General features: G+C 39.2%; 31 protein-coding genes. 15 read left to right on the top strand and 16 right to left on the bottom strand.

All coding sequences use genetic code 11. From position 1 onward, the window contains the following. Positions 1-21: 21 nt before the first annotated feature. A complete protein-coding gene (locus tag IM793_RS23560) occupies positions 22-858 on the bottom strand; it encodes an AraC family transcriptional regulator (protein ID WP_193425778.1) in 837 nt (278 codons plus the stop codon). A 173-nt stretch (positions 859-1,031) separates the two neighbouring features. On the opposite strand from IM793_RS23560, the gene IM793_RS23565 reads away from it, so the two are divergent. Next, positions 1,032-1,220 (top strand): hypothetical protein, encoded by a 189-nt coding sequence (locus IM793_RS23565; RefSeq protein WP_193425780.1) that lies wholly within the window; start codon positions 1,032-1,034, stop codon positions 1,218-1,220. A gap of 923 nt (positions 1,221-2,143) precedes the next feature. On the opposite strand, the gene IM793_RS23570 is transcribed toward IM793_RS23565, so the two are convergent. The 7 genes from IM793_RS23570 to IM793_RS23600 form a co-directional block, all read right to left on the bottom strand. Beyond that, entirely contained in the window at positions 2,144-3,208 is a 1,065-nt protein-coding gene (locus IM793_RS23570; RefSeq protein ID WP_193425782.1) for a S9 family peptidase, read from the bottom strand. Between the two features lie 333 nt (positions 3,209-3,541). Next, entirely contained in the window at positions 3,542-4,660 is a 1,119-nt protein-coding gene (locus IM793_RS23575) for a TlpA disulfide reductase family protein (protein ID WP_193425784.1), read from the bottom strand. 64 nt (positions 4,661-4,724) lie between these two features. Then, the gene (locus IM793_RS23580; RefSeq protein ID WP_193425787.1) at positions 4,725-6,140 is read right to left on the bottom strand and encodes a RagB/SusD family nutrient uptake outer membrane protein; all 1,416 of its coding nucleotides are present in this window, start codon (positions 6,138-6,140) and stop codon (positions 4,725-4,727) included. A gap of 52 nt (positions 6,141-6,192) precedes the next feature. Further along, positions 6,193-9,699, bottom strand: a complete 3,507-nt coding sequence (locus IM793_RS23585) for a SusC/RagA family TonB-linked outer membrane protein (protein ID WP_193425789.1) — start codon at positions 9,697-9,699, stop codon at positions 6,193-6,195. Positions 9,700-9,960: 261 nt separating this feature from the next. Beyond that, positions 9,961-11,133, bottom strand: a complete 1,173-nt coding sequence (locus IM793_RS23590; RefSeq protein WP_193425791.1) for a FecR family protein — start codon at positions 11,131-11,133, stop codon at positions 9,961-9,963. A 78-nt stretch (positions 11,134-11,211) separates the two neighbouring features. Then, positions 11,212-11,772 carry an RNA polymerase sigma-70 factor gene (locus IM793_RS23595; RefSeq protein WP_193425793.1) on the bottom strand — a complete coding sequence of 187 codons (561 nt, stop codon included), beginning with the start codon at positions 11,770-11,772 and terminating at the stop codon, positions 11,212-11,214. A gap of 150 nt (positions 11,773-11,922) precedes the next feature. After that, positions 11,923-12,360, bottom strand: a complete 438-nt coding sequence (locus tag IM793_RS23600; RefSeq protein ID WP_193425795.1) for a hypothetical protein — start codon at positions 12,358-12,360, stop codon at positions 11,923-11,925. Between the two features lie 484 nt (positions 12,361-12,844). On the opposite strand from IM793_RS23600, the gene IM793_RS23605 reads away from it, so the two are divergent. Both IM793_RS23605 and IM793_RS23610 read left to right on the top strand, forming a co-directional pair. After that, entirely contained in the window at positions 12,845-13,879 is a 1,035-nt protein-coding gene (locus tag IM793_RS23605; protein ID WP_193425796.1) for an aldehyde reductase, read from the top strand. Positions 13,880-13,928: 49 nt separating this feature from the next. Beyond that, a complete protein-coding gene (locus IM793_RS23610) occupies positions 13,929-14,729 on the top strand; it encodes an AraC family transcriptional regulator (protein WP_193425798.1) in 801 nt (266 codons plus the stop codon). Positions 14,730-14,940: 211 nt separating this feature from the next. Here the strand turns inward: IM793_RS23610 and IM793_RS23615 are convergent, their stop codons facing one another. Beyond that, entirely contained in the window at positions 14,941-15,495 is a 555-nt protein-coding gene (locus IM793_RS23615) for a Crp/Fnr family transcriptional regulator (protein ID WP_227256374.1), read from the bottom strand. A 278-nt stretch (positions 15,496-15,773) separates the two neighbouring features. Between IM793_RS23615 and IM793_RS23620 the strand changes: the two genes are divergently transcribed. Both IM793_RS23620 and IM793_RS23625 read left to right on the top strand, forming a co-directional pair. Continuing rightward, entirely contained in the window at positions 15,774-16,178 is a 405-nt protein-coding gene (locus IM793_RS23620; RefSeq protein ID WP_193425802.1) for a nuclear transport factor 2 family protein, read from the top strand. A 422-nt stretch (positions 16,179-16,600) separates the two neighbouring features. Next, positions 16,601-17,239 (top strand): hypothetical protein, encoded by a 639-nt coding sequence (locus IM793_RS23625; RefSeq protein WP_193425804.1) that lies wholly within the window; start codon positions 16,601-16,603, stop codon positions 17,237-17,239. Between the two features lie 455 nt (positions 17,240-17,694). Here IM793_RS23625 and IM793_RS23630 read toward each other — a convergent pair whose 3' ends face one another. Then, positions 17,695-18,471: a hypothetical protein gene (locus tag IM793_RS23630; RefSeq protein ID WP_193425806.1), complete on the bottom strand. Its 777-nt coding sequence runs from the start codon at positions 18,469-18,471 to the stop codon at positions 17,695-17,697. Between the two features lie 136 nt (positions 18,472-18,607). Here IM793_RS23630 and IM793_RS23635 point away from each other — a divergent pair, with 136 nt between their 5' ends. Next, on the top strand, positions 18,608-20,167 hold the full coding sequence (locus IM793_RS23635; RefSeq protein WP_193425808.1) for an ATP-dependent endonuclease: 1,560 nt from the start codon (positions 18,608-18,610) through the stop codon (positions 20,165-20,167). Further along, a complete protein-coding gene (locus tag IM793_RS23640; RefSeq protein WP_193425810.1) occupies positions 20,152-21,177 on the top strand; it encodes an AAA family ATPase in 1,026 nt (341 codons plus the stop codon). Before IM793_RS23635 ends, IM793_RS23640 begins: the two co-directional genes overlap by 16 nt. Before the next feature lie 52 nt (positions 21,178-21,229). Here the strand turns inward: IM793_RS23640 and IM793_RS23645 are convergent, their stop codons facing one another. The 3 genes from IM793_RS23645 to IM793_RS23655 are packed head-to-tail and all read right to left on the bottom strand — an operon-like array spanning position 21,230 to position 24,677. Then, positions 21,230-23,101 carry a hypothetical protein gene (locus IM793_RS23645; protein WP_193425812.1) on the bottom strand — a complete coding sequence of 624 codons (1,872 nt, stop codon included), beginning with the start codon at positions 23,099-23,101 and terminating at the stop codon, positions 21,230-21,232. Continuing rightward, a complete protein-coding gene (locus IM793_RS23650) occupies positions 23,098-23,592 on the bottom strand; it encodes an ABC-three component system middle component 2 (RefSeq protein WP_193425814.1) in 495 nt (164 codons plus the stop codon). Before IM793_RS23650 ends, IM793_RS23645 begins: the two co-directional genes overlap by 4 nt. Continuing rightward, positions 23,589-24,677 (bottom strand): ABC-three component system protein, encoded by a 1,089-nt coding sequence (locus tag IM793_RS23655; RefSeq protein WP_193425816.1) that lies wholly within the window; start codon positions 24,675-24,677, stop codon positions 23,589-23,591. The genes IM793_RS23650 and IM793_RS23655 overlap by 4 nt, the downstream gene beginning before the upstream one ends. Positions 24,678-24,907: 230 nt before the next feature. Here IM793_RS23655 and IM793_RS23660 point away from each other — a divergent pair, with 230 nt between their 5' ends. From IM793_RS23660 to IM793_RS23690, 7 genes are all read left to right on the top strand, one after another. Beyond that, positions 24,908-25,600 carry a hypothetical protein gene (locus tag IM793_RS23660; protein WP_193425818.1) on the top strand — a complete coding sequence of 231 codons (693 nt, stop codon included), beginning with the start codon at positions 24,908-24,910 and terminating at the stop codon, positions 25,598-25,600. A gap of 603 nt (positions 25,601-26,203) precedes the next feature. Beyond that, positions 26,204-26,809, top strand: coding sequence for an RNA polymerase sigma-70 factor (locus IM793_RS23665; protein ID WP_193425820.1), 606 nt, complete (start codon positions 26,204-26,206; stop codon positions 26,807-26,809). Between the two features lie 71 nt (positions 26,810-26,880). Then, positions 26,881-28,053: a FecR family protein gene (locus IM793_RS23670; RefSeq protein ID WP_193425822.1), complete on the top strand. Its 1,173-nt coding sequence runs from the start codon at positions 26,881-26,883 to the stop codon at positions 28,051-28,053. A gap of 272 nt (positions 28,054-28,325) precedes the next feature. Further along, a complete protein-coding gene (locus tag IM793_RS23675) occupies positions 28,326-31,775 on the top strand; it encodes a SusC/RagA family TonB-linked outer membrane protein (protein ID WP_193425824.1) in 3,450 nt (1,149 codons plus the stop codon). 164 nt (positions 31,776-31,939) lie between these two features. Beyond that, a complete protein-coding gene (locus IM793_RS23680; protein WP_193425826.1) occupies positions 31,940-33,355 on the top strand; it encodes a RagB/SusD family nutrient uptake outer membrane protein in 1,416 nt (471 codons plus the stop codon). A gap of 28 nt (positions 33,356-33,383) precedes the next feature. Then, positions 33,384-34,121, top strand: coding sequence for a hypothetical protein (locus tag IM793_RS23685; protein WP_193425828.1), 738 nt, complete (start codon positions 33,384-33,386; stop codon positions 34,119-34,121). Positions 34,122-34,150: 29 nt separating this feature from the next. Further along, positions 34,151-36,673, top strand: a complete 2,523-nt coding sequence (locus tag IM793_RS23690) for a zinc-dependent metalloprotease (protein WP_193425830.1) — start codon at positions 34,151-34,153, stop codon at positions 36,671-36,673. A 959-nt stretch (positions 36,674-37,632) separates the two neighbouring features. Here the strand turns inward: IM793_RS23690 and IM793_RS23695 are convergent. From IM793_RS23695 to IM793_RS23705, 3 genes are all read right to left on the bottom strand, one after another. Beyond that, the gene (locus tag IM793_RS23695; RefSeq protein ID WP_193425832.1) at positions 37,633-38,352 is read right to left on the bottom strand and encodes a hypothetical protein; all 720 of its coding nucleotides are present in this window, start codon (positions 38,350-38,352) and stop codon (positions 37,633-37,635) included. Positions 38,353-38,607: 255 nt separating this feature from the next. Beyond that, positions 38,608-39,984, bottom strand: coding sequence for a DUF6055 domain-containing protein (locus IM793_RS23700; RefSeq protein ID WP_193425834.1), 1,377 nt, complete (start codon positions 39,982-39,984; stop codon positions 38,608-38,610). Positions 39,985-40,723: 739 nt separating this feature from the next. Next, a complete protein-coding gene (locus IM793_RS23705) occupies positions 40,724-41,824 on the bottom strand; it encodes a serine hydrolase (protein ID WP_193425836.1) in 1,101 nt (366 codons plus the stop codon). A gap of 213 nt (positions 41,825-42,037) precedes the next feature. Here IM793_RS23705 and IM793_RS23710 point away from each other — a divergent pair, with 213 nt between their 5' ends. Beyond that, on the top strand, positions 42,038-42,226 hold the full coding sequence (locus IM793_RS23710) for a DUF559 domain-containing protein (protein WP_193425838.1): 189 nt from the start codon (positions 42,038-42,040) through the stop codon (positions 42,224-42,226). Positions 42,227-42,317: the final 91 nt, after the last annotated feature.

Genomic DNA, 42,317 nt, shown 5'->3' on the forward strand with positions numbered 1-42,317 from the left:
AGGGGTCTGGTTTACTATTGATTATTTAATGTAAGACAGGAAATAGTCCTTGCCGCTGAATTGCTTTGGTGTAGTTCCAAACATATTTTGAAAGGCATTTGTAAAATGAGCCTGATCGTAAAATTTATTTGAGACGGCCAAATCGGTAAGATTGGTCGCTCTCTGCATCCCAAAAGCCAGTTTGTCAACGACCCCTCTGAGCCGGATGATGTTTGCAAATTTCTTTGGGCTTATTCCCAGACCCTTCTTAAATAGTTTTTGAAGGTACCTTGGCGAACATCCCATTGTTGCGGAGATGTGTTTAATTTCTATCTCACCAGCAACTTTCATGATCATTGAAGCTGCCAGGTGGAGGTTTCTTGCCGTTAAATCTTGTCTTACAAATGGTCTCCATTTTTCCGAAATCATCCTGCAGATATCAGCATTGCTCAATAGTAAATCCTCAGTTACCTCCGGCATGATAACATCAGTCCGAAAGAATTGGTCCGTATAGTGATCCATATCCTCATCCGTAAAATACATAGGGGTCCAGGGAAAGAGCTGTACCATAGTCGCTCTGCTGTTAGGGCGTATTTCTATTCCGATGAACTCGGTCATCTGGCCACAGAAGTATGTTCCTTTCTGCAGTGAGATAACCTTATTCTTATGATTGACAGTCAATCCATTTCCACGAATAATCGCAATATTGAAGCAACCATTGGGAAGCGCGTATTTATCTACCAGCATCGACAAATTTTCTAAATTATCAAGTGTCCAGATTTTTTTCACAAATAAGGACATACTCAAAGGCACACGATATTCACTATAATTGAACATATTTTCTTTCCCCCCTGTAAAATTATTGTGTTGATTGGGCAATAGTAATTAAAATTATTTGGTTATAACGCAGGTTTATTTTCTTCCCGAAATAGTCGCTAACCGTTCGCATTTCTCCAAGTTTTCAAGGGCGTTTTTAAATATTTTTGCTCAGAAGTTCTTGTCTAAAATCATCTTTTTCAAGAAATATTGAATAGAAATTTAAAAGAAAATAAGTGTTAATTGAAATACATACAAGCGAAAATGAACGAGCTGCCAGTCTGTTAAATTTCTTTAAAATAGCTGTATCACCAGCCAACGGCCGGATATTTATTGAGTACGAAAATGTTGATCAGGTTCCTTCTATTTACAGGATACTTGAAGAAGCAGACATCGATGTTTTCAACATTGAACTGAAACAATAAACACCAGACGCAATAGAAATTATTTTCTTCGATGCATTTTCTTAAATTATTGCCCCAGTTTGTCGCCAGCATTCTCCTTTGTGACTGGTAATATTTAAAATATCAATCAAATAAACATTTATCAAGCTTTCATATCTAATATAAGAACTATATAACGATTTGTTTATGCCAAAAAAATAATAAAAACTTAAAGCCCAGGCGGGGACACTTGCGCCAGATGGGTTATATTTCACCGATACAAATACAGCTGGTTCTTGGCGCACAAACCCCTACCTCTTGTGGCGCCCTGCTTAAGGGCATCTTAACCCTAAGTAGTGGAATCGCTTACCCAAAACAGACCCTGGGGTTACCTTTTAGGTAAGCAAAAGGTAACCCCAGGGTAAGCAAAGGGTAACCCTGGGGTTAACCTGGTAGCAGGAAAGGGTAAACAACAGGTAAAGAAAGGGTAAGTAAATATCGCCCTTTTGTTGGCCTTCCAGGTAGGTAACCATTTAGGTAAAACGAGCACCGCCAGGTCGTTTTAAGTTTCTATAAGAAAATAGCGCCAATTATCTGTATTCTTTTTTAAGGCTATTTTAATTTTCAGCGTCGCTGGAGGCCGGAGGAAGCGTGATCACAAAAAACAGATATAAGTGCTATCCTATCTTTATGGCTTAAAAGGATTATACTTTTAAGTTTTAAAGAGGACTCGTCTCGCTGGGTCAAATAATACAATATTGAACACGTTCATATATTACAATATAAATTAATTCTATTGGATGCACAGTGCGAAATACCTTCGCGAGTAAGGTCACTTCTGTTTTATCCGTAGTCAGCCTGCGCTCAATCCAAAACACACAAGACTACAGACAGAGGGGCGTCACATGCCTTATATAACCTAACTACATGATATTTAAGATTAAGGACAATGATACTAATATAAATTACTTTAAATAAGAAGCAATCCACGTATAAACTTGCTTTTTAACCTTGGGTGGAAAAGCGTGGCGTCCACCATCTTCGTCAAAATATATCACTTTTAAATTATCAGCAGATTTAAGTTTTTTGTAATAAGATAATGCTTCATGATAGAGTTTCTCGGTAGATTTTACGTGGTCTGTACTGTTTGCTTTATTCTGCTCAGTATCTTTGTCCCATTCCCAAAGTCCTCGGGTCATTAAAAAAGGTCTTGGTGCAATCAGGCCCACAAAATCAGAGGTTCGTGCTATATTTAGAAATCCGGGAATTGCCGTATACGCATACCGTTTGCTTGGCGTCTTCTCATCAAACCAGTCAGCCATCTCAAATACGCCACAGGATGAAACACCTATTTTGACGCGAGTATCGGCAAACATGAAGTATGCCAAGGCATTGCCGCCTGCAGAATGGCCGATAGCTCCAACCTTATTTTTATCAACCACAGGCATGGCATACAACACATCCATTGCTCTTTCTAAATCATATACTTCCTTTCCAATTGTAGATCTTCCTACAGACATAAGCTGTCCAGCCCAATGTTCTGTTGCTTGCAGCGACTCTTCATACCACAAATTAGTCAAGGTATCCGGCTTACTAATTCTTCTTCGGTTACCGTGATAAAACCTATCAGGGCATATAACCACGTACCCTTGTTTATACAGTTCTATGCCGTAATGTTGGTCGTCGTCACCTGCAAGGCCAGCCGGTTCAGCTTTACCAAGATAATTACGACTGCCGTCTTGATGTATCGCAATCATAGCCGGTAATTTAGTACCAAAACTATGATTTGGAATAAATAGATAAGCTGTAATGTAGTCCTTGGGCGTATGAAAAACCGTACTGCTATCTTCCGATAAATAACGAATTTTATATCTCCAGCCATTTTCAATATTTATTTTCTCTAATGTATCAACAAACAATTCTGGTGGTTTAGGCATTGTGCCTAATAAACTCATCAGGGTATTTTTGTTTTTCTGTCCAAAGCAGGAAAGACTGGTAATCAGAAGAAATATAGCTAGAATGCTTTTCATATTTAAGTTTTGATAATTTAGACAACTTATAAATCAATTAGGTTACACCAGATGAAGAAACAAGGACTTAGATTCGTTCCTTTTAAACAGATAACAATTTGATTATCAAGCGCGAGTAGTTACTAAATGGAATATAAAAGAGCATATCATGCCGTATGGCTCTTTATTTCTACAGCTACAGCCGATACCCAAAGAAGAAATATGCGCAATAAATTGGGGGCTTAGAAATAACGATGACACAGTGAAGTTTGCACAAGCCTGTAACCTTATTTAAAACGAAAATAGCTGCAAACCCAGAGGCCGCAGCTATTTATAAACTGGTGTACGTAATTACTATTTGAAGATGCCTGCCAGGGTTTTGTTCAGTTCCTCTCCTCTCAAATCTTTACCTACTACCTTACCTTCCGGATCAAGCAGAAAACTTGCCGGCACAGATTTTACCCCATAAGCTTTAACAGCGGAGTTCGACCAGGCCTGCAGATCAGACACATGCGTCCAGGTGAGGCCATCAGCCTCGATGGCTTTTAACCAGGAATCCTTTTTGGAATCCAGGGATACACCTAAAATTTCAAAGCCTTTATCATGGTATTTTTTGTAAGCCGCAACTACATTGGGGTTTTCTCTCCGGCATGGACCGCACCAGCTTGCCCAGAAATCAACCAGTACATATTTACCTTTAAAATCAGAGAGCTTCACGATCTTACCATCCTTATCAGGCATTGCAATGGCCGGGGCAAATTTCCCTTTGGCGGTTTTCGCATTAGTTTTTAACGCGGTGTTAATTTGTTCGCCTATTTCTGATTGCTGCGCATTTTTAGTAAGCAGCCCAAAGAATTCTTCGGCCACCGGAAAATTCGGATAACTGATAAAACGCTCATAAATAACTGCTGCAGATCCGGCCGAAGCAGGATTTTTGAGGATATACTCCTTTACCGCTGTAATGTTCAGTGTATCCAGGGCCCTGAATTCCCGGTCGAAACCTGCGCGGGTAGCGGTGTCTTTTTTACCCGCTTTCTCCGCCTGATCAAGCCGGCCGTAAATATCTCCCGCTTTAGCGCTGATGGCTTTCCACGGGCCGTTGTAAAAGCCCATGTATACATCCTGCGCTGCAGATCCATTAATGACCGCCTGAGACAAACTATCAGGTTTGGTTACATGGATAGCAGAATTTTCCAATATAAAAAGTATTGGATTTTTCAGGCCCTTACTTTCCAATTTATAAAACCCTGGTTGTTTCACCATTCCTTTAAACATAAAGGAACCATTTACAACCTTGGCTGAATCTGTAACTACATATTTATCCCCAACTTCGTGACCAAGGTAGATCTTATCTTTAACGGCAGGAAGATTACCGGTCAGCACATACTTTCCGTTCTGGGCCAATAGCGGGCCTCCATAACATGCCAGTGCCACGGGTACTATGGTTAATATTCTCTTAAATAAAATGTTCATATTATATTGCTTTTAACTTGGTGATTTACATTTTCAAGGCTTATGTTTTCCAGTACTACTTTCCCTACTTGTCTACATTTTGTTTAATGGTGCCATTACCCGGATTTTTAGAGGCGCCCTGTGGAAATGGCATCGTCCAGAGGTGGGAATTCGGGGCAAGCGTTAAGGCCTGTCCGGCTTCTGTTTTGCTCAGCGTAACGGCGTAATTCGGATCCTTGTTCAGGCGACGTGCATCAGCAAAAGGAGTAATCCCTAAAATGAGTTCGTTTCCTTTGGTTCGCTGGATGAGCTTTACCGCCTCTATGGTATTAGATGCGCTCAGCGGCACATATTTCGCAGCAAAAATTCTTTTCACCCGCACAGCGTTCAATGTAGACATTGCACCGGGAATATCATTGAGACGTGCCTGGCATTCTGCTTTGATCAGGTACACTTCAGTGGTTGTTAAACCACCCACGTTGAAAAAACCAGTGGTGATGCTGGTATAATACGTATCTGCACCAACTGTCCTGAGTTTCCAGCGGGAAGCAAATCTTGCATCGCCCGGTTCAAAACGTGCTGCACGGTCAACGCGGATCGCCTGTTCCCGTCCGGCATTACTCGATGCACCGTGACGGAAATAATAATTTTCCACGTAATTGAAACCCATTGGCGAAGGGGCATTGTTGTAGATATCAACAGCCTCTATCTGCGTTTTATAGGTATTGTAAAATGTTGTCCAGTCAAACAGTTTATCGTTGTACTTCAGGGCTTCATTTGCAGCAGCCAGCGCGTCAGCATATCTTCCCATTTGCAGGAGTATCCTTGCTTTCAGCGCATTCGCTGACCCGAGGTTGGGATGCAGCACGGTTGCGCTGGTGGCGCCCAAAGCAGGAATGGCATCATTAATATCCTTCAGCATAAAATCATACAGTTCTTTGATCGATACCTGGGTATACGCCGCGCCAATATCAGCACTGAGGATCAGCGGCACAGATAATTTGGCGGCTGCGTTTGCTTCTTCGTACGTGTCTGCATAATAATTGGCCAGGATATCATAATCCATTGCCCTTAATACTTTCGCCTGTCCGATTAGTTCCGCTTTTTGTGCCTCAGTTCCCTCTGTTGTTCCCGCTGCCTTTTCAATAATCAGGTTGCTGGTATTAATCCCTTTGTAATTGTTATAGTAAGCACCTTCATCTGAATTGTTAAATGCAATCCTGTCGGCCGATTCGTTCCAGTTATAGTTGGCTTTGTATAGCGGATAGTAATTCAGGTTGCTGCTGGTTTCAAATTTATCATTGAGCAAGAGCACTGCCTGGGTGATATCTGAACGGTGGTTACCATACTCGTCGCGGATCAGGGCTTCATAATCTGACAGTGTAGTTGGGATCTGACCATTTCCTACAGGAAGGATATCAATAAATTTTTTGCAGCTGCTAAAGCTCAATACTGAAGCGAGAGCAACTAATTTTATGGTGTTTGAAAATATATTTTTCATCACTTATGTCTTTAAATATTGTTTGCTGCTAAATGCAGTATAAAATAGTTTCCTAGAAATTAAGATAAGCACCCCATACATAATTAGGAGTAAGGTATCCGTTGAGCAGGTATTTTGCAGTTTTGGATTTGGCCAATGTAAAGGCGTTCTCCACATTAAACTGGAAACGGATATTGCTCAATCCTGCTTTTTTAGCTATCTGCTGTGGTACGTTATAAGCCAGGGAAATATTTCTCAGGCGCATATTAGTCGCATCCAGCACATTGATGTCAGCATACTTGTAGATCTCAGCACTTTGACTATTATAGTTAGGATCTTCAGCAAAAACAACTTTAGGAATATTAGTCTTTAACTCATCACCCGGATTTCTCCACCTGTTTACGATATCTTTATTTACCGATGAAATCTGGGTGACGTATCCATTCAGGGCACTGTTATAGCTGGCCCCCAGTGTAGGTAAAAATGTATCTCTCATTTTATGACCGCCCTCGAAAGTCAATAGGAAAGATAGGCTGAAGTTTTGATAGGAAAGCGTACTGTTTAATGATCCGCTGTATTTTGGAACGGTCGATCCGCTGTACACAATAGATTGCAGCGTAGCCGGTGAGGCCAGCACCTTCTCTCCTTTTTCATTGTAAACCTGTGGCAATCCTGTATTACTCAAACCAGCCCATTGATAGCTGTAAATGGAATTGTATGGATTTCCGATACGTGGGAATGATTGCGGATAATCAAGCTGAAGAACATAAAAAGGTGCCTCTATGTTAACATAGGTAACTTTGTTTTTATTAAAGGCATATTGCAGCCCCAAATTCCAGGTCAGGTCTTTGCTACGGATGATATCACCTGACAAGGCCAGTTCAATTCCCTGGTTCAGCATCTCTCCGTTATTGATCACATAGGTTGAATAACCAAACCCTTCAGTTGGCACACCCTGCGTGTTCGCCAGCAGATCCTTGCCATTTTTATGGTAGTAATCAACCGATCCCGATAAACGGTTTTTGAAAATTGCAAAATCCAGACCAGCATTGGTGGTCGTGGTTTTTTCCCATGACAACAATGGGTTTGGCCTGCTACCTATAATAGCCTGCAAACCGCCTACGTTGTAGTTCGGATTGAAATTGAAAGTAGTAAACGGTGCGCTGTTGGTGTAAACATTACCGCCGATACCATGCGAAGCACGTAATTTCAACCTGTCTACCCAGTCTGCATTAAAGAATGATTCCTTGTTGATATTCCAGCCGGCACCCAATGACCAGATTGGCGTATTCTGATATTTCGAACTCGTACCCCAAAGGTTTGATTTGTCCCAGCGGATACTACCCGTAAAGAGATACTTTTCATCATAAGTATAGCCAACATTACTGTAGAAAGAGACAAAACGCTCTGTATTGATCCTGTTAACAGCCGCATCCCTTGTGGTAAAACTTCCTCCTCCGAGAATATTACCGGGGTAGCTGCCCAATAACGGCTGATTGACTAAGCTGTAGGTTAATGTATTCGGGTTATAGTTGTAAAGCGACTGATTATCATATTCAATTTTTCTGTTCCTGATCTCAGAACCTAAAATTGCGGTAAGGCTATGTTTCTCCCCAAAAGTTTTGTCAACGTTTAACTGCTGGCGGAAGTTATAGGCATTATTGAACTGATTTTCCTTGTAATTGATATTTCCGTAAGGCAGATTAAAGATTGCTTGTCCGCCACTCACAGGGTTGAAAGAAGCAAAACTATTTACCTTGCTGCGAACAAAATAGGAGTTTTTATCATACAGTTGATCGAGCCTGCTGGTTGCATACTCATATTGAAAACTTGATTTGTAGGATAACCAGTCGGTTATTTTTGCACCCAGGCGGACAAACGACCTGCTGGTAAAGTTCTTTGTTTTGCCAATGCTCATTGCCTGTTCATCCAATGGCGTAATGTCCATATTGTACAGCCGGTTATTATTGATCAGTACCATGTTATTGGTTGATAATCGTGATGCAGCAGTTGAGGTAAAGTTGCTTCCGTCTGCATTCACCAACCTGTCATACGGTAAAAATGTATAACCTGGCGACAAGGTGTTGTAAGGTTGGATTTCACCTTCATTGTAGGACAGGAATGTACTCAGCTCCATGGTCAGCCATTTATTGATCTGAGTGGTATTGTTGATGTTGATACCTAGCGATTCATCTCCCGCATATTTATCCTGTGTTTTGTTATTGCGATAGGTTGCGGAAGTGTACAACGCATTTTTCTCTGTCGCATTGCCAATACTTAGGTTATATTGCTGATAAAAAGGATTCCGCTTGCTATACTTTTCAACATCATCATAATACTGGTATCCACCGGCTGCCAGCTGGCCTAATTTTGTATTGAGATCTGCCTGTGAAAGTGTGCCTGCAGCATTTCTCAGAATGGCATTGATACCCTGGCTTGGGTAGGCCACATTCTGTAATAAGTTGGCCGCGTAGGCGCCGGCATTTGCACCGCGTAAATTCGGGTTATTGGCAGACCATTCCTTCTCCAGTTCAACAATATCCGCTGAATTGGTAAGGTTATCCGTGTATTGTCTGTAAGGAGAAAGCGTAAATGTACCGGAAGCAGAAATTTGTGGCTTGCCTTTTTTGGCTTTCTTGGTAACAATAACAATGACACCATTAGAGGCACGTGCACCATAAATAGAGGCAGCAGCAGCATCTTTTAATACCGTAATGCTTTCAACATCTTCCAGGTTAAGTCCCGGTATGCCTTCGGCTACATTATTGTTGGCATCCAGTTTCAGGTTTTCCACAGGAAAGCCATCAATCACGTATAAAGGTTGTACCAATCCGTTCATCGAAGTGGTTCCCCTGATCAGACCGTTGTTATAACCTGGTATCCTGCCTTCCAGCAGCGACTGCATACTGCTCAAACGCTGTTGATCCAGTTGTTTGGATGATAACGTAGAAAATGATCCTGTTACACGTTCTTTTGACAGGGTTTGATATCCTGTGGAAACAGTCACTTCATCCAGCTGACCTGTTTGAATGGTCAGGATGATATTGCCCAGGTTTTCCGAAGCCTTGATTTCCCTTGTTCTATAGCCTAAAAATGTAATCATCAGCACGGCATCTTCATCAACATCTTTCAATGTAAACTCGCCATCTTTATTGGTCACTACCTGTTTTTTCAGTCCCTTTACGCTTACTGTAGCGCCGGGAAGCGGCAGATTCTTTTCATCCAGCACCTTTCCGGTAATATCGATCGATTGAAATCTTTTGATGATTTTTTCCAGGAATGTAGGCTCTTTTTTTCTAACCAGTACAGATTTGTTAGCGATGGTGAACTCCAGCGACTGGTTTTTAAATATCTGATCCAGAACATCACTTAATTCTCCATTTTTAACATCTATCGTCACTTTTTTGGAATTCTTTAATATAGAATTCGTAATGACAAAATCGTAACCGCTCTGGTCGCTGATCTGATCAAAAATGGCAAATAATTCAGCATTTCTGGCTGACAAAGTAATTTTCTGTGCGTAGGTGCCCGCACTTACCTGCATAAAAAAAGCAAGCATGAGTAAAGTGGTTAGCTTCATAACTCTCCATAGGTTATTTTGCGCGCTGAAAAAGCGCACTGGTTTAGTGCAAATTTGGTACATTTGGTAAGTTAGGTTGTTGCTTCAAGCCTTGTATTTTCGAGATCGCGGCTTTTAGCGGTTAGTTTGACAATTTTTGTTAATTTCCAGCCTTTTTTGCCAGTTCGATTAGCGTCGGACTGGTATTTTATTCTGGAGCACATCCTCCTGTGGTTCCAGGGATGTACTTTGAATTTCCTATAGAGTAGATATAGTAGATTTTTATTGTATAACTGTCACCCTCCTTCCCTCAACTTTAAATTTAACATCATTAGAATAGCTCAGCATAGTTAGTACTTCGCTTATATTTTTTTGACGTGAAATATGACCATTAAATTTCTCATCTGATACTTTACCTGTATATACGACGTCAATATTGTACCAGCGGATGATTTTTGCCATCACCTCCTTAATCGACTCATTTCTGAAACGGAAATAACCATTTTTCCAGGCCATCACATTTTTAATATCAGCAGGTGCAACAGAAATAGGTTGCCCATCCTGTACTATCGATTGCTCTCCCGGTTTGATCATTTTCCCCTGTTCTGCATGATTTGATACCTGCACGCTTCCTTCAAGCAGCGTAGTTACTATTTTTTGATGATCAGCGTAGCTGTTGATATTGAAATGTGTACCCAGTACCTGTACCTCCTGAAGATTGGTTTTTACGATAAAAGGGTGTGTTTTGTCTTTTGCAATTTGAAAATAGGCTTCACCTGTAAGTTCAACCTCGCGCAATTTCGCCGATGCAAACGATGCAGGAAATTTGATAGAAGAGGATGCATTCAGCCATACTTCACTTTGGTCTGGAAGCCGGAGGCGGTAAGTTTCACCCATGGCAGTCGATAAGGTATGGATGTGTGTACCTGCAGCCATTTGATCATCTTTTACGGTATAAACAACTTGTCCATCAGCAGTTTTACTGATCACTATTCCCGCTTCGCTGGCCAGCTGCCCCTCATTGGCGGCAGACAATACTATTTTTTTGCCGTTATCTAGGGTAAGTGTTGCTGTGTTTTTGCCCGGAGCGATATCGTTTCTGAAGATATTCACCAGTTTTTGTGGCTGTGGCTGATCGCTGTGATAAATAAGGCTGCCCCCTATAACGAGCAAAACCGCAGCAGCCGCAATGCTGATCCAAAGTTTACGCAGCTTGCCCCTGCTCTGCACAGCAGATGTTACCTCAATCTGCGCTTTTAATTCCTCCCACTTTTTATCGGTATTAAAAGTTGAGTATGTTTTCAATGCATCAGCAGATTCATCCCTGATGGCACGAAGTTCCGCTAAAAGCACCTGTTCATCGGCAGTCAGGGAATTTGACGACTGTTCATCTGCTTCCAGTTTGTCTAAAAGCTGGTTCCAGTCAGGAGTAAAAGGACTGAGATTTTTATCCATATCAATACACTGTCGTAGCTATATCGAAAATGGGTGACAGCAAACCGATAAAATAGCTGCTTTTTTTTCAAAATAAATTTAAAATCGTCCTGATAATGAAGAAAAGGCAATAAAAATAAGAATTGCATGATTACGAAGCGCTGAATAAGCCCTGCTTAATTGTGTTTTTACCGTATTGATTGAAATATTTTGCTTTTTAGCGATTTCTGCATAGCTCATTTCATCAACCGCATGCATAACAAATATATTTTGCCTGTTTTCAGGCAATTTTTGAATTAATTCTACAATTTTAATATAGCGCTGATGTCTGATTTCGTTATATTCCTGCTCATCATGATGTTCTTGTTCCTCTTCCAGGGCAGCCAGCATCGAATTCCTCTTTTCAGTAACGGCACTTTTACGCAGAAAGTCAATGCATTTATATTTTACTGCCCTGCGCGCGTAGGCTTCGAAACCTGTGGTTAGTTGAATGGTATGGCGCCTCTGCCAGAAGTCAATGAAAAAGTCCTGCACCATATCTTCCGCTGCAAACTGATCATGAACATATTGCATAGCCACAGCACACAGAAATTGATGATTTCTGCGAAACATCGTTTCGAATTGATCGATATTGAGTGTTTTACTATCTTCTCCTTCCATTAATTAAAATCAAAAATGCGCTTTGATAGTGAACTCAGCATAGGGTAAGGGAAAAATATTCAGTAAAGCAAATAAAGCATTTATTGAATCACATAATTAGTTAAAAACAATGAATTTACGAAATGAATATATCGCCAAAAAAAGCTTGTCTTATTTATCGTAAGAACGATCTTTTGATGGAATAGCCATATACTTTAATAATAAAGCGTACACCGTAGCGATCGTCACCGTACAAAAAAGTATTTCTTTGTCAAAAAAAAGACTGGCGCAATCAGATAGAAAAACGTTTAGACTATAATCGCGACTGTCGCTACTAATTGTAACCATAGTAAGCACAGCTACTAAATACTCAAACACTATAGTTATCAGAATAATAACAATTAATTTTCTGAAAATTTCATTTCTGCTAATAGCAGCTAATAAAACATAGGTCCAAATAATAAAAACACAAATAAATATTGGGCTTGAAGCAATGAAAAACAACCCTGCATATCCCGAATTATTTGGCAATGCCACAAAAGAAGCAATTAAAGCCACTAATGTGGTAAGCACTGCTATTAGTAATACCCGTTTAAATTTTATTTTCATTAAAAGAAGCTATTTATTTTGGCCTGTTTTGTTCTATTAAGGTTAAACACCAATAATCTGCCCATTTACGGGAATTGAAATTTAGCCGGCATTTGCAATGTAAGGCTTAGCTTTTGCGAATGCACTCATCATTAAGTTTGCTGTTAATATAAGTTAATTTTTTCTTTTTCAGCAACGTTCTGTGGACCGGGTAACTGCCAATCAGCACCCGCACCATCCAAAATATACTCAAAAAGGATCGGGCAAAAATTGCATTAATCGCTATTGCAAACAACAGAAATGATGTTGTTTGATAAGAAGGAGCATTGATATATATCAATCAGAAATGCAGATAGGAATAAAAAGATGATCAAATCTGTTGAAACTCATCGGTTCGCCAAGCACAATGTCTAATATGAACGCTACAACAAATAAAAATTGAACACCACAACAAAGTACAATAGATAAATTAGCCGGAGATTTGCTTAATTAATTTACAAAAGCAATGGAACGATCAAAAAAAGAAACCGTGTTAGTTACCGGAGGATCTGGCTTCGTCGGTAGTTACTGCATTATACAGTTACTAAAGGAAGGATATACGGTCAGAACGACGATCCGGTCATTAGATAAAATAGATTCATTAAAAGAAACACTTTTAGCCGGCAAGGCTAATAATATGCAAAACCTGACCTTTATTGCGGCTAACCTCACGAGCGATGAAAATTGGGACGAGGCTGTTGAAGGATGTGATTATGTTCTTCATGTGGCCTCTCCTTTTCCGGCAGGAGAGCCTAAAAACGAGAATGAGATCATTATACCCGCACGGGATGGCGCTATAAGGGTTTTGCGCACAGCGCAGGCTGCAAAGGTCAAACGTGTGGTCTTAACGTCATCCTTCGCAGCTATAGGCTATACCATTAACCCTAAGAACCATGTTTTTACCGAGTCCGACTGGACGGATCCCAATGTAAAGTTACCGGCCTACATCAAATCCAAGACGATCGCAGAACGTGCAGCCTGGAATTTTATGGAGAAAAATGCTGGAGCTATGGAATTGGTTGTCATCAATCCTGTTGGGATATTCGGACCAGTTTTAGGAAAAAAATTTAGCAGTTCAATCGGCATGATTGTACAGTTGCTTTCAGGAAAGATGCCCGGAACACCACAACTATCATTCGGCATCGTGGATGTTCGTGATGTAGCCGATATCCATATCAAAGCAATGAAAAATCCGGCGGCGAACGGCCATCGGTTCCTGGCAACATCAGACGGGATGATTTCATTTCCGGGAATTGCCAAAGTTTTAAAGGTGGACAGTAATTTACCTGTTGATAAAGTGCCGTCTAAAATTCTGCCGAACTGGCTTGTAAAGGTTAGTTCATGGTTCAAGCCGGAATTGAAACCCATTGTTCCACAGTTGGGCGTGGTGAAAACGCTGTCAAATGCAAAGGCCAAATCTGTCCTGAACTGGAGCCCGCGACCCAAGGAAGCGACCATTAGAGAAACGGCAGAAAGCCTGGTCAAATTTAAGATCGTATAAGTTCGCGTTATTATTGGCTTTTAACATTTGATTTGCGAAATTTGATGATATGATACCAGTGAATGAACATCCTCAAATACTGATCTCCTGTTATTACAAGAAATCTGTAAATGGCGAGGATATCGTCAACCGGCACGCTTTTGCTTACCAGATCGCTGGAAGTCTGACTGTTCAGGACGGACACGAGAAAGTGATCTTTCAGCCAGGCGACTTTCGTTTTAATGTTCGCAATAGGTTGGCCAAATTTGTAAAACAACCTGGTGAAAGTGATCCTTTTAAATCACTTTCACTACAGTTTGACGAAGAAACCCTGCGTGAGTTTGCCGATGAGCACCATCTGATCGCTGAAACAACATCATATGTTTCACCCTCATTCCAACTTAAAAAGCATCCGCTTCTTCAGAATTTCGTGGATTCACTACAGCAATCACTTCCTTATTTCACTGAGGGTAACAATGACCTGATGAAAATAAAATTGAAAGAAGCTTTGATCGTTCTGCTTAAAGTGCAACCTGAATTAAAGGATATACTTTTCAATTTTCAAACTCCCGGAAAGATCAACCTCAAGGCATTCATGGAGCGGAGTTTCCGCTTTAATTTGAGCCTGGCGAGGTTTGCTTACCTTACCGGTCGGAGCATTTCGACCTTCAAACGCGATTTTTCAGGGGAGTTTTCAATGACACCGGCAAAATGGTTGCAGCAGAAAAGGTTAGATGAAGCTTATTATTTACTTAAAGAGGAAAAGTTTAAAACTACTGATGTCTATGCAGAAGTGGGCTTTGAAGACTTGTCTCATTTCTCATTTGTGTTCAAAAAGCGTTTTGGAGTCAATCCCTCCAGTATTTCCTGAAATTTGAGAAGGCACAAACAGTCCTTCAGCCAAGGAAGCTATCGTATCCTAGAATGATTCAACAAGTTTTTTTGGGCTGGTAAAGACCAACTACTATTTCATTGTTCAAAAGTAAGTGACAATAAATTCTTCGCCGAAAGTCTTGGTATCTCTACGATCCCTCAAGAGGGCCTTTTCCCTTGAACAAAATTGAGGGTTCCAAATCAGTTAGTTAGCGCCTAACGATCTGTTTCCTGACTCTGCTTAACGTTTCTGCGGTAATTCCCAGATATGAAGCGATCATGCTTTGCGGAACCCGCATATTCAGATGGGGAAACTTTTCCAGAAATCTTAAGTATTTGTCTTCAGCGGTGAGGCTGATGAAGGTATGGATCCTGTCTTGGGCTACGAGAAAACTTTTTTGCAGTATGGAATTGATCATATTATTAAATGCAGGTACCTCTGAACACAGGTAGTCAAATTTTTCCCTGCTGATCAGAGCCACCTCTGAATCTTCGATCGCATCTATGTTATAAATGGAAGGCTGACCTGTGAGAATGCTTTCCCGATCACCGATCCAATAATTCTCTATAGCGAAATTCAGGATGTGCTCAACCCCTTTTTCATCGACCGAATAGGTACGTAAACATCCTTTGGTAACAAAGGCATGGTTCTTGGCCACATCACCTTCCTGGGTAAGATACTGTCTTTTCCTGACGCTCTTTAAAACTGCAGCTTCAGCCACCTTTTCCAGCTCCTCTGCTGTATAATTTCCTTTTCCTTGCAAATATGTTTTAAAAGTCTCGATCACCTTTGTCTGATGTTGCAGTTATAATGCTCTAAGATAATGAATAAATCTTTTTTGTAAAGGATTCTGACAACTGTTGGCTTCGCTGGCACGAATAGATTGTTAACGGCTTTTGCAAACAACCTTAATTCTTGCAGTCAGCCCGGCCAGAAATTGATATAGATCAACAATATTTCTTACGAAATGTCAATGAATTGACGGTTAGAACATGCGATTTTTGTAGTGTTAAAACAATATAAAAACTTAAAATTAAAGATATGAAAACTGCAAAAGAATTATTGCTTGACTATTTGGAAAATGTAGGAAACCCTGATTTTCAGATCGAACTTTTTGCTGACGATGCTGTATTTGAGCTACCATACCTGGCAAGCCTTGGAATACCGGCCCGATGGGAAGGACGGGAAGTGCTGTACAATTTTCTGGCTAACCTACCAAAAACATTTCCTGGATTCAAATTCAAAAATATTCAAATCCACATTGATACGCCAGATCAGGCGTTTGGAGAATATGAGGCAACGGCGACTATTGCATCAAATAGTAAAGATTATGCCCAACATTACATGGGCCGTATTGTAGCTGAAAATGGTAAAATTAAATTGATCCGTGAAGCTTTGAATATGGTGCCGGTAATCAGAGATATTAAAGGTATCGCTATTGACTAAACATTAATAAAGCCTTCATTGCATGTGGATAATTGAACTGCATATGCCCGGTAGTTGCGAACGATTGATGCATCCCGCATATCAGAGCAAACTTTAAATTTGCTTTGCCTGGTAACTGAATATAAAGGTGCTTCATCCATATACTTAGTTTTTCAACCGGCACACCGCGTACGGGAAGCTACTTTGAACGCTGATGAGAAACCAAATTAAATAATGAAGATTTTTCTTTGAGATTTGAGATATTATTTCTAAATTGGTTATGCGAATTACTAATTAATATCATCATTCACTTAAACACAGAGCTAAAATCAATTAAATTTCTTTAACAATATTCCTGGTCGAGTGGTAGCCCCACATTTTCAATTTCTCTGTGAAGAGTTATTTGGTAGTTCGCAGCGACCAGGATACTTTATTTTACGGTTATGCGAACTACCAAAAGTAAAAATCAAAACACACAGCTCCCTGCTCAGGTTGCAGCTGAATCAGCCAACATGAATGTATTACCTGCCATTTGCGCAGTAAAGGCTACCTTACATCATATTGATGGGAATGTTTCTGAAATCACGATGACTTTGCCACGCTACACCGGTTGGGCAGAATTTTTAGAGGATGGGCAAAATTCCATTCGGGAATATGTGTATCAACTCACCCGGCATTGGATTCAAATTACCCATTTCTTTATAGAAACAGGAACCATTACCGCCAATGGAACAATAACCTCTTGTTTTTTGCCCCGAAGGTTCGATATCCCTTTAGGCAAGTTTTATAAACCAATGGCGCCCGGTTCCTGGGTATCGGCTACTCAGCACCCGCACCATCCAAAGTGTAACCAAAAAGGATCGAGCAAAAATTTATCAGCATTGATGGCTATTGCAAAAAGTAGAAATGATGTTGTTTATCATCAAATAGAACCTAATACCATTCTTTGCGGCATTCCATTCGAAAGTAAATCGGCCTACTTTGAAAAAGGCGATATTCCTATCGGGCATTTTCAAAAGAACGGAATTGAATATATGGTGATTTATAGTTATAGTGTTAATGAGAAAGGAAGTGTTGAGTGAGGTAAAATGAAATTGATAATTTAATTTTAAGCCCTTACTGATGGTGAGGGCTAACCTTACTATGGGTTAGGGAGGGTTCATTTATGGAAGATCTGGTAAAAATAGCCCTTATACCACTACATAACGCAGAAATATGAAACCGGAAACGATAAGGTAATTATAAAAAAAGCTTAGGTATCTTAAACGACACAACTAGGGTAAAAGATTATGAGTCTTCTAGCCTAAACGCCGTATTATAAGTCAAAATGTGCTTTTCTGACCTACAGAACCAATTTACGAACTATTTTTGAAAACACAAAATTTTGCTCCGTTACGTATTTGTTACGGTTTTTACCTAGAGATCGGAAAAGCATATGTGTATTGTATAAGATCTTACGGCATTGATACGCATACTGAGCGAGCAACAGCAGTTGTTTGGACATACATGGTTTAAAGCCTATACAGGTGGTACACTATTAAATATGTCCCCTTTTTAAATGTGTCCAATCTGCATTAGGTGATACTACTGTATGGTCAAAATTACTATTCTGAAATAGTGCCATAAGCCATTTATACCGCTTTTGATATTGATAATAAGTTTCTAAATACTTCCCTCTAATTTTTGAATCTTTCTGCAAGGTGATATTTGAATAAATGTTTTTTAGCGTTTTAACATCATCCTGCAGGCCAAAAAAATCATAGCCCGCTGAAACATATCCTTCGTCTATGGGCGGATCAAACTCACCAAACATATGTAAGAACTCTATGGTTTGAAGCAAGTAGACGAAGTTTAAATCATTATCAAATTCTGTAGTACGGAAGATCTTATTGTATTTATTTATCCGCTTATCTATGAATAACCCCAATGCATTAATTTCCTTTTCCTTGTAATAACAATTCAACAATGCCGTACCATAATAAGCTTCCATGTTCTTAAGGTGATGATAATAGAATTGGTCATAAGTTAGAATTGCACGGAATTGGATGTCCAGATCAATGGTCTTGAACATTAGATCCTGTATAAACTCACAGGCGAACATGACAAAGTACTCATGATCATGTTCGGTAACAGGGGTAGCATTGTTGAAAATTAATATTGTATCTGAAAACACCAGTGTCTTAAAATCATGGTGATCGTGGGCGTTTAAACTATCAATGACAGTAAATAGTTTTTTTATTTTTTTGGTATTGTTTCTTACAAGCTCTGAAAAGCCTAATATGTCGATGTACAGTAGATACTTTGCGTCCTTCATTATTTCTTCTTGGTCGTAATGTTATAGTGCCGGCATATTCATTATGCCCCTGATCTTGATATTCTTAAAGGTGCATTTAAATTTCATAACTTGCATTACCAAATTCTTTAACGTAAACCGAACAACCTTAAAGCAAATGAAATCCATTAAGAAAATTAAGTTACATAACTTTAAAAGGTTTGAAACTTTTATGGTTGAGTTCGATGAAGAACTTAATTTATTTATTGGTGATAACGAGGCTGGGAAAAGTTCACTTTTATCGGCAATTGATATTGTTCTAAGTGGGAGCCGAAGCAAAATTGAAACACTAGGCATTGAAAGCATTTTCAACATAGATGTTGTTGAACAATTCCTGCTATCCGGTAAAAAATACGAAAATTTACCAATAGTATTTATTGAACTGTACTTAAATGAACAACATAATCCGGATGTTAATGGCAAGCACAATTCTGAAAATATAATTTGTGACGGATTAAGGCTATGCTGCGAACCTAATGATGATTTAGGTAAAGAAATAAAAGAAATCCTGGAGCAGGAAGAATCAAATTTTCCTTTTGAATACTATACCATAAGCTTTAAAACATTCTCAGGCGATAGTTATACCGGCTACAGGAAGTTTTTGAAACATATTCTGATTGATAACTCACAAATCAATAATGAATATGCGACAAGGGAATATGTAAAGGCGATGTACAGCAGCAATGCAAAGGACGGCGAAAGGCATAAACATCAAAACGAATACAGGAAATTTAAAGAAACGTTTAAAAGCAGCGTTCTTAATAATATCAACGACCGGTTGGTGGACTATAATTTTTCCGTTAGGAACAGCCATAAAGCCAATCTTGAAACCGACCTTACCCTTACAGAAAACAATATCAACATAGAAAATAAGGGAAAAGGGAAACAATGTTTTATAAAAACTGAATTCGCCTTAAATAAAAGCAGCAGCAAAATTGATGTCATACTGTTGGAAGAACCTGAAAATCATCTGAGCCATCTTAATATGAAGAGGCTTATTCGAAAAATCAGAGCAACTGAAGGTAAGCAGTTGTTTATCACTACACATAACGATTTGATAAGTACCAGGCTTGATTTGAGAAAATCAATTCTGCTCAATAGCAATGGCACCGTGCCTGTTCTGCTAAAAGATTTATCTGAAGATACCGCAAGTTTTTTCATTAAAGCACCTGATAATAATATCGTTGAATTTGTGCTGTCCAAAAAGGTCATTTTGGTTGAGGGGGATGCAGAATACATTCTTATGGAACAATTCTTTAGAGAGGTTTCTAAAATGGAATTAGATATTTCAAATATTCACATTATCTCTGTCGGCGGAACCAGTTTCAGGCGTTATTTAGATTTAGCCAAATTGCTAAAGATAAAAACAGCCATAATAAGAGATAATGATAAAGATCACAAGGTAAATTGTATAGATAGTTACAGTGATTATGTTGGTGATCTCATCCAGGTTTTTTCGGACAAGAACAACTTGCGCTATACGTTTGAAATCTGTATGTATGAAGACAACAAGTCCATCTGCGATAATTTATTTAGTACGGGCCGACGAACTTTAAGCGTTCTAGATTATATGTTGCAAAACAAAGCGGACGTTGCTTTTGAAATACTTGAAAAGAAAGCGTCAGAAATCGTTACACCCTTGTACATCAAAGAAGCAATAGAGTGGATAAGAAAGTGATTTTTGCGGTTGCCGGTTCAGGAAAAACTACGCTTATCCTTGACAGCCTCTGCCTGGAAAGAAGAGCGATCATTATTACGTACACTAATAATAATTTAGAAAACCTTAGAAATGGCATAGTAAGAAAGTGGGGATATATACCTGAAAACATCAAACTGCTTTCGTATTTTAATTTTCTTTATACCTACTGCTATCGGCCGTTCTTATCTTTTACGATCCGCGCAAAAGGAATAAATTGGAAGCCTAATTTAAATATTTATGCAAAAAACGACGCAAGATATATAGATGATTATAATAGGCTTTATAGCAATCGGATAGCAAAACTGTTAGAGGAGAAGCAGGCGCTTCAAGACGTTAATGATCGCTTAAGCAAATACTTTGATATTATTTTTATTGATGAGGTTCAGGACTTTGCAGGTCATGATTTTAACCTGCTTAAAAGTATAGCTAAAACCCAGGTCGAAATGTTATTCGTTGGTGATTTTTATCAGCATACTTTTGATACCAGCAGGGATGGGAAAGTAAACAGCACACTCCATGATGACTATGCAAAATATAAGCAGGTTTTTGAAAAAATGGGTGTTAAAGTTGATACCGCAAGCCTGATTAAAAGTCACCGATGTAACGCGGAGATTTGCAATTTTATACTTGAAAAAATTGGAATTGCAATAAAATCCCATAGAGCGGATACCTCACAAATAAAGATTGTAGATAACGATAATGACGCGCAACAATTATTCAGGGATAATAATATTATCAAACTATTCTACCAAGAACATCAAAAATATGGCTGCCATTCCAGGAATTGGGGTGAATGTAAGGGAGAGGATAAGTATAACGATGTATGCGTGGTATTAAACAAGAACACGTGGGATCATTATAATAAAAATATATTATCCAATCTTCCTGCTCAGACAAAAAACAAACTGTATGTTGCCTGTTCAAGGACAAAAAAAGACTTATATATCGTGTCAGACGAATATTATAAACAGCACAAAAAAAAGAATTAGATCCGCTGTTTCATTGGACAGGTTTGAGCCTTTTTGAGAGTAAACGAATTAATTATTCAGGAAAGAAACCTTGTCGCCCCGATCCTTTAGTTCCTGTAAATGTCACTAAATGTAATTTATCTTGAATTGCACTTAATGTGTCCGAATCTGGTGTTTTGTTGTCGAATAAAATTACCTGCGAATTATTCGGAAGTGCTATTATATCAATGAAAAAGGATTTTAAGATTTCAGTTTGTATGCTTTCAGTCGTGGTTGTACCTTTTTGCTTTTCCTCATATGTAGTAAGTGGCGAATCCAGGACAATAAGGTTTGAGAAATTCCGTGTGTTAGATTGACAATAGTCAAGTAACCCAATCAGACAAGCTGCGTAAGAAATTGATCTTTTTCCCTTTCCATAGCTTTTCCGCGTTTTACCAGAAATTACAATATCGAAAGTATTGTAGTGAGAATCAAAATCAATTTTTACCGAGTTTTCATAATTCCAGTTTTGTAATCTTTTTTCAATAAACCAACACAAATCTGTTAATAGAGAATAGGGCACCAGGTTTATTTCTTCTTCAGCCGGCTTCTTAGCGTTTAATAAATTTTCCAAGCGATCTTTTTCCTTCAATAACTTTGTGATTTGATTATCAATGAATACAATTTCTCTCGCGGTATTTTCAATTTCTAAATATTCGTTTAATTCATTTTTCAACTCTCGTGTTTTGACAGAAAAATTTGATTCTAAATCTATTTCAAGTTCATTAAGTTGATTGTTTAGACGTTCCACCTCAATTTGAAGTGTTATTTCTTCAAAGGCTAAATTGTCGGCAGTGTCCTTTAAGCCCAAAAGTTTAGACTGAATTTTACTTAGTTCATTTGTAGCCGCAGCAATAAAATTTTCTTTTTCTTTTATATGATATATATGATCATCCTGTAATGGTGATGAACACAGCGGACATACCACATCACCCAATTGCTCTGAAATAACATGCGTTTCTAGGATAAAATCTAAGCGCTCTGAATCGCTTACATATTGTTTTTCCAGTATTGAAAATCGCTGAGTCAATTCTTTTTTATAAACTAATTCATTAATTAGGTTCTGTCGATCCTGCAAAAGCTTGTTTTTCCTGTTTACCAATTCCTTAGCAAGCGCTATATTATTCTGAAGGTTTGAATCCAGTTCGAGGAACTTTTGTTTTTCTCCTATAAAATTACTGGATGTGGTTTTCTCAACTAAAAGAGCTTTGTCTAACGAATATTGTTTAACCTGGTATTCTAAAAATTCAAGTTTTCCTAATATTTGATTTTCCTTAATTGTAGTGTCCTCTTTTTCCACAATATCCGAAAAGTCATTTCCCGACAACAACACATGCAACAGTGATTGAGCCATTATCCTCTCTTTATAATACGGGCCTGAACTGTAAAAGGGTGATGTTGTCTTTATAATATTTTCCTCTGCTATGAAAGTTAGATTCAAAAGATTTCTAAAAGCAATATTAGCGGTCGCGCCACTCTTTTTATTAACAAGAATCCGCTTGTCTTTTAACTCAATTAATTCTAATAAGAAACTTGAGATATGTTCGGGGTTATCTAATTGACCTGTTGTCGTCAATTTAAATTTAGTTATGCTTTTGGTATAGAACTGTTGGTATGTACATTCTTTCACATACATTATAGTTTTATGCAGTTCCCGCCATAAAGTATAGGTCTTATTATCTTTATAGGTTACAATTTCTATCAATAGCTCATTGTATCCAACGCTTTGAGGAATATCTTTTGGAGCTTCACCAATACCCAATGCATAACTTAATGCAGCAAAAATGTAAGACTTTCCAGTGTCGGAAGCGCCGGTAACTAAATTTGCACCCTTTTCAAAATTTATACTTGCCGTCTCAACATTATTACCTTTAACGTGCAGACTTTTTATGTAAAATCCGCTCATAGATTATCTGTTTCATTATAAGTTAAAAAATCAGCACCCCATTTTTGTATATTGTTGTCTATAAACAACTTAATTTCTTGTGTGCTTTCATTACCCCACCTATTCAAAACCCATTGACATCTTTCTAAAAGATCTAGAAAATATTTGGTTTGAAACAGCCCAAGAAAAACTTTACCAGCTTCGCTTATTTGATAAAAGAAACCTTCAGGGAGAACGACTAGGTTAATCAACTCTTTGGTAAGCATAATCGATAATCCTTTTTGTATTAAATCTTTCTTTGAGAACACTTGTACTCCCCGGTTTGGTATGGGTGCGTGTAAACTTGTAGGGCCGTTAATGTCGGATGTATTTAAGCATAAGTAATCTAAATACATTATTTTTTCCAAGTCCATGATTTGATTATCGCTAGATTTTAATATTACTAGGGAACGCAAACCAATTTCAATTGGTGTGTTATAGATTTTTATTGAAAATGTTTGAGACTCCTTCATGATACAATCCAATTGATGCGATTTTCATTTGCTAAGTGATTACATAGTCCATCCTTGTCTAATGGTTTTACTTCAATCGATAATGGATTACTTGTAAAGCTTTGTCTTTTTATCTCTTGTGACGCTATGAGAATTCTTGTATAACCCGTATCGGAAAGATGCAATTCTAACGTGGTGGTGAGCACAGAAAAAGCATCATCGAGTAAATCCTCAAAAGGCGGCGGAGTTGATTCGGGAAAATTTTCACGACTGAATTTCTCCAACGATTCTGCACTATAAAAGCTGTTTCTTTGTGTGTTAAAATGAGTGAAATATTTCCCTTTGTCTTTTAAATCATCAACGCAGGCTATTTTAAGGTTTAATTCCTGCTCATAAACCTTGAAGAGTAGTTCCGTATAATTTTGTTCTCTTGGCTGTATGGTCAGGTCTGGTGCAGGTATAACATCACGATATTTCTTTATTCCGCCACCAAATCTTAAAGTATGATAGGCCGTCGCTTTATGCTGGTCAATTATTTCATGTGGGGCTAGGTCCCTGATGATAGAAAAATCAAAGTCTTCAATATATTTCCTAAACTCGTCTGTCAATATAACATCCTCAGTTTTGGTAATCTTCTTCAGACAATAATCCTCCCAGTTCTCAATAAGCTTTTGATTTATGGTTTCAGGATTATCTATAAAATCCAATATTGCCGGACCACAACCTTTTGGAGCAACAATAAAATATTGTTTAGGTATTGGGTATTGTTTTTTAAATGTGTAGTAGCATAACTTTCCAAGTTCAGGATATAAAGTTGTTGGCGATACCTTATTATCATAGTGCTTGCATTGATATATATCTATGCTGCCATCATCATAATACCCCACAACGTCGCGTCCCTTGTCGCCCGCTCCCGCAAAAGAACGGGTTTTAGCATATTTTTTATCCAGAAAACCAAAAACCCATTCAAGAACGAATACTTCGTAATCATCAGATGACATCAACTCCACTCGGCTTAGCGCAGGAACAATAGCCCCTTGAAGTGCTTCAAGTGCAGATATTCTTCTCACTAAAGCTGGTTGCGTTAAGGGCAGTTCTGTTAGCATTAAACTGGTTAGGTTAAGGTGTTAGTTTAAATTTGTTTATAAATCGGGCTTTTCAGGATATAATAATAAGCAAAGTTTAGCACATTGACACTATTAGGTATAACAGGCTTGAAACGAATAGTAAAAGACCTTAGTCCGTATTAACTACGAGATGTCACCAACTAACCTTGCATTTTTGTAGATTTATAGATTATTAATTTTACACCACTCATCCGCGCTATAAATCCCTTATGAAAATAGACTTCAGTAAAATTTATCTGTTTACCTGGGAAGACCTGTACTATACGGAGGTTGAGAACGAAATCGGAATTGAGGCTTTTAAAAAGTTATGTGCTAACCAAGAAAACTCCCTAAAAACCACAGAGCAAGAATTTAAACAACTGGTAAACGCTGAGTTGTCAACACTCCAGCCCGAAGATCAAGGTAGCTATTATATGCAGATCTTTCAACGGGATGAAATGATGATAAGGGAACTTTTAAGGCTACAACGATATTCATTGTGCTTATCTATTTTTTCTTTTTTTGAAGGTAGGCTAAAGAGTATTTGCTCCCAGATTGAACATAAGTTCAGTTTTAAAATCAAGGTTGATGACCTGAACAGCAATGAAGACCTGTTAAAATATTGGAATTATTTTATAAAGGTATTTGAACTTGATTTAGACGATTTGGAAAAACATTTTACTCCCATAAAGCAACAAAAGATTGTAAGAAATCTAATAGCGCACCAAAATGGAATGCCAAGACCAGAACAAGAAAAAAAGATAAACCTTGTTGAGGGTATTCGAATAGAAAAATATGAAGCCTTTTGCCAAGTTATAATAGCCGACCCAGTTTACATCATAAACTTATTGGACGTAATGAACACATTTCTAAAAGAATTACTTTTAGCCATTGATAAGCGGTATATCAAGATAACTAATTAATCATCAATGGATTATAAAAACTTTAACTTCAACCACTTCGTCTATAAAACAGTTCACATATACTCCATCATAGACCAAACCAAAGATTTGGCATCAATAAAGCCTAACTGAACGTTATAAGTGAATGTCATCGCTTTCATCGATGTATCTCAATATTTAGTTGACATTTAGATTATAGCTAGAGTCAAAGATTCTAAGTCTTCTACTCGATCTATCTGGAATAGGTATTGATAGCTTCTAAGTATCACTTCTAACTTTATCCTGAAATTATATAAGTGCGTTCTAATACAATCATTAGAATTCGCTTTAATAATATGTCCATAAAATCTAATGGTTCGACCTTAGTACGTCCGGGTCTCCCGCGCCGGAGATTGAAACAGACGGTTTTTTTTCAATCTTTTCATGCCCGCCCCGCTCTTCCATCGATTGGGACCAAGGCTCTTTTAGATGAGGTGCCGGAAGTAGTTGTTAAAGCTGTATCAGACTTATTTTGACGAGTTTATACTACAAAAACAAATATGGTATTATAAGTATCTTTTGTTAATTTGCCCCACTTATCGTTTATAAACCTGATAACCATCTCTGGTAAATTTTTTAGGATTAGTGGAGGAAGCACTTGTTGAAAATACGGTTGAAAAGGAATTACTCATTAAACTGAGAAATGGGGACGAGTATGCTTTCGACAAACTTTATCAAATCTATAGTTTAAGGATTTACAGAAAGTTATTAAAAATGGTAAAAGTTGATGTGATTGCTCATGAACTTACGCAGGACGTTTTTGTGAAGGTTTGGACCAAAAGGCACCTCCTGGACTCTAATCAATCCTTCAGATCTTATTTGTTCAGTATCGCCCAGCACCTGGTTTACGATACTTATCGTAAAATTTCGCGGGATGAATTGCTTGCCAAAACAGTTCAATCGATTAGCACTAACGCTTATAGCCATACCGAGGAAGATATCTATTACCGGGAGACCGGAGAAATGATACAAAAAGCGATAGAACTTTTGCCACCCCAGCAAAAACGTATCTTTCAGGCTTGTAAAATTGAAGGACGAAGTTATGATGATATTGCCCGTGAACTCAATATTTCCAGTTCCACAGTGAATAACCACATTGTTAAAGCAACAAAAACTGTAGCAGAATATCTTAAAAAGTCAGGCACACTGGTATTTTTTGTTGCCATCAGCAGCACATTTCTGGATAAATAGTAAATATTTTTTCGTTTAGACTAGATGTTGATCGTTTTTGAAACGTAATAGCTTTAAAAAGGCCAATTATTTTGAAAGATCAAAACAAGCTAAAGCATATTTATTCAAATTTCCTCAAAAATCAATGCTCCGAAACTGAAATATCGGAGTTACTGACATATTTTGATGTTGCAGATGAATTTTTATTGAAAGATTTGATCTATGCTGAACTTTTGGTTCCTTTTGAAGAGGGTTCCCCTACTCCTGAAGAGGAAATTAAATTGCTCCAGATTTTCAAGTCCGTAAAACGCATCAATCAACAGGCTCTGCCTAAAATTGTTCCGCTCTACAAACGCATATGGTTTCTCCGGCTTGCCGCAGCCTGTCTGACCATGATGATCTTAACCGTTTCACTTTTCATTTACCTTAGATCCAACCAGGACCTTCCATCACTGAGCATGGAAAAAGATGTGGATCCGGGCACAAATAAAGCCGTGCTTACGCTTGCGAACGGGAAACAGATCGCTTTGGCAGACGGTGTAAACAATTCATTGGCGGAACAGAATGGTGTGAAGATTACGACTACAGCGGCTGGACAACTGGTTTATACTTTTATTGGAGATCAGGGCAAACATTCAGAAATGGAGCAAAACCAGATCACAACCCCTCGTGGGGGCCAATATCAGCTGCAACTGGTTGATGGTACAAAAATATGGCTTAATGCAGCATCATCTGTTAAATTCCCGGTATCGTTTCAAGGATCAACACGAAATGTAGAACTTCAGGGAGAAGCTTATTTTGAAGTAGCGAAAGATAAGGCACATCCTTTTATCGTTAAAAGTATACATCAGGAAGTGGAGGTACTTGGAACACATTTTAACCTGAATGTATATGAAAATGGTTTGCGTACCACGACTACTTTGCTGGAAGGAAGTGTTAAAGTAAATCAGGTCATTTTGAAACCCGGTGAGGAATCAACTTTAACAGCGGGCCGGATTGATGTAAAAAATGTGGATACAGACAACGCTGTTTCCTGGAAGAATGGCTTTTTTAATTTTGACAATGAGCCACTTGAACAGATCATGAACGATATTGGCCGCTGGTACGATTTAGACGTAAAGTTTAAAGATGAAGAATTGAAGAAAAAGATGTTTAGTGGAAGCATCTCCAAATATGTTAAAGTTTCGCATGTATTGAGTAAGCTGAGCTTAACCCGCTCCGTTCGATTTGAGATACAGGGCAATACTATAATTGTAATGAAATAACCAAAATCAACATAACCAAACCAAACAACATGAAAAAAGAAATACCCACGGAAATGCAAAGCTATTAATCACGACGCCTCAAACAAAAAGGATTCCGATGGCCATCGGAATCCTAATAATCTGGCTTTATAAGATTAATAAATTAATCAACTACAGATGAAGTGCGCTGCTCGCTAAAGTATAAGCACTTCTAAACCAAACCTACTCAAATGTATAAAATTTCCACTAAAGTTTTATGTGGTCCTCCGTGCCACATTTTTAGAAAATGGCTCATGCGAATTAATCTCGTTGCTGTATTATTATTGGCTTTCATCATGCAGGTAAGTGCCTCTGCACTTGCTCAAAAGGTTACTTTAAACCAAAACAAAATCACCCTTGCCCAGGTGTTTAAAGAAATTGGGAAACAAACCGGCTTCCATGTGCTTTGGGAACCCGATAAATTGAACGCTGGAATAACCATTCAGGCTAAATTTAGCGGTGCATCGCTTGAAGAAGTGATGGAAGTCTGCTTAAAAGGCACTGTGATGAACTATGTTATTGAAGACAAAACCATCGTAGTGGCCGAAAAGAAAAAAACCGTGCTCGACGCATTGATAAATGTCTTTAAAAATATGGACATCAGAGGCAAGGTTGTGGACGAGAAAGGAAATCCCCTGGCTGGTGCAAGTGTAAAATTGAAAGATTTCAATAGAAGTGTGATCACCAATCAACTGGGCGTTTTTGAAATTAAAAATGTCGATGAAGATGCCTTGATCATCATTTCTTACACGGGCTACACCTCTAAAACGATCGCAGCTAAAGCGATTACCGATCAACCTATTGTTTTGGTTGTAAATACTGAGCGTTTACAGGAAGTTGCAATAGTATCCAATGGTTATCAGAAAATCTCCAGAGAGCGGGCTACAGGATCCTATGAATTTTTAGATTCCAGCGTAATTAACAGGGGGGTTAGTCCAAATATTATCGATAGGATTGAAAACATGGCGCCTGGAATTTTGACGCTGCGTAATCCCTCCAACTCTGTCAATGAAGCAAGTTTTTCTATTCGTGGCCGAAGCACAATCCGGTCTGCAGTAGAACCCCTGGTTGTGGTAGATAACTATCCCTTTGAAGGAGACATCAATTCCATCAATCCAAATGATGTAGAAAGCGTCACCATTTTGAAAGATGCTGCAGCCACTTCGATATGGGGCGCGAGAGGAGGAAATGGGGTATTGGTGATCACTTTGAAAAAGGGTAAACTGAATCAACCAGCACAGGTATCCTTAAATACCAGTTTTACCATGGCTGGCAAGTCCGATCTGTATTCTGTTCCACAGCTAAGTTCTTCAGAATTTATTGATGTAGAAAGCTTTTTGTTCGGCAAAGGCTATTATGATTATTCCCTTTCAGATCCCGGGAGTGTGGTTTCCCCATTGGTTAGTATCTTAGATCAGCAACGCAGTAATAAAATCAGTTCCATTGAAGCACAACGGCAGATCGCTCAACTGAGAAAGACTGATATCCGTGATGACCTGACCCGTTATACACAGGACAATACTTTTAATCAGCAATACAATTTAAGCATCAGGGGCGGTGGTCCACAAAATCAATACTACCTATCGGGAAGTTTAGATAATGGACATTCTGCAGATAAATCCAACTCCAGCCGGAAGAACTTTGTGTTAAGCGAACGATTCAATTTTTTCAACAATAAGCTTCAAATTGGTGCAGATATTTCTTTTTCTGACACGCAGCGGAGTGGATCCAACTTTAGCTTACCTACCGGTGCAATTTTCCCCTATACCAGGTTGGCAGATGACCAGGGGAACCCGCTGGAAATTCCTTATAAGTATTCAAAAACACGAATTTCCGGGTTAGCAGGTGGAAAGCTGATTGATATGACTTTTATCCCGCTTGATGAATATAATTATGGCAGGAATGTCAATCATATTCAGGATTATAGCATTAAGGCAGACGTTAGCTATAGTATTAAGCCAACATTACAGTTTAGTGCCATTTATCAATATGGAAGTGGAATTTCCAACTATAACAGCATTTTTGATGTGGAATCGTTTCAAACACGCGAAATGATCAACATGTTTACGACTTATAATTCCGCCACCGGAGTAATCACCCAGAATTTTCCATATGGTGGAACCAATTTGATTAAAAACAGCAAATACAATAACAATAACCTAAGGGCTAATCTGGTTTACAACGAGACATTGGGAACTGATCATCAGATTTCGGCACTGGCCGGTGCGGAAGTCAGAAACACTAACAATGTGGGCTCTACAAGGCAAGAGCTTGGTTATATCAAAGAGTTTGACACCTATCAGCGCGTGAACCAAAATATGATCTATCAAACTATATTTAGCGGTGCAAACAGCACTATACCCATACAATTTGCAAATAACAATACCACTAACCGGTTTGTTTCGCTATTTGCCAATGCTTCTTATTCCTATCGGAATAAATATATTATTTCGGCGAGTGCCCGTAAAGACGAATCCAATCTTTTTGGTGTAGCGTCGAATCAAAAAGGGGTGCCGCTTTGGTCTGCTGGTGTGGCCTGGATAATTAACCGCGAATCATTTTACCATATAGACTGGCTTCCGATGTTAAAGCTACGCCTCACTAACGGCTACAGTGGAAATACCAGTCCCAGCGCTTCAGCAAAAACAATTGCCAGCTTATCAGCAGGAAATAATTCCGGTTTGGGGTCGTTTTATCAGATCAACAATCCGCCCAATGCAGAATTGAGATGGGAAAAAGTACAACAAACGAACCTGGGATTGGATTTCGGATTCAAGAATAACCTGATTAGCGGTAGTATTGAGTTTTTCAGGAAGAATGCCCGCGATTTGATATCCGGACAGAGCGTTGCCCCTCAGGTTGGTGTAATAAATTTCACCGGGAATTTTGCTGACGTAAAGACACAAGGTTTCGACTTCTCCCTCAATTCAAGACAAATATCCGGTAAAGATTTTTCATGGTCAACAAGTTTGAATCTCAGTTCTGCAATAGATAAGATCACTAAACTCGACCTCAAACAAAACCCGAGAAATTCAGTATTGAACAATTCTACTATTCCAAGGCTGGGTTATGCCTATTCCGCATTGTTCACTTACCGTTACGCAGGTTTAAATGGACTTGGCCAACCTATGATTTATTCCAATGGCGTGGCCACAACTGACCTGGCTTCGGTAATTAGTGCGGCTAATGAGCAGGATATTGTATATATCGGCAATAATATCCCAAAATTTTCGGGCGGTATCCGAAATGATTTTAACTACAAAAACCTATCCTTATCATTTTTAATTGCCTACCGCCTGGGGCATTATTTTAAACGCCAGGCGCTGGACTACAACAGCCTTTTCTTTGGCAATTATTTCTTCTCTGATTTTGCGAACAGATGGCAAAAACCAGGTGATGAATTGGTTACTAATGTTCCGGCAATGACGAATTACCCTTATAATACCTACGCACAACTCACTTATGATTCGTCGGATGCCCTGGTAGAAAAAGGAGACAGTTTCAGACTACAGGACATCCAGCTTTCTTACAGTATCAGCAAGACAAAGTTTAAAAAGCTGCCCTTCAAAAGTCTCCAGGTGTACGCCTATGCCAATAATATTGGTCTGTTGTGGAAATCGACAAAGCTTCCCATTGATCCGGATTTCCCAACTTCAGCAAGATCACCAAGACAATATTCGTTTGGCTTAAGAACCACATTGTAATCAATTACTCCCATTAAAAAATTAGATATGAAACCATCATGATTTTGCCAATCACAAACACTAATTAGTAAACCGAGCTTGCGAGTTCTTGAACACTAAAGCACGATAGAAACTTGTGAAAAAATCATGATAGCTTCATAACCATTAAAAACAAATTTACACATATGAAAAAGCCTTTTTTTTATAATAAATCACTTTTTGTCATTATACTGGTTGCATCTGTTTTGTTAGGAAGCTGTAAAAAGGAATTTCTGGATAAAAAGCCGGTAATGGCAAACCTGATCCCGGAAAGCCTGGCCGATTTTGAAGGACTATTAAACAACTTCTCGGTAATCAACAATACCCAGAGCTTTTCCATGTTCTGTGGCGATGAATACGAATATTTATCTACCAGTATCTGGCAGTCGAAAGAGGAGCCCATTCGCAACAGTTACAACTGGAATCCGACCGTTTATCAAACCTCTTTAGACTGGAACAATTCCTACAAAACGCTCCTGTACGCCAACACCATCATTACAGGATTAAATGAATTGGCAAAAACACCTGCTAATGCGGCAAAATATGGGGATGTTAAAGGGCAGGCCTACTTTCTGCGCGCCCATACTTTTTTCCAGATTGCACAGGCTTTTGCGATGCCATACGACCCGAAAAATGCGGCAGTTACACCGGGCATCCCTTTGCCTTTAGAGGTAAATGCCAATAATCCTCTGCAGCGTTCATCCATAGCGGTTACCTATGCTCAGATCTTGTCTGATCTGGAAACCGCAAAAATGAGTTTTAGTTCTGAGACCACTACAAAACCGACATTAGGCTCTAAAGTGGCGGCCCTGGCTTTGCTGGCAAGGGTTCATTTGGGCATGATGAACTACGATAAGGCAATGGAAAGCGCACGGGAGGCTTTAAAGATCAAGGGAACGCTGTTAGACTACAATAACCTTGACGTAAATTCCAATACGCCATTTGAGGGCGGGAATCCGGAAGTGATTTACACAACTTTTCATGGCGACGCTTCTGTTGGCTACGATTTTTATGCCTTAAACTACTCCGATTACGGTTATACTTTCAAGTCGAAGGTGAGCCCGAAGCAAATTGCCCTTTACGATAAAGATGACCTCAGATTAAAACTGTGTTTTTTCATCAGGAGTGCTAATGATCCGGCTAAGTATGTCAAAGCTTTGTACCAGAATATAGCCTTACGCTATGTGCCGTTTAACGGTTTGGCAACTGACGAGGTTTACCTGATTTTAGCAGAGTGTCTGGCACGGAAGAGAGAAGTAGCGCCGGCACTTGAAATTTTGAATATGATAGCTACAAAGCGTTTTCCAGTTGGATTGGCTCCCGTACTCAGCGCCTCAACTCCCGAAGCAGCACTTGACCTCGTTTTACTCGAGCGCAGAAGAGAATTGTTGTACCGCGGCGCAAGGTGGTTTGATGTGCGGCGCCTGAATGTAGAGGGCGCTAATATCACCCTATCCAGAGAAATAGATGGTGTGGTTTATACGCTTCCACCAAATGATAAGCGTTACGCGATGCCGATCCCATTAGATGAAATTACGAAATCCGGCATTTCACAAAATTAATCACGAAGTCAAATTAAGAGATAGAAAAATGAATATAAGATATTTAAGCTTAATGTTTCTTTTTGTGCTGGCAATCGGAGCCTGCAAAAAGGAGGAAAACAAAGAACGGTTTGCAACAGTAAGGGTGGTAAATGCATGGACCGGGCAAGATGCCGTAAAGTTGAACGTTCCGCTAAATTTTGCAAGTAGTGTTTTAATTTACCCTAAGGCAGAATCCCCTGCAATGGTAACAGTTTCTTCTAAAGATGGCAAGAATGTGCTTTTATCCGGAACTTATACCCTCAAACCGATGAATTACTCCATGTATCTTTTTGGCACGGCCTTGAAACCTGACACCATATTGCGGGCGGAAATGGATATCCCTTATATCCAGACGGATAGAACACCTGTAGCTGCAGACAGTGTTTCGCACATCCGGTTTGTAAACCTGTCGTCAGAAAGCACGGTACTGAAAGTCATTTTAAAAGACGCCTTAAATGTGCCAGACTCCCCTATCCGGACTAATGTTCCATCGGTTACAGCACCTGTAGCATTGGCTTACCGGGAAATTTCTCCATGGAGTAAATACCCAACCAAAGCTGCCACCAGAACGGTATACAATTTTGAAGTGCGAAATGCAGCAACCGGTGAATTGCTGATGGCAAACTTTAGCTTAACACTTACGCCAAATTCCGGCTATTTCAAGAACATTTCGCTGGTGGTTAAGGGAGTACCTGGCGGAACAGGGAGAAATGCCTTCGGTATATTTCAGAGCAATTACTTTTAAATTCCAATAGACCAATTATTTATACCTAAATGTACAAATTTTTAATATTCTGCTCAACATTACTCATGGTTACAAGCCTGGTAAAAGGGCAGGAAAAAAATCCGAAAACAACCAAAGATTCTCTGCAAAGCAAAATTCCGGCGAAGAAGACGATAGAGGCGGCAAAGCCCGTAAGTGAACCTAAACCTTATAAAGAAGTCATTACGGATAAGGCGATTACAAGCCCTGGCATGATTAAGGTCCACAAAATTGAGCAAAAGTATTTTTTTGAAATTGCTGACTCCATATTAGGGAGAGATATTTTGATTGTTAGCCGCATCAGTAAATCAGGCGCTGGCGTACGGGGCTTAATGATGGGATATGCAGGCGATCAGATTAATGAAAACGTAATCAGATTTGAAAAGGGCCCAAACCATAAACTATTTATCAGGAGCATCTCCTTTGAGGAAAGATCAAATGACAGCACCGGCATGAACCGGTCTGTCATGAATTCTAATATCCAACCTATACTGAGTTCATTTGACATCAAAGCTTATGCAAAGGATTCAATTTCAGGAATAAAGGGCACTGTAATAGAGATGACAGACATCCTTAACAGTGACAATGAGCTCTTTTACTTTAACACCATTACCAAAAGAGGTTTATCACTGGGTGTACTCATCGCCGATAGGTCGTACCTGGAAAGCGTAAAAGCTTTCCCGCTTAATGTTGAGGTACGTGCCGTAAAGACCTATACTAAATCCCCGCTTATCGGCGATGCAGTAATCGGTGCTTCAGCGGCCACACTGGAACTGAACAGTTCTATCATGCTGTTGCCTAAAATACCCATGAAGCCAAGATTTTCAGATTCCAGAGTTGGCTATTTTACGGCAGACTATGTCGATTTTGATGCCAATCCGATAGGGATCAAACGTGAGGTGATGATTACACGCTGGCGCATGGAGCCTAAAGATGCAGATGTAGAAAAATACAAAAGAGGAGAACTGGTAGAACCTAAAAAGCAGATCATTTTCTACATTGATCCTGCCACCCCTAAAAAGTGGGTTCCTTATTTGATTGCAGGTGTGAACGATTGGCAGGTTGCCTTTGAAAAAGCAGGTTTCAAAAATGCCATCATCGCAAAGGAAGCGCCGAAAGATTCTACCTGGAGCATTGATGATGCGCGCCATAGTGCCATCGTTTATAAACCTTCGGTAATTGCAAATGCCAGCGGACCTAGTGTGCACGATCCGCGTAGTGGCGAGATCCTGGAAACCCATGTAAACTGGTACCATAACGTCATGAGCATTCTTAGTAAATGGTATTTTATCCAGGCCGCAGCAGTAGATCCAAGGGCCAGAAAGAAGTTTGACGATCAGCTGATGGGGGATCTTATTCGTTTTGTTTCCTCGCATGAAGTTGGCCATACTTTGGGCTTAATGCACAACTACGGTTCTTCCTCTACTGTACCGGTTGAGCTGTTGCGCAACAAGAAATGGGTAGAAGCCAACGGACATACGCCATCAATTATGGATTATGCACGTTTTAACTACGTAGCACAGCCAGAAGATCACATTGGGAAAGCAGGGATTTATCCGAGGATTGGAGATTACGACAAGTGGGCTATTGAATGGGGCTACAAATGGATGCCCCAGTATACCAGAGCTGAAGATGAACACGGGCCGTTGAGTAAAATGATCAGTAAACGCGTGGCTGCAAATCCGAGACTATGGTTTGGAACAGAGGCAGACCCTGCCGATCCGCGCAGCCAGAACGAAGATCTGGGCGACAATGCCATGCTGGCCAGTGAATATGGCATCAGAAACCTGAAACGCATTTTGCCCAATTTGATAGAATGGACAAAAGAGGAAAATGAAGGTTATGGAAATGCAAAAGAAATGTATGCCGAAGTCGCCAGTCAGTACAGACGTTACCTGGGGCACGTTGCAAAAAACATCGCCGGTGTTTATACGGATTTAAAGACTGTTGATGAGCCAGGTTTGGTGTATAAAAATGTACCGGCCCAGATTCAAAAGCAGGCCGTTTCCTTTTTGAACCAGCAGTTGTTCCGCACACCAACCTGGTTAATTGAGGGCTCCTTATCGGGCAAAATCGCTACCGATCCGACCCGGCTGATATTAAATTATCAAAAAGATATGCTGGGCAGTGTTATGGGAGTCAGCTCATTAAATAAATTGCTCAATGCCACGCTAAGCAAAACCCCAACCTATACCATAGACGAACTTTTTTCTGATATGAAAAAAGGCGTGTGGTCTGAGCTTTATGATGGTCAGCAAATTGACCTTTACCGGCGTAACCTCCAGAAAGCTTATGTAGATAACCTGAAAAAAATGCTGACAGCAACAGCTGCAGGAGGCTACACCGCACAACAAATGCAGCAATACAATATCGTTGATGTGCAGGCGAATGACATTTCTACACTGGTGAAAATGCATTTGACAGAACTCAAAGGCGATATTGAAGCCGTGCTTCCGAAACGCGAGGGTTTGGAGAAATACCACCTGCAGGATATTGTACGAACGATAAACCAGGTGCTGGATCCGGAAAAATAAACAGCGATTTGAAAAGTAAAAAGGGGCAAAAATCTTTAAAAGAATTTTGCCCCTTTTTTGTTTAGAATTTAAATACGATCATACTAACCTGAGTTCGATTAATGTTTTAAAATTAATGTACTTTATTAGGACGCCCCTTGTATATCTGTCATCAACGCTCCGATGTATTGAAAATTCTAAGCTCTACCATTGACAGAATCCATTAGCACGGTCGTCATTCCCGCGCAGGCGGGAACCACGTAGTGCTCAGCGAAGCTAATCTTAAAGCGCATGCTGTTAGCTATCGTTGTAAGATTGCTTCGTGCCTCGCAATGACGATTCTTCACGGCCTATTAATTCGTTGAATCACCTATCCTTCATATTGATTTTATAAAATAAATTACTACTACCATTGACAGAATCCATTAGCACGATCGTCATTCCCGCGCAGGCGGGAATCTTAAAGCGCACGCTGTTAGCGATCGTTGTAAGATTGCTTCGTCGGCTGAAAAAGCCTTCTCGCAATGACGATTCTTCACGACCTATTAATTCGTTAAATCACCTGTCCTTCATATTGATTTTAAACGATTAATTACCCCTACCATTGACAGAATCCATTAGCACGATCGTCATTCCCGCGCAGGCGGGAATCTTAAAGCGCAGGCTGTTAGCGATCGTTATAAGGTTGCTTTCCTGAAAGGTCGGGACAGGCTGTCAGCTGAAAAAGCCTTCTCGCATCCCATAGCTATCGGATTTATTATTAGCAGTTTTTATTGTTTTAAAGGCCTAATAGCTAATCGTGGTCAGCATCTTTCCTGTTAAACCGCCTTGCTATAAAGACCCTGAAACAAGCTCAGGGTGACGACCGTTCATGCAAGGTTCCAAATAACCCAAATTAAAGCACATTATTAATCGAACTCAGGTTGCTAAGCTTAACACTACTACCGGTACATACTTTATTTTCCGACCTCCTCAACATGCTAATTGGTTATGCCCAGTTCGGGAAAAAGGAACAAAATGCTTTCAGGAAAACTCCCATTCACTGATTTTACTTTACCTTTAAGCTCTGGATAAAAATCTCCGGTGTAATAAATGATCTCGGCATCGCCAACAGCTCTTAGTTTACCTTTAAGCTCTGGATAAAAGTCTCCTGTATAATAAGTAATATTCGTATCGCCAACAGCCTTAAGTTTACCTTTAATTTCTGGATAGAAGTCACCGGTGTAATAGGTCACCTCAGTTTTAGCTACTGATTTTAGCTTTCCCTTAAGCTCAGGATAAAAATCTCCAGTGTAATAAATCAAATCTATTGCACCTATTGATTTTATCCTACCTTTAATTTCCGGGTAAAAGTCTCCGGTGTAATAAGTAATATCAGTTTTCCCAAAAGATTTTACATTACCTTTAATTTCCGGATAAAAATCTCCGGTGTAATACGTGATATCAGTATTGCCAATAGATTTTATCTTACCTTTAATTTCCGGGTAAAAATCTCCTGTGTAATAGGTGACATCAGTGTTACCAATAGGCCCCATTCTTCCATTAAGTATAGAAAAGATCCTGTTATAATACTCCTTTTCATTTCGATCTCCCGAAAATTGTGCATTTGCCGGCACTAGCCAGCTGGAGAGTAGTAAGCACATCATACCCCTTACGCAGGGCATCAGAAAATACCCCTTCTTTAATTGTAAACGTTTCATCTGTATATTGTTTTTGTGTGTAATCAATAGTAAGTATTACTAACGGGAAAAGCAAAAAAAGGAATCGACCAGATGATGAATTAAAATGAGATTTTCAATATTAAATTCCGGTAATCTCCTGTTGTAATTGATCTGGCCAAGGTGATAGGCAAGCGTTCTTAAAGAAGTTACCAGGCTAACGTAAAAAAAAGCCGCCTCAACAAATATGAGACGGCCTGATCTTAATTTACATAAAACCTATTATTTAGCGATGTCTTACAACACAGAACTGTTCGTGAATTTTACCTTGTAAGGCCATTGGTCATCATTGGCTTCGTTTTCATCCCATGGATGTGGTGCATAGGTAGTCGGCGCTCCAGTTACTACATACCATAATTTTACAGTACCAGCCGGCACAGTAAAGCTACTCGTTGCGTTGTTGGTCCACATTCCGCTATACCTGCGTTCTCCTGTATTTAAAAGTGCAACATATCCATGGCGCCAACCTGCTCTTGCCGGATTTGCCACCTGATTATACCCGGGCGCATTAACCATACCGGTAAACACGGTTGATACAGCCGTACCTGCGGCAGGAACGGTTAAAGGGATAACATTGTAACCAGTAGTACCCGGTGCACGATTATAGGCTACCTGGTAGCTTCCGTCACTCAGCGTGGTATAATTCCACGTTTGAGCGCCATGGTAATTGGTACCGTAAGACCGGAGTGAAGGAATATCCCAGGTCACAAATCTTACAGCCTGATCGTAGATTTCTCCATTAAAAGTAGCTACATTAATACCATTAAGCCTCATATATGCCTGGATAGGATCTTCCGGTTGGCGAGACTCGCGCCATAATTTTCCGACAAAATCACGTCCTCTTTTAAATTCCCAATAGTAGAGAATAAAGTAACTGGCATAACGATACCATTCATGGTGAACATGGCGGTGGTAATTATCCTTGTAGACCGTGAAATCATAGGCGGTAAAAACCGTCGACGGATAGCTCTGGAATCCCTGAAAATTAGCCGTTTGCTCCCAAAAGCCGTTACCGCCATTACCGCCAAACCCATAGCGGAACCCGCCAACCCCCTGGTCAGCAAAAACCTGATATTGAAAACTATGCCCAATCTCATGACCGATGACATGACCAACCGGCTGCATGGTAGCTGGGCTAACCCACAGGGCACCAATTACGTTATCATAGCCAGAACCAGTAGCCAGCCATTCTGTTTGATATTTGATAAAGATCATCATCTTATATCTATTCAGATTGGATGTAGCTAAATTAGCAAAACCTAATTGAGTTACATTTAATTGAAAAAAGCCTTCCGCTTTGCTCAGCAGGTCGGTAATGTTCACCCGATATGCTGCTGGTACAGCGGTTGAATTTGGATCGTTAGTGCCATAGGGTTTAGCCCAGAAAACAATAAAGTGATCCGAAGTGCGGGATCTTGACCAACTCCATGTGCTGGCCGAATTATTAAAATCATTCGAGCTGAGTTCCTGCGGAATATAAACTTCAGGAGCAGCAGCTGCAACTGCTGCCATTCCGGCCTGATTTTGCAGCTTAGTGGGCTGAATGGCGTTGAATTCATTTTTACAGCCTGATAACGATACAATGATCAGGAATAATAAAATTTGTTTCTTCATTTTGGTTTTTTAGTTGATTAGGTTTATAGATTGATTAAATTTCATCACACAGCGTACTCATCTTTATAGGGGTTGATTTCCTCAGAAGATCGACAGGTTGTTCGTGAAAAATATTTTTATGATGCGTTAATACTTAAAATAAAAGATTTTACAATACACCTCCGCATTCAGAATAAAAATGGTAAGGCGTGGGCCCACTTCATTCCGGATTTTATTACAGTGTTGTATAAAAAATATGTAATATTTAAATATACAACACAAAAGGCGGCCATTCTGATCGTATATTAACTAAAAGCGGCAAAATATTGATATATTGTTAGTTAAGCTTCCCTGCCGTTTACTATTGCCAGAGAAAAACACGGCTCTGTGGAGGAGTACTGAGGTGATAAGAATGAAATTGGTTCAGACAGCTACCTTAATTCCCATGGCCAATATAGGCATGATAATAACACATGCACCCGATGATGTAAAGAAGCTTAGATCGAATCTTTAGTTTATGGAAGATCCTGGTAAAATCGCTCTTATACCACCATATAATGCAGAAATATGAATCGGAATTGATAAGATAATGATGAAAAAAGCTTAGGTATCTTACAGGACACAACCAGGGGTAAAAGATTATGGCTGATGAATATTGAACAAAAAAAGGAGCCGCGTCTTTGAAAAGCTAAAACTAAAATTTAGATCAATCAACGATCCTGGTCGCCCCTTAAAAAGCATACATTTTCTTGTGTTAAGATTAATTATACAAGATCGTTCTTACTTTTTGCAAAAATGAATTTATTTTTGCTTCCGAATGATTTTGCAGGATTATTACCGTTTTATCATTATCTAAATGCCTTTCTATATAAGTGGAATACCCTGGCCAACCTCCGGAATGATAGACGATTTTGCCATATTTTTTCGAATTCCCTACGAACCACCCAAATCCATAATTAGTCTCTTTTCCATCGTTGGTTTTTACAGAATCAAATAGGAGTTCTTTATCTTTTGAATCTATCAATTTATCGGTATAAAGTGCTCTGTCCCATTTTAACAGATCTGCTGTTGTAGAATTTACTGTTCCATCGCCCACAATTCCATCCAGATAATAAGTGTAAAATTCTTTCCCAAAACTATTGGGAAGCACTTTATGTCCTAAGCTATCTGTAACATAACCAAGAGCATAATTATCTATTTTTTTTGGTTCAAATCTACTTCTGTAGATAAACGTATTTTTCATTTTTAATGGTTGAAAGATGTTTTCACTCAAAAATTGTCCAAATGCCCTACCTGATACTCTTTCTATGATCAACGCTAATAAAGTATACCCTGTATCACTGTACTCGTATTTTTCGCCGGGTTGAAAGATAGCTTTTGGTCTGTATTTCGCGAAGACATTTACAATATCCTGATTGGTAGCAATTTTTGTTTTACCCCACTTTTGTTCAAAAAATTCTATATAGTCGGGAAGCCCGCCAGTGTGATTAAGTAAATTTCTGATGCTGATGTTCCCGTAGAAAGCTAGTTCGGGAATATATTTTGAAATTTTGTCGTCATAGTTCAGTTTTCCTTGTTTTTCCAACAAAACAATTCCCATAGCAGTAAATTGTTTGGAAACAGATGCCAACTCAAATATGGTTTGGTTATTAATTTTTTGCCCGGTTTGCTCATTAGCAAGGCCATAACTTTTTTCAAATATGATTTTCCCTTTGTCTGCAATCAGCACATTCCCATTAAACATTTTCTGCTTATAGAGCGCGCCAAATAAGCTGTCAAGTTGCTTATAATGATTAGATTGACCAAAAGCGAGATTAAATAATAACAATCCAATTGTAATCAGAAAAAATGTTCTTCTCATAACATGTTCTTTAAAATTGCCGGTAATGGGCCAGTTATCGCCAGAGGGCGGGATTTGATACCTTAGTTCAGTAAATATACAAATTTCGATAGCAGCACAAAAAAAGGTTAATTTAGCATATGCCCCCCAGTAGTTGCTACTCCCCTCCTGTTTTAGGAGGGGCAAGGGGGTGGTAACTAAGCAAAATTAATTTAAAAATGATGATATTAAATCATGGCAATCCATAATCTTAAACAGCTAAAAGAGAAAAGAAAGGAGCTGAGAAACAACCTCACTCCTGCTGAAGCTACCATGTGGATGTACCTGCAAAATTCCAGACTTGATGGCAAAAAATTCAGACGCCAACACAGTGTTTGGAATTATATATTTCAAAAAACCACCCCCAGCCCCTCCTTGCAATAAGGAGGGGAGCTGATTTACCTAATAAGATAATACAGCAAAAGATTCGAACTATAAATCTTATTACCAGAAACTAACCTTTACTCAGCACATC

The organism is Pedobacter sp. MR2016-19 (assembly GCF_014947265.1).
In the GTDB taxonomy this organism is placed as follows: domain Bacteria; phylum Bacteroidota; class Bacteroidia; order Sphingobacteriales; family Sphingobacteriaceae; genus Pedobacter.

Bases quoted from the DNA above. Each gene is read 5' to 3' on its own strand.
- IM793_RS23710 (WP_193425838.1), top strand. From the start codon at position 42,038: ATGGCAATCCATAATCTTAAACAGCTAAAAGAGAAAAGAAAGGAGCTG.
- IM793_RS23685 (WP_193425828.1), top strand. From the start codon at position 33,384: ATGAATATAAGATATTTAAGCTTAATGTTTCTTTTTGTGCTGGCAATC.
- IM793_RS23675 (WP_193425824.1), top strand. From the start codon at position 28,326: ATGCGAATTAATCTCGTTGCTGTATTATTATTGGCTTTCATCATGCAG.
- IM793_RS23585 (WP_193425789.1), bottom strand. From the start codon at position 9,699: ATGAAGCTAACCACTTTACTCATGCTTGCTTTTTTTATGCAGGTAAGT.
- IM793_RS23570 (WP_193425782.1), bottom strand. From the start codon at position 3,208: ATGAAAAGCATTCTAGCTATATTTCTTCTGATTACCAGTCTTTCCTGC.
- IM793_RS23655 (WP_193425816.1), bottom strand. From the start codon at position 24,677: ATGCTAACAGAACTGCCCTTAACGCAACCAGCTTTAGTGAGAAGAATA.
- IM793_RS23610 (WP_193425798.1), top strand. From the start codon at position 13,929: ATGATACCAGTGAATGAACATCCTCAAATACTGATCTCCTGTTATTAC.
- IM793_RS23635 (WP_193425808.1), top strand. From the start codon at position 18,608: ATGAAATCCATTAAGAAAATTAAGTTACATAACTTTAAAAGGTTTGAA.
- IM793_RS23605 (WP_193425796.1), top strand. From the start codon at position 12,845: ATGGAACGATCAAAAAAAGAAACCGTGTTAGTTACCGGAGGATCTGGC.
- IM793_RS23705 (WP_193425836.1), bottom strand. From the start codon at position 41,824: ATGAGAAGAACATTTTTTCTGATTACAATTGGATTGTTATTATTTAAT.
- IM793_RS23650 (WP_193425814.1), bottom strand. From the start codon at position 23,592: ATGAAGGAGTCTCAAACATTTTCAATAAAAATCTATAACACACCAATT.
- IM793_RS23630 (WP_193425806.1), bottom strand. From the start codon at position 18,471: ATGAAGGACGCAAAGTATCTACTGTACATCGACATATTAGGCTTTTCA.
- IM793_RS23580 (WP_193425787.1), bottom strand. From the start codon at position 6,140: ATGAAAAATATATTTTCAAACACCATAAAATTAGTTGCTCTCGCTTCA.
- IM793_RS23600 (WP_193425795.1), bottom strand. From the start codon at position 12,360: ATGAAAATAAAATTTAAACGGGTATTACTAATAGCAGTGCTTACCACA.
- IM793_RS23590 (WP_193425791.1), bottom strand. From the start codon at position 11,133: ATGGATAAAAATCTCAGTCCTTTTACTCCTGACTGGAACCAGCTTTTA.
- IM793_RS23645 (WP_193425812.1), bottom strand. From the start codon at position 23,101: ATGAGCGGATTTTACATAAAAAGTCTGCACGTTAAAGGTAATAATGTT.
- IM793_RS23695 (WP_193425832.1), bottom strand. From the start codon at position 38,352: ATGAAACGTTTACAATTAAAGAAGGGGTATTTTCTGATGCCCTGCGTA.
- IM793_RS23690 (WP_193425830.1), top strand. From the start codon at position 34,151: ATGTACAAATTTTTAATATTCTGCTCAACATTACTCATGGTTACAAGC.
- IM793_RS23680 (WP_193425826.1), top strand. From the start codon at position 31,940: ATGAAAAAGCCTTTTTTTTATAATAAATCACTTTTTGTCATTATACTG.
- IM793_RS23595 (WP_193425793.1), bottom strand. From the start codon at position 11,772: ATGGAAGGAGAAGATAGTAAAACACTCAATATCGATCAATTCGAAACG.
- IM793_RS23625 (WP_193425804.1), top strand. From the start codon at position 16,601: ATGCGAACTACCAAAAGTAAAAATCAAAACACACAGCTCCCTGCTCAG.
- IM793_RS23660 (WP_193425818.1), top strand. From the start codon at position 24,908: ATGAAAATAGACTTCAGTAAAATTTATCTGTTTACCTGGGAAGACCTG.
- IM793_RS23575 (WP_193425784.1), bottom strand. From the start codon at position 4,660: ATGAACATTTTATTTAAGAGAATATTAACCATAGTACCCGTGGCACTG.
- IM793_RS23700 (WP_193425834.1), bottom strand. From the start codon at position 39,984: ATGAAGAAACAAATTTTATTATTCCTGATCATTGTATCGTTATCAGGC.
- IM793_RS23620 (WP_193425802.1), top strand. From the start codon at position 15,774: ATGAAAACTGCAAAAGAATTATTGCTTGACTATTTGGAAAATGTAGGA.